Source organism: Gottfriedia sp. NPDC057991, assembly GCF_042886615.1.
GTDB lineage: Bacteria > Bacillota > Bacilli > Bacillales > Bacillaceae_G > Gottfriedia.
In genome coordinates this window covers 519043-576713 of record NZ_JBHVQN010000002.1, presented here as the reverse complement: position 1 = coordinate 576713, position 57671 = coordinate 519043, and the positions used below count along the sequence as shown (strand labels likewise).

Below are 57671 nucleotides of genomic sequence, written 5' to 3'. Positions count from 1 at the left end.
TAATTCTTTTAATTGCACATCTGATAATTCAGGCATCGCTGCTTCATTAACGACTTCGCCCTCTTCATTTAAAATTTGAAGAGTTCCAACTGAATCACCAAATTGAAGCATTTGATCCATTAATTCAGAAACAGTTTGTGTATTCTTCATTTCTGTTGTTTCCTTTCCAGCTACTTTCTTCGTAGTAGTTGCCACTAAAACCCACACCCTTCTTTAATTATGGAGGATTTATTTTCTTTATCCATCATGTGTATTTTCTTAAGAGTAATTACAAGCAACTTGTACTTATAATTAAAATCTGTACTTATACTATTTGTGTATTACACTAGTACAACATTGAACACTAGTACAGTTTATAACACGTTCATAAACTCGTCAAATATTTTGTTGTATTATTTTATTCATGATTTTTCGGAAAATTTGTCACAAAATTTTCACCCTGTACTACCTTTGAAACAGCAATCTGTTATACAATAACAGAAACTCTTTTAAATTATACTCAAATAGCTAATAAAGGTTTTTTTTTATCATAAATTTCAAACTGTACTACAACGATTTTTGTTTAGTAATTCTAGTCCCAATGTGTTATTTACCATATTTTTCATATATGTCTTTTTGTAAATTATTTAATTTTTGAGTATAAAGATTTAATTGATCATTATATTTAATGACATCTTTATAAATGTGATTTGTATCCTTTGTCTCACTCTTTACATTTTTTAAATCAACTTTTTTCTGCGATAATAAGTTATAAATTGAAAGATCCGTTTCCATTGCATCTTTATATTTTGAATTCAATTTATCGTATAAGTCGGTTCTTTCTCTCCATGTTTTTATAAAGTTATTAACTTCATTTCGAAACTGTTCATCCTTCGTTTCAATATTTATTGTTTGAAGTTCTTTAATTTTTATGTCTATATCGTGAATTAATTTTGACTCCTCTATAACTCGTTCTTTCCGTTCATTTAACAAATTGATTGCTTGTTTAGCCGCCTCTTGTCTTTTATTTACTTCGCTGATTTTATATAAATAAATTTTTTCATAATACTCCAATTCTTTTACTTCTAGTTTTTGTATACCTTCTCCAGATTTTTGAAATTTCTGTTCCATTTCTGCAATTTGAGCTAGTTGATTTATGACTAAATTCTTTTGTTTTACTTGAGAAGTACAACCCGAACAAAAGATAAAGAGTATGCTTATTACAAGAAATAGAGTATTGAATTTTTTATACATAATTTCACCCAATTTTTTTTCATTATTATTTCCATGTTGCATCTTTTCAGACTTTTTATACGTCCTAAAAAATAATCTGGTCACATACCCACACACTTTATGTAGTTTTTCATAATTTGTAGTATCCGCTATATGCGGAAACAGTTTAAAGGGAGGTTATTATATGTACGGTTACGGATACGGTGGAGGAAAAGGTGGATACCCTGGATATGGTTACGGCGGCGGATGTGGATGCGGTTACGGCGGTTTCGCATTAATCGTTGTTCTATTCATTTTATTAATTATCGTTGGTGCAGCTTTCGTTTTATAATTCACACTAGTAAGCCTCTATTATTAATGTATAACCACAAACTTTAAGGAGCGATATTTTATCGCTCCTTTTTCCATTCTATTGGCTTGTGACTGACAATTTAAAAAAGATTTGTTAGACTAAATTAATAATACTAGTGAATAGTACATACTTATATTTAGGAAATATTAAGACAGGAGTGAAATTCATTTGATTACAATGAAAGATATAATTCGAGAAGGCGATCCTAGATTAAGGGAAATCTCGAGTGAAGTAAGCTTACCTCCATCCACTGAGGATATTAATTTAGCTAATTCATTATTAGAATATGTTATAAATAGTCAAAATCCAGAAATATCTGCCGAATACGGTCTACGATCAGGTATCGGATTAGCTGCACCACAAATTGGAATTCTTAAAAGAGCCATAGGTGTTCATGTTACTGACTTACAAGGTAATTTATTTAGTTATGCATTATTAAATCCTAAAATTGTCAGTCATTCTGTTGAGGAAGTTTATTTATCAGGTGGTGAAGGTTGCTTATCTGTTGATCGTGATGTTCCTGGATATGTTCCACGTTACGCAAGAATAACAGTAACTGGCTATGACACGAGATTAGGAGAAGTAAAAATCCGTTTAAAAGGTTTACCAGCAATTTGCTTCCAGCATGAAATTGACCATCTAAATGGAGTAATGTTTTATGATCGTATTAATAAAACAAATCCTTTTTCTCCTCCAGAAGGAGCTTCACCTTTAGAGAGAAAATAAAAAAGAGCGATTGGAAAACCAATCGCTCTTTCTTATTAAAGAAGTCCGGCCCATTTTAAACCGTTTAAAATTCCATCTTCATCAACATTCGTTGTAATATGATTTGCTAATTTTTTAAGTGGATCTACTGCATTACCCATGGCAATCCCCGTACCAACTTTTTCGATCATTTCTAAATCATTTAATCCGTCACCAAATGCGATTACATTTTGCATATCAAATCCAAGGTGGTTTACCATTTGAAGTATTCCATTCGCTTTAGAACCTCCAACTGGTAAGACATCTGACGAATACTCATGCCAGCGAATAAAATTAAAATCATTAAATCCATCGGTTAATGATGGCTCTTGATGCTCTTCACAGAACAGTAAAACTTGGTAAATTTCACGATTATAATAAAAATCATGCTGAACTTCAGGATGTTGCATTCTAATCGATGTCATTGCTTCTTTTATATGAGGATGTGAATCAATTGACGCTCTCATTGTCTCATTATTTAAATAAATAAGCGGAATACCTAGTTCTTTTGCTTTTTGAGTAAATTGGTGAAGTTGTTCTGGATGTAGGGCATGTTTGTGAATAGCTTCACCTTCAAATTCAGCATATTGCCCATTTAAACTTACAAAACCATTTATATTTAACTCTTCACGAATTTCTTTAAACATGAATGGTGCACGACCAGTTGCAATCGCTACGTGGATATCTTTATTTTGAAGTTCCGAAATTGCGTTCTTTGTACTTTCCGGAATTACTTTATCATGATTTAAAATCGTTCCATCAATATCAAAAAAAACGATTGGTTTAGTCATATTATTCTCTCCTCACTAAGACGCTGCATTTGCTTTTGAGTTATTCATTTTTGATTTCTGTTTACTATTCGTAATAAATACTCCAAGAAGTACGATTAATAGCCCCAAAATCATTTTAAAAGATAAAGGTTCGTTTAAAAAGAAAAATCCCCAAATAGAAGCAAATACAGGTACTATATAAGTAACCATTGTTGCAAATTCTGCACTTCCCTCTTTAACCATATAATAAAATAATAAATATGCCAACCCCGAACATATAACGCCTAGTCCAAACACGCCACTAAAAACTTCAAAATTAACAAATGGTTTTAAAGTCCCCTTTCCTAAAACGACCATATAAAAAAAGCCGAATACACCAGAAATACCTAAGGTTAAAAATGAAACAATCATTACATCAATTTTTTGTAAATACTTTTTAGTTAAATGTGAACCAAGTCCATAACAAAAAGTAACAAATAACATTAATATTGAATAAATTATATTATCGGAGAAAATTGTTGATGGATTAAGATTCATCATAATCATAACTCCAACGATCCCTATCATAAGTCCAATCCATTGTTTTCTATGAATTTTTTGAGAAAAGAAAAAATATCCAATAATAAGTGTTGCAATTGGCGTAAAAGCATTTAATACTGCCGCTTCATTACTTTGTAGATGGGTCTCACTAAAAGAAAGAAAAAGCCACGGTATTGCATGATTAAATAATGAGATGACAATAATTAAACCCATTTTCGGTAAATTTTTATAATCAATCTTTACCCTTTTAATTAACATAATAATTAATAATGTCATAGCACCAAAGAAACAGCGATAAAATACAATTGCTTCTGGCCCTATATCATTTAAAAGGAGCTTAATAAATAAAAAAGATGTACTCCAAATAATACTTAATAAAAACAAAGCTGCATATAACTTCTTCACATTCCTCTCCCCTTAACTTTAAGATACCCTCTATTTTAACTGCTTTTCTGATTATATTGAATGAAAATGTTTTTTCGATCAATACTACACATAAATATACTATGTCCGTGTTCTCTACATATAAGTTTAATTTCATGTCTAGGAGGTAAAACTAATGTTACGTAAACTTAGAAAAAAATTAAAAAAACGGCTAAAACAATTTTTGAAAAAGAAGAAATATATCTCAATAATTTCAAATTTTTTTTTAAAATGACCGTATTTTAGTTAATCTTCAATAAAAAGAATGAAAATATATAGAAAATCACTTATAATATTGAGAAGATAGTGATTTGACAAGGAGAGATTTAAATGATTTTTAAAGTATACTATCAGGAATTACCATTAGAGGTACCTGTAAGAGAAAAAACTAAAACAGTTTATGTAGAAGCAGATAGTGAAAGAGAAGTTCGTGCGAAATTATTACCTTTCAATTATAATATTGAACTTGTTCAAGCTTTAACCGGTGCTCATCTTGAATTCGAAAAACAAAGTGAAAGCTTTAAAATTTTGGAGCTAGCGTAATTTATGAAATTTCTTAAAAATGATCAAGCTGCCGTATTCGCACTAGGTGGCTTAGGGGAAATTGGTAAAAATACATACGCAGTACAATATCAAGATGAAATTATATTAATAGATGCCGGAATCAAGTTCCCTGAAGATGAGCTACTAGGGATAGACTATGTTATACCTGATTATTCCTACTTAGTTCGAAATGAGGAAAAAATTAAAGGTTTATTTATCACTCACGGACATGAAGACCACATTGGTGGTATTCCATATTTATTAAGAGAATTAAATATTCCAATTTATGGTGGTAAACTTGCTCTTGGCTTAATTAAAAATAAACTAGAAGAGCACGGTCTTTTAAGAAAAGCTAAATTAATTGAAATAAAAGAAGACGACATCATTAAATTTAGAAAAACTAGCGTAACTTTTTATCGTACTACTCACAGTATTCCAGATTGTTACGGAATTGTTGTCAAAACACCTCAAGGACAAGTCGTTCATACAGGTGACTTTAAATTCGACTTTACACCAGTCGGAGAAACAGCTAATTTAACAAAAATGGCTGAGATTGGTAAGGAAGGCGTTTTATGTCTACTTTCTGACAGTACAAATAGTGAGGTTTCACATTTTACAATGTCTGAAAGAAAAGTTGGAGACACGATTAATGACATTTTCCGTAAAGTAGACGGTCGAATAATTTTTGCAACATTTGCTTCAAACATTCATCGTCTCCAGCAAGTAGTTGAAGCTGCTATTGCAACTGGACGTAAAATTGCTGTTTTTGGTAGAAGTATGGAAGCAAATATCGAGATCGGTCATGACCTAGGTTATATCAAATGTCCTAAGGATACATTTATTGATGCATCTCAAATTAATCGTATTCCGGCTAACCAATTAGTCATTTTATGTACAGGTAGTCAAGGTGAGCCTATGGCTGCATTATCACGTATAGCAAATGGTACACATCGTCAAATTCAAATTATTCCTGGAGATACTGTAGTATTTTCTTCTTCACCAATTCCAGGTAATACAATGAGCGTAAATCGTACAATTAACTTACTATATCGTGCTGGTGCTGAAGTAATTCACGGCTCATTAAATGATATTCATACTAGTGGTCATGGTGGTCAAGAAGAGCAAAAATTAATGCTTAGACTGATGAAACCTAAATATTTTATGCCGATTCACGGTGAATATAGAATGCAGCGCATGCATGCTAAGCTTGCTATGGACTGTGGAGTACCTGAAGAAAACTGCTTTATCATGGATAATGGTGAAGTTTTAGCTCTTCGTGCAGATGAGGCTATGGTTGCAGGAAAAGTACCTTCTGGTAATGTTTATATTGATGGAAGCGGTATCGGGGATATTGGTAATATCGTTTTAAGAGACCGTAGAATTTTATCTGAAGAAGGTCTTGTAATCGTTGTCGTAAGCATCGATATGAAAGAATTTAAAATCTCAGCAGGACCAGATATCATTTCACGCGGTTTCGTTTATATGAGAGAAAGTGGCGATTTAATAAATGAAGCGCAAGCAATGATTTCTACTCATTTAAACAAAATCATGGAACGTAAAACTTCTCAATGGTCAGAAATAAAAAATGAAATTACTGATACTTTATCACCTTTCTTATACGAAAAAACAAAACGTAAACCAATGATTCTCCCAATTATTATGGAAGTTTAATCATTAGTACACGTTAATAGGGCGATCTCAAAAGTCAAAATACTTTTGAGATCGCCCTATTTTTATAAAAAAGCTCTGTTAAATTTAAATGTTGATTTTTGAACTAAAAAAGTTATCTAATTAGATAACCTTAGGAACTCTTATACAACTAATGCAATGCGTTAGCCATCCATGAATCCTCAGATTCACAACCGTGAATGGAAGTTTATATCGTACTCCCATGGTAGTTCAATAAGGAATTAACAACTACTAAACCCAAAAATAAATTTAAAATGATGACGATTCTTTTTTATTCGTTTAAAGCCTTCTATAGAGTCAATTATTATAACTGTTTTAGCTAGCCAAATTCTTATATATAAAGAATTAATTTTTACGGGTCCAATAATTCCCTTTTCTTCAAATTCAGTCCCATCTTCTAATTCTGTTTCTGTCCTAACTAACCATGTATTACCGATTCCAAACTCAATAAATTTCAAACAAAACTTTCCCCTTTTTAAAAGACAAGGTATACAACTATTGCATGCTTTAGTTGCATTAGAAAAATTGAATGCTCTATTTAAATCCCCAAATGATATAAATAAAAATTACCTTCTGATAATTTCTCTGCCATTGCTATCATTTTTTCTATTTTGTTAATTAATTCGTCTCGATTGATGATTAACTTTTCAAGTTCTCCATCTTCATCATCTTCCCCATAAACAAAATTACCTCTAAGTTTTAACACTTTGGGTCCATTTCTAAATAAGTCTTTCCATGAAGTAAATATTGCAATTATCTTTTCTGAAGACTGTTGTTCAAATAGAGTCTCTCCATAATAATTAAGTCCTTTTCTATTCAGGTTCCCACTAGTTGATGGATTTTTACTAGGTATCCAATTTAAAGAGTCCATTATATATTGGATAATATCATCATGTATTCTAACGCTTTCAATTACATTCTTGTTTTTTCTTAATTTCCAAATTTGGTTTACGTTAATTGTATCTGGAATAAGATAAAATTCATGCTCTAACCCCATTAATTCCTCCTAAAAATATTCTTTTTGTTAATTACATAATACCATTTCTTATTCCACTTAGTTGCATAAGTAAATCATCAATCTGCTTTAACAAAGTCTATAAAAAAAAACCACAGAATTCATAAATTCGTGGTTTTCCATAATAATAAGTTCTTATCTTCTTATTAATCTTCAAAGTCATTTTTTTCACTACTTTTTAAAAACACTTTCATAAAGAAAGGTTTATTAAGAACTAAAAATATAAAATACACAGTAAATAAGATAAAAAATACAACAAACAGTATAATTAGCACGATTGCTAAACTACTCTTAGCGAAACTTGTTTCGATTCTTAGATAAGGATATAAGATAAATGGTAGATGACTTATTCCATACCCAAAAAATGCGAAGAAATATTGCAATAATACTAATATAAATGCTAAACCATATCTTTTCCTTTTTATCACAAAATAAATTGCTATACAAAAGCAAATCAAAGATATAAGGAAGAATTCCCATACATTATGCATTCGATCAAAATGAACTTTATTATGTAATTTCATTGACAAAAATACAATGATACTTGAAATAATAGTTGGTAATGACCACACTAGTACATACTTTCTTAATTTAATTTCCGACTCTGTATCATTGATCAGTTTTGCAGAATAAATTAAAAACATTGCACTAATAAATAGAACTGAACATACAGCCAAAAGCATAACGGATAGTGAATAAGAATTCGTAATTAATTTAAATGGATAAAATCGTATATCTGTTCCATTCTCGATAATAAATCCACCTTCAGAAATTGTTAAAACAGTCGATAATGTAACAGGTATTAATAGACTTGTCGCCCCATACAAAATTAAAAAGAACTTACTCCTATTTCCTCCGTATTGTTGAAAAGTATAAAACGATCCCCTAATTGCTAAAAAAATCATCGCTACACTACCTGGAACTAATAGTGGAACACCATAATAATATGCTACCCTCGGGAATATACCAACTACTCCTACAAAGAAAAAAATGAAAAATAATGTAGCCAGCTCCCAAATAGATGAAAGATGTCGATTTATTATGCCAATTAATTTTGGTTCTTCTTTAGTTGTAATCGTATAAAACGCATAAAAACCTGCACCAAAATCAATTGAAGCAATAATCATGTAGGCATATAAAAACAACCATAAGATAAAGATTGCGATTGTTTGAATCTCCAAACTTTTTTCCTCCTACAGAATGATTCCTTAAACTAAAGATTAGTTTTCTTTAATTATACCTATAAAATACACTTTCTACTAGTTTCAAGATGAAGAATGCGGAAATACAAAAAGAGACTTTTAAAAAAAGTCTCTTCAGACTGTTGACAAACGCTTGCTTTCTTCGTTGCTTCGCCTGTCTGCGGTGCTCATTACCGTCTAGGGTAACTCCGCTCCTCACCAGGCTTCGCGCCTCGAAAGACAAGCGCTTGCAATCAGTCTGAAACTCAAGTTTTTTGTACTTTGTCTAAATAAAAAAAGAGACTTTTTAAAAAAAGTCTCTTAAGTGATGATCGATTCTAAAAATTATTCTACTTTTGCCGCTTCATCTAGTACTCGATTAACACGTTTTTCTAACATTGGCATTCCGCCTTCTCCAGCTTGGAAGTGGCGTAATACACCTGTTTTATCAAATACGTAATATGATGGTACATATTTATTTTCAAAAGCATCTGTAATTGTATGTTGGTTATCAACTAAAATTGTTTGTGTAATACCGTGTTCTTCTGCAACTTCTTTAATTTTATCAATTTCTAAATCATCTTCAGATCTTGGCATATGAACACTTACTACATTTAATCGATCTTTATATTCATCTCTAAAAGCATTAATATTTGGCATTGCTACTTTACATAAATGGCAACTAACAGACCAAAAATGAATTAATGTTGGTTTGTCACCGATTAGGTTTTCTTTTTGAATTTCTCCATTTAATACTGTTGTTGCACCATCTAATTCAGGCATTGGTGAGCGAAGTCTCATTTTATAGTCCTCCTACTTGTTTCATTAGCTCTAAGTGAGCTTGTTCTACTATTGGTGTTTGTCAAGTTACAGGCGTTAGAGCAAACGCCTTTCACTTTTCGTTTTGTCTAGCTCCAGGCGTTAGACCCTCGAGGTCATAAGTCAATGACCGATAAAAGTAAAAACCAACTTTTCTCGGCCCTTGCCTTATGCTTGTCGGGTCTTTAACAAACGCCTTCCACTTTTCGTTATTGTGTTTAAAAAGGCCTAACTATGAGTTAGACCTTTGACATTAATTCTTAATTGTTTAGAATTATAGAGTTGCTTGACCTGGTTTCCAGTTAGCTGGGCAAAGTCCACCAGTTTGTAAAGCTTGAAGTACACGTAAAACTTCATCAACTTCACGACCGATATTGTTGTGGTGTACTACTTGGTACATTAATTCACCCTCTGGGCTGATGATGAATAATCCACGTAATGCAATACCTTCTTCTTCAATTAATACGCCATAGTCACGAGAAATAGCGTGGTTTGTATCTGCACCTAATGCATATTTTAATTGACCTAAGCCATTATCTTTACGATCAGTGTTGATCCATGCTAAGTGAGTGTGAATTGTATCTGTAGAAACACCTACAACTTCTGCATCAAGATCTTCAAACTCGTCGTAACGATCAGAGATTGCTATGATTTCAGTTGGACATACAAAAGTGAAGTCCATTGGATAGAAATATAAAACTGTCCATTTATCGTTTTTCATGTTTTCTTCTAAGCTTACTTTACCAAATTCTTTATTTGCTAAAACTGCTTCCATTTCAAAGCGTGGTGCTTGTTTTCCTACTAAACGTTCTGCCATCGTTATTACCTCCAATATTTATGTAACTATTTATCATACAAGTGATATTATAGTAAACTACTTATTTAAAGTCAATATTAATTTATAATTATTATTAACTGAAAATCATTTTCATTATTACTTTTTCATAAAGTCAGAAATAAATCGAATCATTAAAGGGATTACATTTTCATCTGGGTTTAATTTTTGGTTATGGAGTCCGAATTCCGAATTTACGCCAATCCAAAACATTAGGCCTGGAATTTCTTTTGTCATATAACCAAAATCTTCACCTGTCATTGCAACATTGCAAAGAACGGCCTCAATACCGTCATATTGTTTCGCAAAATTAATGAATTCATTCGTCAACGATTCATCGTTTATTACTCCATAGTAATTACTTCCAAAATCTACTTCTATTTTACACTGAAAACTCTCTTGAAATCCATTCACAAGACTTTCAATTCTATTTTTTAATTTTAGCATCGCTTCTTCACTTAACGCTCGCATCGTACCTTCTATTCGAACATGATCTGCAATAACATTTTGAACTGTACCACCAGTTATTTTTCCAATCGTAATGACAGCGCTGTCTAGTGGATTTACATTTCTTGATACAACGGATTGTACTTGAGTAATAAAATGACTTGATGCAACAATCATATCATTCGTTAAATGAGGGAAAGCTGCATGACCGCTTAAGCCATGAAAATCAATAAAAAGCTCTGATGTATGAGCAAATAACATACCAGGTTTTGTTGCAATTGTACCAACGGGATATTCAGGTGCTATGTGTAAACCATAAATTACATCTGGTTTAAATGGTTTAAATTCTTCACTTTTAAGTAAGGGTTCCGCTCCACCTGGACCTTCCTCTGCTGGTTGAAAAATAAATACGACATCGTCATTTATTGGCTCATTAACAACATTAGTAAGAACACCAAGCGCAATGCTCATATGTACATCATGACCACAGGCATGCATATTGCCTTCATGAATCGATGAAAACTCTAATCCTGTATTTTCTTTCATTGGTAATCCATCAATGTCTGTACGGTAACCAATCGTTTTAGTAGATTTTAACCCTTTTACTCGAACGAAAATACCTGTTCTCCATGTATCAATTACCATTCTTTCTTGATCTAAACTAGATAAATAATCTAGTAAATAAGCTTGTGTTTTGAATTCTTGAAATCCAAGTTCGGGGATTAAATGTAAATCCCGTCTAATTTTAATAAATGAATCCATTTTAACTCCTCCAAAAAAAGCGTAGAAATATAAATTCTACGCTTCAGACTGACTACCAAACGAGTGCTTTCTTCGTTGTTTCGCCTGCTTTGATCTGTGCTCATTACCATCTAAAAGGTAACTCCACTCCTTATCAGACTTCACGCCTCGAAAGTCAAATGCTTGTAACTAGTCTGAACTCATATTTTAGTATAATGTCTATAAAGTAAGCGTAGAAAAATAAATTCTACGCTTACTTCTTGTTATTATTGATTTAGTTGACGTAAAGCCTGAATGATTTCAGTTTTTGAAATTGTTTTATCATCGATATCTTTGATTTTTCTAGCAGGAACACCTGCAACCACAGTATAAGGAGCAACGTCTTCAGTAACAATTGCACCTGCAGCTACTACTGCACCTTCACCAACTTTAATACCTTCTAAAACTACTGCATTAGCACCAATTAGTACATTGTCTTCAAGAATAACTGGGTTTGCTGATGGTGGCTCAATTACGCCAGCTAAAACAGCGCCAGCACCAACGTGACAGTTTTTACCTGTTGTAGCACGTCCACCAAGTACTGCGTTCATATCGATCATTGTACCTTCTCCGATTACAGCACCGATATTAATTACAGCACCCATCATAATAACTGAATTGTCACCAATTGTAACTTGATCACGAATAAACGCACCTGGCTCGATACGAGCTTTAATACCCTTAGCATCTAAAAGTGGAATTGCTGAATTACGACGATCTGATTCTACTACATAATCTTCTATGTATTCTTTTTGCTCTTCAAGGATTACTTTAACATCATCCCACTCACCAAATAAAACTCCTGAATTTTGAGAAATAAATGATTGAACTGATTCAGAAATAGTAAGCTTGTCTAATTGACCTTTTACATAAACCTTTACAGGTGTTTTTTTCGTGCTATTTGCGATAAATGCAATAATTTCATTTGCGTCCATTAATTTCATAATGAATTGCCCCCTTTATTATTATCAATAAGAATACTCTATCAAATCTAGTAAGGTACTAGCAACATTTTGTCGATTAATCTTTATTTTTTTTTTCGAATTGATTCTATAAATCCTTCTACTTGTTTTAATTTCATCGCATCTCGATTATAAAGTAAGTATGTATCACGATATAAACCTGATTGTTCTTTTGTAATTAACGGTGTTTTTATAATATTTTCATCACTAACATCATGCAATACAGAGGAAGGTAAGATCGCAAAGCCTAGACCATTCAATACAAATTGCTTACAAGTTTCAATTTGATCGACTACAATTTCATGTTTTGGTAATGAATTAAAATGTTCATACCACCATGACTGGATAAGCTGATAATAATTTGAATTACTTTTAAACTGAATAAATGGTCTTTGTATCGTTTTATATTCCTCAAGACTATGTTTTTTTGTATCAACTAATAATAATTCATCAGAAAAAAGTAATTCCTTTTCTCCAAACCAATTTTGGTTTCCTCGGACAATTGCTAGATGAACTTCATTTTCATATAAGCGATTTGTGATTTCACTACTCCAACCGGTAAAAAGTGAAACTTGTACTTCGGGATAGCTTGACACATATTTTTTTAAAACTGGTGGTAACCAGTATTGCGCAACTACAGATGAAACGGCAATCTTTAAAGTACCCGAAATATCGGATTTTAAAATTTGTAACTGCTCTAACATTGTTTGATATGTTTCTTCCATCTTTTTCGCGTAATTTAATATGATTTCCCCAGAAGCAGTAATAATTAATCCTTTTTGAGAACGAATAAACAGTTCACTACCAACCTGTTTCTCTAAATTTTGTAGCCTTTGACTTAAAGCTGGTTGAGAAACAAACAATCTCTCTGCTGCCTTCCTCATATTCTTCTCTTCAGACAAAGTAATTATTAAACGTATATCATCAATTTGCACATAATCCCCCCTTGCCTTTATTCATAAAAATTGGATTAGACTCTTCAACAATTCTTTTTCCTAAAAAACCAACATTAAAAAAGTAAGTCAATTTGATGATGACTTACTTTTTAATGGTTAATGCTTATTATATCTTCTCACATTTTTATTCAATTGTTTTAAAATCGCTCTACGAGTTAATATACCTTCAAAAGTATTATTAGCGTCAACCACACACACAAAAGGATGATCAACGACAGATTCAAGCCCTTTAGCGAGCGTATCAGTCGTTTTTAATAAAGGTATTTCAGTACCCATTACCTCTTCAACTTTCATATTACTTAAACGTTCAAATTCAATTCTTTCTAATCCAAGTATTCTGTCTAATATCATGGACGTACTAATTAAACCTAGCAACTGAAACTTCGGATTTAACACTGGAATTGAAGAATATCCAGATTTTGTAAGTACTAATAATGCATGCTCCAAACTGTTACCAATCTGCACATGAGCCACTTTTTCGCTTGAAATAATTACTTCTTCTACTTTATGTTCAAAAAATTGCGAACCATCAATACTAATCAAAAACATCGTCCCCCAATAGAAAAGCAAAAGTATTTAAAAATGGTAGAAATTATCTATTCATAAACAAACATCAAATAAATACACATACAACTTTGCTAATCATCTGTATGGAAAAAATCCTATACATTATTTTATTCAATTAAGGACTATGTCCCCATCCCTATATTATCAGATTTGCAACCCCTTTCCAATTTAACTTTTCTTAAAAATTTACTTATTTAACTATAACTATTCAAAAAACAAAAAAACGTTTAGATAAATAATTTATTATCTAAACGTTCATCTATATTTGTCTTCATAGTCCTAAATCCCTTAATTTTTGATATAAATGTATTAATCTTTCGTATTGATCCTCGCCTGCATCCATTAATCCATTTTCTATATCAGTTATCTGTGATGAAATGAGTTCAATTGCATAATTTTGTTTCATCACTGTGTCGACCAATAAAGATAATTCATCTTCTGTGAAATTTTGTTCACTTAGCATCCATCATCCCTCCTAATCCTCATTTTAATCAATGTTTATTTAGTTTAAACTTCTTATTTTGTAAATTTATTTGCATAACTAAATGCTGTATAAGAATCAGGTTTTATCTTAGGAATGATGCCCATGGCACTTACTTTAGATGTCATTTCTTGTATAAACTCTTTCGTTAGCCCCATCGTACCAATATCTAGATGAATTTCAAAACTAAAATTATTCGAATTAGCATTTTCATGAAGAGGACTAAAAATTTTTTCTAAATGAAAAGGTGATAATAAAAAAGCTATTTCCTGACTATACATAGTTTCTAGAAATATTTTCTCTTTTAAATTTCGGATTTTCTTGTGATGCCAACAAGTATGTAAACATCCCCAAGCGCCATTACCTACTCTATGCAAGTGAAGTGCTGTAATAAACTTAGTTCCATTACTATGAACTTGAGAATCTGTTCCAATGGAAAGTCGATATTGTTTATTAGGATCACTTTTTACAAAATGATATAGCCGATCAACTACATGATCAAAACTCATATTTCTCTCACTTACATTGTAAAATCGATACTGATCTTTATTCACGTATATGACCTCCCTTTTCATAACAATACATAATAATGTATTCATTAAGAATTGGGATTAGCACGACCTTACTATTTTGTAATAAAATATTTAAAAAAAAAAGAAAAAACAAGCTAAGCTTGTTTTTTCTTTTCTTATGAAATAATTTCGTATATTTCAATTGCTACCATATCGATATTATCGAATGGGAAAGTTTGTGGCTTTTCACCTTGTTGAAATACTTCTAATTCAAATGTTTCATTTTTCTCAGAATACTTTACGCTACACTTTCTTTCACCGTTAACTTCAAAATATCTTTGAGCAACCTCACCGTTCGTAGCTTGTTGTTTTAAACTTTCTAAGCGTTCTAAAATTCCTAATAATAAAGACATATTAGAACTCCTTTCTACCATGTGTCATTCCCTAAATATAGGTTTTACTTTCTTACAATTTCTATCCAAAAAACTTTTGATAGATTTCAGCTATGTAAGTGTCCATTAATAAGAATACTTGTATTTCAAGATAAATTCAAGAAAAATAGTCGTTTCAACTAAAAAACAAATTTCTTTATATACTATATTTTTCTATGTCATAATAGTTTTATACAATTGCTTTAAGAAAAAAATAAAAAAGGATGTCGGTTTATGAAGATCGAATTATTCACACAAGATGGATGCCCTCCTTGTGAATTTTTGAAAAATTATTTAAAAGAAATGAAAGTTTCTTATATTGAATATAACGTCTCTAAAGATGAAAATGCTAAAAAAAGAATGATGATTGAGTTAGATTCATTCTCAACACCTACTTTAATCATTGATGATGAGGTAATTAGAGGTGTTCAGATGGAGCAAATTGAAGCTGCATTACAAAAACGTTAATCCATTATCTATTCGCTTTCCTTTTCAAATTAAAAACACCTAAATGAACTATGACATTCATTTAGGTGTTTTTTATCAATCTATACTTCATTTGTTTTTAAGATTGTTTCAAGGACTTGTCCACAGGAATAGTTTCTCATTACCCAACTCCTATAAAATGAAAAACAAAAAACAAGACGGACGATGTAAAAAGAACTTTCGAAATAAGTCCTCTCAAATAAAATCCTCCCTCATCTGAACTTTTACTAATCGTATCATTATTATATTGAAATTTACCACACGAATCGTTCTTATCTTTTTTACATTAGTTGACAGAGAAAAACACTACTTTTATTTAAAATTAGGATTTATATATGAATTCGTCGATTTTTGATAAAATCAACTAAACCTTTATGTTCCAAAACAAGATTTTTTCTAGGTACTTTCTCCCTTTATCTAAATCAAATTTAATGTTAAAGTTAGATAATTTGTGTCAACTTTTCAATTTTCAAAAAACTTTTGAGCGATTAGGGAGTGTTATTATGGTGTTTCGTGGTTCAACGGTTTACAATCAAGATGATTTTTTTTCAGAATATATTCGACGAAAAAAAAGAGAAGATAGTCCTAACAATGCGATTGAAGGACCAATCATCAATGAACTAATTGGGAATGTTAAGCGAAAAAACATATTAGATTTAGGATGTGGTGACGCATCATTTGGTAAGGAACTTCTACTACTTGGTGCTAAAACCTATACAGGCATAGATGGGTCAGAGCACATGATTAAAGCAGCCTTGACCAATATAAAGGATACAGTAGGTACCGTCCATCATACTTCAATAGAGGATTATTATTTTCCTTCTAATTCATTTGAACTTGTCACTTCTAGATTTGTACTACACTATATTTCAAACATTGAGCTATTATTTCAAAAAATATTTAACAGCTTAAAAGAAAACGGCCATTTTGTATTTAGTGTTCAACACCCATTAACTACTGCCTCCTTTTTAAGTAAACAATCAGGAGATCGACGCGAAAATTGGATTGTAGACGATTACTTTCTAACTGGCGAAAGAAAAGAACCATGGATAAATAAAATAGTAATCAAATACCATCGCACAATTGAACAATATTTTAATCTTTTAAGAAAGACTGGATTTCGGATTGATCATTTGAAAGAAGGTACTCCACAACAAATACATTTTAAAAGCGAAGAAGAGTTTTTAAGAAGACAAAGAATACCAATCGTACTTGTTTTTTCTTGTTTTAAATAGAATAATTTTATTACCTTTATAACAAATACTGCACAGCAAAAAAATGACTGTCTTTTTTGAGGCGACAGTCATTTTCTGATTAAATCTTATAAGAGAGTCACTAAAAAAGTAACTCATTATGTTTAAATAAAAAATCATAACTTAAGTCAATATATAAATAGCTTCCATTATTCATTGGATAAGAAAACGTTCGAATCTTTTCACCGGTTTCAATATCTCTATACATATCAGATAATTGTCCCTGATCATTTGATTGCATTTTCAAAACGGTTTCTAAAAAATATGGCCTCCAGCTCCAGTTTCTACCTTTATACTTTTCTTGAAGCTCCCACTGCTCACCATTAACTTTAAACAAGTTAGCTGATTGCTGAAAACCATCCTCATCACAAATATACATCCTAAAACAAAAGGAATTTAATTCACTTGATATATTAATTAAAAATGAATTTAAATCCGCTCCTAATTTAAATTTATTAATTGCCGATTCAACTTTTTGTTGTATTAAATTAGTCATATCTCTTAGCGCAATTAATTTGTTCTTTTCGCCCCGAATATATTTTACGATATCATTCTTTAGTGGCTCACATTCATGATTTAACTGACTAATTGATGGTTGTGGTGTAAACAAGTATGCACCTTGATAGAATCTTCCACCATTTTTCCATGCATTTCTTAATTGAATTGAATCGATTATTCCATCGTAGTACATTGATGCCCCTACTTTTCTTGCCACATAAATTACGGAATTTAATAAATCTTGAAATGATGATGTATGAAGTTGTTGAACCATTTTAAAATCGATTTTAATGATATCTGGAGACAAAAACCGTAGTTTTTCTAAGTTAATTAACTTCTCATTTACGCTATTAATCGCAAATTTAATACCATATGTTTGATAATATGTAATTAAATTTTTTAGTTCTTTCTCAAAACCATAAAACAGTTGATGTTGAAGAATAATGACAGTTTTATTTAGTTGTATGCCCTTTTCTTCATATGATTGTAAAATCGATAAAAGATTTTCTGGATCATCTGAAAGAAGCGCTGAAGGGTGACGATTAATAAAAATACCACCATCGAATTTAGATTGTACAACTTCATCGAGAGCTTGAATTAAAATATGATTGTCAACCTCTAATAAGTAGTCATCTGGCACCAAATCATTTGCAAAGAAGAATTCAAGGCTGTGTAAATTTTCAAGTTTAAGTCTACCAACAACCTCAACTCCTACACAGTTTTGTGTATCGGCTCCATATATTGGTTGAAAATATGGTACGACTTTATCTAAGTTACTTATTACGTCTAAAGGATCCATTTTGAACCTCCTTCTAGAATGGGTATTGATGTAAGGACTGTCCTCCATCCATTGTAAAACAAGAACCATTAATATAACCAGCCTCATTTGAAAATAAATATGCACAAAGTCCCGCTATTTCTTCTGGAGTACCTAACCTGCCTAGTGGTACACTTTGTATTGTGCGATTTTCTAATTCCTCAGAAAGCCATAGTTTAGCCGCACCACCTGTCCGCTCAATAGGTCCAGGAGCAATCGCATTGACTCTAATTCCATATTTCCTCCCCCACTCAACGGCTAAAGTTCTGGTCATGGCAAGGACACCAGCTTTAGCTGATGCAGAATGAATAACTCCAGGACCCGCATCCCAAGCATATGTAGCAATTATATTTGTAATCGCTCCTTTAATTTTATGTTGTATCATATACCGTCCAACTTCAGAACTACAATAAAAGGTTCCATTTAAAACGATATTTATAACCGTGTTCCAACCGTTTACAGACAAATCCTCTGCAGCACAAATAAAATTACCTGCCGCATTATTTACTAAGAAGTCTATCGTTCCAAATGTTTGATCAACTTCATTTACCATATTTTTAATTAATTCAGGATCCCGTACATCCATAGCTATTGGTAATACTTGACAATCAAATTGTTCAATTTCTTCTTTTGCATGATTTAATTTTTCTAAATCTCTTCCAGCAATAACTACTTTTGCACCTTCTTTTGCAAAGCGCATAGCCATTGCTTTCCCCATACCACTAGAGCCACCAGTAACGATCACTACCTTATCCTTCACTCGTATCACTCCCTTTGTATTCTATAGTTTAACAACATTTTGTTATTTTGAGAATATTTTTAACAATTAAACTATTTAATATAGTATGCAGTATTTATTCCTTTAAAAAGGTCGGGGGACAATTGAAAATTAAACGAACATCATTTTTTTTACTATTAATTTGTACAATCTATTATTCAGTCTATGTTGAGCCAACTTCAATTCGAACTAAGCATTTAACCTTTTCAGACAATCGGTTAAATGCGAATACTACTATTAAATTAATACAAATCTCTGATACTCACTTTAATAATAAAAAAGATATCGAGCGATTTAAAAAGGTCGTAAATAATATAAACCAAATGAAGCCTGATTTTATTCTATTTACCGGAGATTTGGTTAGTGATATACGAAAGTTTTCTTACAAGCAAGAAGTTATTCAGCTTTTAAAAGAACTTAATCCAAAAATAGGAAAACTTGCAATATATGGTAACCATGATCATGGGGGTTATTTTACTGAACAATACGAAGAGCTGTTAACCCAAAGCAATTTTATATTATTAAAAAACGAAGAAAAAACTTATTTCGTTCAAAAACAAAAAGTTTCATTTATCGGTCTCGATGATTATATGCTAGGAAACAAACAATATAATGACGTTTTAGAACGAATTCAAAAACATAGTTATACAATTGTTCTAGCACATGAACCTGACATTGCTGATTTGACGAAAAACTATCCGATCAATCTTCAACTCTCTGGCCATAGCCATGGCGGACAAATTTATTTACCTTTATATAAGTCCTTTATAATGCCCCCATATGCAAAGAAATACAACCGAGGTGTTTACACCCTATCAAGTAAATTTAATAGTCATTTAGTTGTTTCAAATGGAATTGGGACAACTAAACTACCAATTCGCCTATTTACTCCACCTGAAATCGTATCAATTGAAATTACAGGCAAAATAAAAAAATAATAAAGATCAAGAATGATTATTCTTCACAGTTCTCATCCGTACTAGGTTGGTTACCTATTTTTATGGGTACTTGCTCAATTATTTTAGTACTCCATACACTAATATTGAAGACAAGAGAGGAGGTTAAATACATGAATTATCAATATCACCCTAATTTTAATCATTATTATAGAGAAGATCATGCTCCATCCTACTACTATGATCATAACGAACAACGCTTTCTACCTTTTTTCCCAATTTTGCCAATAATAGGAGGATTAGCGGGATTAGCAGGCGGATTCGCGTTAGGTGCACTAGCGTTTAGACCACCTTTTTATCCTCCATACGGACCATATCCTCCGTACGGTGGTGGCTTTGGTGGTGGTGGCTTTGGCGGTGGTGGCTTTGGCGGTGGATTCGGTGGTGGGTTTCCTGGATACCAACAACCTTTCCCACCTGTAAACCCTGGTGCTTTTTTACCTAATAATGCTGGATTAAATTCGCCAGGTAATATAGGACCCTATCCATACTAATTAAATAAAAAAGCTAGTCGCATTAATGAATATTATTTCGATTAGCTTTTTATTATATAACCACTTCTCTAGATTTGATTTGAAAAAATTTAAACTAAAGATATAATATACTCATATCTATTATTTTTTGGAGGTAACCAAGAAGCATGAAATCGAAAGAACCTAGCCTGAATAAACTAAATTTTACAAATGAAGAAATTTTTCAGGCAATATTTGTTGTAAATAAACATGCTAAAACAGCACTTGAACCAAGTGAACTATATTCACTAAAAAGACAAGCTATATTAAAGCTTATTGATAAAGGAATTGCTAAGAAAGTTGGATTACATTTTTCAAATAACCCCAAGTCAAGTAAACAACAATCTGATGTGTTGATTGCTTGTGGAGATTTTTTCTTTCATATACCACCGTTAAAAGAAGACTTTAAACTTCTCCCGCATTTAGGAATATTAGAAAATACTCACCGTAACCCAAAAGTATCCATGTCATTAAGCTATGCCAAAAAAATACTTCATCATTTCTTAGGTATTCAAAACGTTAAAGCTGAAAATCATATCAAAAACGGATCTAATTACCGAAGAAATACCCCAGGGCAATTTTTAAGAGCTTCTTCATTTCTAAATAACTCTACATTTACTTTTCCGAGTGAACCAATTCGTAAAAATAAAGGTAAGCAAGAGAAATAAGTTGAAACAATTCTTACTAAAATAACATTAATATAGATTAAATGGGAAGATTAAAAAACCTTTTAAATAAAATGGTTTTTAATCTTCCCTTTTTTTATTTGAATGTACGGAAATTCATCATTTCCCTCACATATTTTAATAGATTTGTCACACCTATTATATGAGGCAAGCATACTATATTAATAGGGGGTGATTGATATGTTCGGTAATAATAACTTACAAGATATTATTCGTTATGTTGCTGGGTTCTTATTTGCACTTCAATTGTTACTAAATTCTTTTGGGTTTAAATTCCTAAATAATGAACAAATTGATGCTGTAATTAATATAATTTCATTCCTTTTTATTTTATACTTCGGTGCTAAGCATAATTATTTAGGTAAAAAAGGACAAGCTCAAAAGGCTGTACTACAAGAAGCAGGATTAGAAAAAACGAATAAGCAGACAAATTCAGATCAATAGATTACTATATGTCTACTTTTTGATAGATTAGATTACAAATTTAAAGATTTGGTTTGAGAGTGATTAAACATTGTTTCACTCTCTATTTTTGAGTCGAATTTATGCTACTTTTTAAGTAATATTTTCTATTTTTCACTATTTTTCCTCATATATTGATTTTAATTGTAGTAATCATATGGACTTTGTTATACATTGTAGAATTATTTTAAGTAGATTAGGTAGGAAAATTTTAACTTTGTATTGAATGTTCTAAAAACACACATTTTCAGGAGGATATCAAATGTCAGTAATTTTTACAAGTAAAGACATTTCAAAGAAATTAAAAATAGGTAAATCTCGTGTAAGAGAGATTAGTAAGGAACTAGAAAAGAAAGAATATCATTTTACAAAGAACCAAGATACTAGGATCTATAATCAAAACGATTTCGAATTATTTCAAATGATTATCAAAGAGTATCAAAAGAGTGAAAATCTTTTACAATCCGTTGAATATGCGTTAAATAATCAGTTAGTTCAAAGTCATTCTGAGGTTCATGTAATTGAAACAGCTTTAATTGAGAATGAAATGACGGAAAAAAATACTGAATTCGTAACAAATAACACCCCGAATATTCCTCTAGAAAATAACATACATAAGAATTTTGACATGAAGAATGACATGGAACTAATTGAAGTACAAAAGAATGATATTGTTGAAGTAGCAGATTCCCAAATTGAAACAATTGATTCGGAATTAATCCATCATTCACTTTTACAAGAAGAAACACCTTTAGAAGCGTCTGTATCCCATGTAGAAACAATTGAAGTAGCAGAGATAAGTCAAATAACTTCACAAGATACAAAGCATTTAGAAGAATCACTTTCTCAAATAGAAACTATTGATGAATTCGTAATGGAGCAATCTATTTCACATGATACTGAGAAGTTTGAAGAGTCCGTATCACAATTAGAAATAATTGAAGAAGTCGTAATAGATCAAGCTTTACAAAAAGAAGAGCAGGTTACAGTATCTGGTGCATTATTTAGCCATACAGATCAAAACTCTGAGGAAGAAGTAGTCCAAGAATATCGTTTTGAAGAAATGACTGTTGAACAAGTGCTAGAGGAAAATAAAAAACTACCTGATGAAGTAGTTCTTTCGAAGTTAAATGGATCAAACCTAGTAACTGAACCTATTGTTTCAAAAGAAAATGTCACTACTTTTGTACCGACAAATTCTAATCAAATTATGTTTGAAGAGTTTATGTCTCAAATTACGAATCTAGCATATCAAAATGAACAAATCCTAACTCAAAATCAAACATTAATCAATCAGAACTTGGAGAAGGATCAAAAGTTAGAAAAAATATTATATTCAGTTGAAGAAAAAAGTGAAGAGCTTCAAGGTTTAGCAACAGTAATTGAAGAAAAAGATGAAAAATTAGAGCAAATGTTTGAAGAAATTAAATCAAAAGAATCTGGTCGAGATGCTCAATTAATGAGGATGATTAGGGAATTACAGGAAACAAAGAAGATGGTAGCTGCCTCAAAAGAAAGAGACTGGAAGAATGCAATTAAATCACTCTTTTTTAAACCTAAGTCAGTAAAATAATTTGTTTATTATTTAGCACTTCTATTTCACGAGTTATAAATTTAAAGATAATTAGTTTGAAAAGAGAAGGGTATTTTCCCTTCTCTTAGTGTGTAGACAAAGTACAAAAAACTTGAGTTTCAGACTGATTGCAAGCGCTTGTCTTTCGAGGCGCGAAGCCTGGTGAGGAGCGGAGTTACCCTAGACGGTAATGAGCACCGCAGACAGGCGAAGCAACGAAGAAAGCGAGCGTTTGGCGGGCAGTCTGAGAGAAGGGGAATATCCCTTCTCTTTATTCTTTCATTTGTACCTCTTCACTCTGCTCTTGATGGTATGCTGGTAATATAATATGAACTTCAGTACCTTTGCCTTCTTCACTTAAATACTCAATCGTTCCCTTATGGGCTTCGATGATACTAAAGGTAACCATTAGTCCTAGACCTGTTCCTTTTTCTTTTAAAGAATAAAAAGGTTGTCCTAAACGATCCAATTGTGCTTTTGACATACCTATTCCATTATCTTTAACAACAATTCGTATGTACTCTCGATCTCTTTCTTTCTCAATATTTGCTTCAATCTTAATATAACCTTTCGTGTCCTTTATTGCTTCTACACCATTTTTTAGAACATTAATGATTGCTTGTTTAAGTTTAGCTCGATCTCCGACAGTATACATATCCTCATTTACATTTACTTGTAAGAAAGCACCCTGCAGTGAGGCGTAACTTGACATTAATGTTGTTACTTCATTCAATTGTTCCGTCATATTGATTATTTTCTTTTCTTCAATTTGAGGTCTAGCTAAGTTTAAATAATCCGAAATGATATTTTCTGCCCGGTCTAGTTCAGCTAATACAAGTTTCATATATTCTCTATTCGTTCCACTTTCTTGATTCTCAATCAACTGAATGAAACCCCTTACAACTGTTAATGGATTTCTCACTTCATGAGCTACACTCGCCGCAAGCTCACTCACCATATTTAATTTTTCCGATTTCTGCATTTGAACACGAATTTCAGCATTTTCAAATAGAAATTCTCTTAAATAAACATGAAACAGCATTGTAATTGTTAAAACAGTAAAAAATATGCACGCCGAAAAAATTGTTTGATCTGATTGGTACTCTTTTATACCATTTACCGTTGCTTCATAGTAAAGCAAACAGACCATACTGAACGAAAATAAAATTGGCATTAGTATACTTAAAGCAAATTTCTTTCGTTTAGAAAAACTAACCCAATGTGGTGAAACAATAAATGGTAAAATACACGAAATCAGTTCAAAAGGAAAGGATTTCAAAGATGCTAAACCATATAGCAAATACACAAAAACTGCTTTCGTTAAAATAATAATCGTTCCAATCAATCTTCCACCATATAAAATAGATGAATAGATTAATAAAATACTAAAAGTAATAGCCATGCTTTCACTAATGTGAATTGGGTAAAGCAAGCAAATAAAAATATTAAAAAAAGTTAGCAATCCAACTAATATTCTATTTTGTTTCGGGCTTGTATTGTGGTATCTACTAAGCCAGAACATTTCGTATAAAAAGACCGGAATGATTATGATTGCAAATTGAATTAATAAATCTTTTAATTGCAGCATTAAAGTGTCCCCCACCCCTTCTTTCAACAAATTATAACATAGTTATTTAAACTTCTAATTATTAATACAAAAAATTCGAAAAAAACATTTCTACATAGAACGCCACATTATTACAAAGTATTCTAAAATATAAGAAAAGTCGTCAAGCTTAAGTGCTTAACGACTTAAAACCAACCTTTTCTTTTAAAAAATATGTACATTAGGATCGTAACAAATCCCATTAAGATTAAGATAAATAAGTATCCATATTTCCATGCTAATTCTGGCATATAGTGGAAATTCATTCCATATAAACCTACGATAAATGTTAGTGGTAAAAAGAAAGATGATATGATTGTTAATGTTTTCATAATATTATTCATTTTTTCTGAGCTTAATGAAAAATAGCTTTCTCGAATATCGGAAGCTAAATCTCGATTCGTCTCAATCATATCCGAAAGTTTCATTAAATGATCGTGTATATCTTCAAAATATATTCGATGTTCAGATATATCTTTAAATCGATTCGAGTTAAGGATTCGATATAATAAATCACGAGTTGGTAAAATCGTTCTTCTTAATTTCGATAAGTCCGATTTAGTATCATATAATCTTTCTACGGCATTATTTACTTGCTTCCTTAATGGATCAATTTCTAGGTCTGATAACTCATCCTCCAAACGATAAATTAGTGGAAAATAACTATCTACAAGCTCATCAATAATTCGATGAGTTAAATGAAGTGGACTCTTCGAAGCTCGACGATCTGACATTATATTATCTAAAACTAGTTGTACAATCGGACTTTTATGTATATGAAATGTGATGACATAATGATCACTTACAAAAATATCTAGTTCCGTTTCATCTAAGTCTAATTTATTTAATTCGTGCAAAATTAAAAAATGATATCCTTCATAGTAGTCAAGTTTAGGTCGTTGTACATATTCTAAACAATCTTCAATCGCTAAAGGATGAAAATTAAATTCGGTTGATAAAAGTTGAATCTCATCTTCATTTGGTTCATTAATATCAACCCAATACCATAAGTATTTATTTGATTTTGCATCTGCAATTGTTATATTTCGATCGATTATTTCATTTTTAGTTATTCCTATTACTTCTAACAAGTTTTACACACCTTCTTTAGGCAATCAAATTATTTCACTACTAAATACTTTTTTTATTATATGGTAAAATGAAGGAAATTTCATTGAATAATACGATTAAAAAGTTTTAATTTTAATATAAAAATAATAAGTTGAGGGATTTAATATGAACAGATTTATAAACGAAAGTGTAAAAGAAATTCAAATCTCTGGTATTAGAAAATTTGCCCAAAAAATTGAAAAATATGACAATGTCATTGCATTAACATTGGGTCAACCTGATTTTCCAACTCCAGCACCTATTAAAGAAGCTGCTATTCATGCAATTAATCAAAATCAAACAGTCTATACTCCTAATGCAGGACTGCCTGCACTTAGAAATGCTGCTTCTAATTTTTTAAAGAAAAAATATTCTTTATCATATGATCCAGCGGATGAAATAATCGTTACAGTAGGGGCTAGTCAAGCACTCGATGTTACATTTAGAACAATTCTTAACGATGATTGTGAGGTTATTCTTCCTGCACCAATCTACCCTGGCTATGCACCAATTATTCAAACTTGTGGTGCAAAACCAGTATTTGTAGATACATCTAATAGTGGTTTTAAAATAACGCCTGAATTATTGGAAGAACAGATCACTGAAAAAACACGTTGTATTGTTTTACCTTATCCAAATAACCCAACAGGCGTCACATTAACGAAAGAGGAACTTGAGAACTTAGCTAACTATTTATCTCAGAAAGATCTATTCATTTTATCAGATGAAATCTATAGTGAACTAACATATGATACTACTCATACTTCTATTGCAAGTTACCCTGGAATGAGAGAAAAGACAATTGTCATAAACGGTCTTAGTAAATCACATTCTATGACTGGTTGGAGAATTGGTTTTATCTATGCGCCAGCTTTTTTAGCTCAAGAAATCTTAAAAGTGCATCAGTATAACGTATCATGCGCTACATCAATATCTCAATATGCAGCAATTACAGCATTAACTGATTGCATTGATTCTCCGATCGAAATGGCAAAGGAATATAAAATAAGACGTAATTATATGATTGATCGATTAGAAAAGATGGGTCTACCTTGTATTAAGCCAGAGGGTGCATTTTATTTATTCCCATCAATTAAAGAATTCAATATGCCTTCCATGGAATTCGCACTAAATCTAGTAGAAAAACATAATCTGGCGGTTATTCCTGGAGAAGCTTTTTCTGAATATGGAGATTCATATATTCGATTATCATACGCTTATTCAATGAAAGAACTAGAAATTGCGTGTGATCGATTAGAAGAGTTTGTAACTAGTCTTAGAAATGAAAAGCGCGATTAAGGAAATAAAAAAGCAGGGGTGGATTTCTTGATCCTTCCCCTGCCTTTATTATCTAGCTTGTATTACTCTTGTTTTGAATAACAAATCTTGAATTGTTTTATGATCTTTTCTAAATAACATTAAATAAACATTAGCTATTAATGGTACTCCTAAAAGTAGTACTGATATTGCTGCTATAAAGATAAAACGAATGAAAAATAGGATCATTGTCGTTTCTTCATAGTTATCTTTTATCATTTTAATAGCTAAAAATCTTTGACCAAATGTCATCCCTTTATTAAATTGTGGAACAACTACAAATAATATGATCATAATAATTGAAATAACGATTAAATCGACCGTAGAATTTCCTGATGTAGAATTAAAACGACTTAATATCTTCTCAGGATTCATCGTAATAATAGCAATAATGATCCCATAGGCTACTGAAACAATAAACGTATCGAATAAAAACGCACTTAATCGTTGATAAAACTTTGCAAGTTGAAAATTCTGCACTTGTTAACCTCTATTCATTAAATTATTGAATGTGGTGAGACGGATCGTATAAAGTATAAAGTGCTTGCGTTCCTTTTTCATCTAAACCATTTTTAGACAATTCATCGTAGCATTTTTTTGCAAGTAAAAGTCCTGGTAGATTTAATTCCATCTTTTGGGCTTCTTCAATTGCGATTCCCATATCTTTTATAAAATGTTTAATATAGAATCCTGGCTCGAAATCGCCTCTTAAAACACGAGGTGCTAAATTAGATAATGACCAGCTACCTGCCGCACCAGTAGAAATACTTCCTAATACTTTTTCACCGTCTAATCCTGCTGCTTTTGCATATGCAAGCGCCTCACAAACTCCTAACATACCTGAAGCTATTGCAATCTGATTACACATTTTTACATGTTGTCCACTACCAGCATGTCCATGATAAGCAATATTTTTTCCTAAAACATCAAATAATGTGGACATTTTATGAAAAGTTTCTTCTTCTCCACCAACCATAATCGCTAATCTAGCTTCTCTTGCACCTAAATCCCCACCTGACACAGGTGCATCTAATGATGACATACCTACTGATTTTGTTAGTTCATCAATTTTTTTCGCTAAAGTTGGTGTCGAAGTTGTAAAGTCGATAAAAGTAGTTCCTTTTGAAGCCGATTGGATAATCCCATTATCGCCCAAGTATACTTCCTCTAAATCACTTGGATAGCCGACCATCGTACAAATAACCTGACAATTTGGTGCTAATTCTTTAGGTGTATCATACCAAGTAGCACCTAGATCAATTAATTCATTTGCTTTTTCTTTTGTACGGTTATAAATATGTAATTTTGCACCTGCCTTCATTAAATGCTTTGCCATACTTTTGCCCATAACGCCAATTCCGATAAATCCAACTTGTAATTCTTTTAAATTAATTGCTTCCATTTTACACACTCCTCTTTTAATATCCACAAATAAAACTACCATAATAATCATTAATAAAAAAGCTTGAGCTATTCTTATAAAAAAATAAGTAAACTAAACCTTATTTCAAATTAAATTTAGGTTATTTCAACACTAATTTGTTGACTCTAATAATGGAACTATCTATATTAAATAAGTACATAAAAATGTATCTAATGCACCTAATTTTTGGAGGTATTTTCATATGAAAAATGAACAATTTTTTGAAATGATTAAAGAACGAAACTCTACACGAGTATTCGATTCTTCTACTGAAATCAGTAGCAGCGAAATTACTGAACTACTTGATGCTGCAATGACTGCACCATCTGCTTGGAATTTACAACATTGGAAATTCGTTGTATTCCATGGTGAAAACGCGCAAGGTAAATTATTACCTGTTGCATATAACCAAGGTCAGATTAAAGATGCTTCATGTGTAATAGCTGTATTAGCCGATACACAATCAGCAAAAAATGTTGACTTAGTTTTCGGACCTGCAGTGGAAGCCGGTTTTATGACTCAAGAAGCAAAAGACAAATTAAAAGCGAACGTTGAAGGTGCTTATGCAACAGAGCAACGTAATCGTGAACAAGGTATTTTGAATTCTTCTCTTGCTGGTATGCAATTAATAATGGCTGCATCTGCAAAAGGTTGGAACACTTGTGCAATCGGCGGATTTAACGAACAAGCATTTAAAGAAACTTTCTTAACTGATGATCGCTATATTCCAACGATGTTGATTGCCATTGGTAAAGAAAAAGTACCTGGACATCATACAACACGTTTTTCTGCAAAAGAAATGTCTATTTGGATTTAATCGTAAATGAAAAGTAAAAGGGATTCTGACAAAAGTCGGAGTCCCTTTTATGTCATTACGATTCATTAACAATGTTGTTCAACAGTAATGATTAATTTCTTAAGTAATTCTAGAGAAGAATCAATTGCTAATGAATAATATCTATGAGTGCCTTTTTGCTCAATTTGTACTAATTGATTATCACGTAATATCTTTAAATGATGTGATATAGCGGGTCTAGATAATGAAGTTTTTTCTGTAATTTCATTAACAGTTAGCGCTTCACCTTCTGATAACATTAAAATGATATCCTGTCTGTAAGGATCGCTTAACGCTTGGAACAAGGGAATACATTCTCTAAATACTTCAATTGCTTCTTTACTCAAATCTTCCACCTACTTTTATTATCCAAAAATAATCTTATTCGTTTAATAATTTAAACATACACTAAATTAAAGAAGCGAATTTGTCAACAGTAGGAACTTTTCGATTCGGTTTGTCATCATACTGAATAGATATAAAATCTTAAAAATAAAACAACAGGTTTCCCTGTTGTTTTAAATTAGATGCTATTAACTAAGTTAACAACCTCTTCAGCTGTAGACATAGATAAAGCTTTTTCAGCTAATGTCTCCATCTCAGCTTTAGAAAGTTTAGCCATTTGACTACGAGCAGGTAAGATTGAAGTAGCACTCATAGAGAATTCATGTAAGCCTAATCCAACAAGTAAAGGAATAGCTAATGCATCTCCAGCCATCTCTCCACACATTCCAGCCCATTTACCTTCTTTGTTTGCAGCATCAATTACCATTTTAACTAATCTTAAAATAGATGGGTTATATGGTTGATATAAATATGAAACCTGTTCATTCATTCGATCCGCAGCCATTGTATATTGGATTAAATCGTTTGTCCCAATACTAAAGAAGTCAACTTCCTTAGCAAATACATCTGCTAGAACAGCAGAAGCAGGGATTTCTACCATCATACCAATTTCAATATTGTCTGAGACTTGAACATTTTCTTTTAATAACTGTTCTTTTTCTTCTAATAAAACAGCCTTTGCAGCTCTAAATTCATCTAAAGTTGCAATCATCGGGAACATAATTTTTAAATTACCATAAACACTAGCACGAAGTAATGCGCGTAATTGAGTACGGAATATTTCCTTCTGATCTAAACATAAACGAATCGCTCTGTATCCTAAGAATGGGTTCATTTCTTTTGGTAAGTGTAAATAAGATAATTCTTTATCTCCACCGATATCTAGTGTTCTTACTACTACCGGTTTATCACCCATACTTTCAAGAACTGATTTGTAAGATTCAAACTGCTCTTCTTCTGATGGGAAGTTATCGCGTCCCATATATAGGAACTCAGTACGGTAAAGGCCAACACCTTCACCACCATTATTGATAACGCCTTCTACATCATTTGGTGTACCAATGTTAGCTACTAACTCAACATGATGTCCATCTTTTGTAACAGTTGGCTCATTTTTCAGCTTAGCCCATTCAACTTTTTGAAGCTCGAATTTTTCTTTTTTAGCTTTATACTCTTCTAATTCTTCATTAGAAGGATCTACGATTACGTGACCATCTAATCCATCAACAATGACCATTACGCCATTTTCGATTTTACTTGTTACTTCTTTTGTCCCTACAACAGCAGGAATTTCAAGAGAACGAGCCATGATCGCTGAGTGAGATGTACGACCACCAATATCAGTTGTAAAACCTAAAGCATATTTACGGTTTAATTGAGCTGTATCAGATGGTGTTAAATCTTCTGCAATAATAATTACTTCTTCAGTAATATTAGCAGGGTTAGAAATGGTAACGCCTAAAAGATGCGCCATTACACGTTTCGTAACATCGCGGATATCTGCAGCACGTTCCTTCATATATTCATTATCCATGCTTTCAAACATTTGAACGAACATTGAAGCAACTTCATTCATCGCAAAATCAGCGTTTACACCTTCAGACTTAATTTTATCTTTAACTGGGTTAACTAGCTCTGGATCATTTAAAACTAAGATGTGCGCAGAAAAGATTGCAGCTTTATCTTCACCAAGTTCAGCATTCGCATGATCACGAATTTTTTCTAATTCAGTGTTAGAAACTTGAATTGCATTGTCAAGTTTAGCAATTTCAGCATCAATATCTGAAATTTGTTTTTTAACAATGTTTAATTCAGCATTTTCTAAGCGAAATGCTTTTGCAATTGCAATTCCACTAGAAGCGGCAATACCTTTAATATGTAAAGACATTATTCGCCTAAACCTTCTTTTTTCATTGTATCTTCAATTGCAGCTAGAGCTTGCTCTGCATCTTCACCGTTAGCACTAATTTTGATCTCAGTTCCTTGTTGAATTCCTAAAGACATTACACCCATGATTGATTTTAAGTTAACTGTTTTACCATTGTACTCAAGATTGATATCAGAATTAAATTTACCTGCTACGTTTACTAATAATGTTGCTGGACGAGCGTGAATTCCAGAATCAGCTGTTACTTTAAAAGTCTTTTCCATAATAATTTATCTCCTTTGTGATTAAATCTACATTTTTGGTATAGACGTTTGGCCTACTATAAATATTCTATTAAAAGGGGTGCATAGTGTCAACTATACTACCCCTTTTAAAATCAAACATTTTTCGTCTATTTAATTAGATTTATTTAATCTTAATGATGCCTACTTCACCTTTTGATTGTTTACCTGGCTTTTCGATTACAACTTGTTGTCCTTCAGCTAAGTTTGTAAAGACAACAGGTGTAATTGTAGACGGTGCATTTTCACGAATAAAGTGTAAATCAATTTTAACTAATTGTTGACCTTTTGTTACTTTCTCACCTTGTGAAACTAGTACTTCAAAGCCTTCACCATTTAGTTTTACAGTATCGATTCCAATATGGATTAAAATTTCTTTTCCACCAGTTGATAAGATACCAATCGCATGTTTTGTTGGGAATACATTTACAATTTCGCCATCTACAGGAGATACAACTGTGCCTTCTGAAGGAATAATCGCAAATCCGTCACCCATCATTTTTCCAGAAAATACCTGATCCGGTACTTCTGTAATTGGGATTATTTCCCCTTCAATTGGATTAATAATAGCTTCTTCAATAGTAGTATCTACTGCTGAAGCTGTTTCTTTATGTGCATCTTGACTAACAACCGGTGTTTTTCCAGTCATAATGTCTTTAATTTGTGATTTTAATGTATCTGATTTAGGTCCAAAAATTGCTTGAATATTATTTCCAACTTCAAGAACTCCAGCGGCACCTAATGCTTTTAAACGATCTTTATTTACATCATCTTTTGAATTAACTTGTACTCGTAATCGTGTGATACATGCATCTAATGAAGAAATATTACTTTTTCCACCTAAAGCTTGTAAAATTTCATATGGTAATTCATTAGCTGGAGTATTACCTTTAGTATCTTCAGCGATAGCATCTTCACGGCCTGGAGTTTTTAAATCCCATTTTCTAATTGCAAATCGGAAACCGAAGTAGTAAATCACTGCTAATGCTAAACCGACGATGATTACCCACCACCAGCCAGTTCTATTCGGTAGAACCCCGAATAATAAGTAGTCGATTAGACCACCTGAGAAAGTCATACCAATTTTAACATTTAATAATTGCATAATCATAAATGATAAACCAGCAAAGATCGCGTGAATTCCAAATAATACTGGAGCAACAAATAAGAATGAGAATTCAATTGGCTCTGTAATACCTGTTAAGAATGAAGTTAATGCTGCTGATGCTAAAATACCACCAGCGATTTTTTTATTTTCAGGTTTTGCTTCATGATACATTGCTAGTGCAGCAGCAGGTAGACCAAACATCATGAATGGGAATTTACCTACCATGAATGTACCAGCAGTTAATTTTACTCCGTCTTTTAATTGAGCGAAGAAGATTTTTTGATCTCCGTGTACAACCATACCTGTTTTATCAGTATATGAACCAAACTCAAACCAGAAAGGTGCATAGAAAATATGGTGTAAACCAAATGGAATTAATGAACGCTCAATGACACCAAATACGAATGCGGATAATGTTAAATTCGCATCAATCATATTATGTGAGAATGAGTTTAAACCGTGCTGAATTGGCGGCCAAATAAAGCACATTAAAATACCAAGTAATACTGAAAACGCCGCTGTAGCAATCGGTACAAATCGCTTACCTGCAAAGAAACCTAAGTATGATGGCAAATCAATTTCATAATATTTATTGTAAGCCCAAGCAGCTAAAATACCGACTATAATACCACCAAATACACCAGTTTGTAATGTAGGAATCCCTAATACATACGCAAATGATGGATCATCAAATTTGGCAATATTTAATGTTTTATCTAAAACAACATATTGTCCAACATCTTTGAACACACTCATTGTTTTGTTCATAATCAGGAATCCAACGATTGCAGCTAGACCTGCAACACCTTCTCCCCCTGCTAAACCAACGGCAACACCTACTGCGAATAATAATGACAGATTACTAAAAATGATGTCACCAGATTGTTCCATGACTTTTGCTACTAGTTGGAACCAGTGAGCATCAAGAAATGGTAAATACTTTAATGTTTGTGGATTTTGAAATGCATTACCGAATGCAAGTAACAATCCAGCAGCTGGTAAAATTGCAACTGGAAGCATAAGCGCTTTACCAACTTTTTGTAAAACTCCAAAGATTTTCTTAAACATTGTCTTCCTCCTTTTATCCAAACAAAAAAGGCATGAGCAGAAAAAATGAGATTATTGAATCCTGGATATAGTTTCCCCTACCCAAGTATAATAATTCACATTTTTTCAACTCATGCCTGATCGAATCAGTAACACGTTTAATGTGTACAATATTCAATTATGTTTTTATATGATTTCGCTTTCATTATATCTATAGAATTTAAAAATATCAAGCCAAATTACCTATTTTTTTTAATTATTTATTTATTATGTTAAAAAAGCGCCAAATTTCTATTTAGGCTTCTTAATTATTTATTAATTTTACTCTGAACAAGTCGTTCTAAGTGTAAGGTTAAGTATATTACTTCAGCTTCACTTGCTTTTTTATTTAATGAAGCTTGGATTGATTTTAAAATTTTCCATGCTAAATCATAGCATACAGGATATTCTTTTTTTAAAATTATGCCCAAAGCTGGTGACTCTTCAGATGAATTACCATGAAATATACGGTCAATTAAAAATCTCAAATGACGAACTAATCTTGAATAATGAATACTTTCTTTATCAATTTCAATTTGTAAATATTCTTCTATATAGATGACTAAATCTTTAATGATCTGAGAGAACTTATTTACATCCGAAACAACTTCCATTGATAAATTACTAACGATATGGAGCGTTACAAACCCTACTTCTTCGATCGGTAAATTTATATCAATTTCTTTATTTATCAAATCAATAACTTCTTGTGCAATTTTAAAATACTCTGGATACATTGCTTTCGTTTCTTGTAAGAACGGATTATCAACATTATAACCTTCTCTAATTCGTTTGATCGCAAATATTAAGTGGTCTGTTAACCCAATATGAATTTGCTCATTTAATGTACATCCTGTTCTTTCAGAAATTAAATAAATCGCCTGCTGCAGCGTACCCATTAATTTTTCATCCATAAAGTTGATTAATGATTTATATTGTTTTTGTTTTTGTTCATCTTTTAAGATAAACATTTTTTCTACTACACCTTCGGAAATTAAATCTCCTCTAGTTTTATTAAAACCGATGCCCTTACCCAACAAAACTACTTCGGTATGATCGGGATTTTTAGCTATTAAAACATTATTATTAAGAACTTTTTTGATTGTATAGCATACTGACATCTCTGACATTTTTTTTATCACCCCCAAGTTTAAAAAATCGCTTTTATATCATAACATAATTTTTCTGAAAAAGTTAAAACACGGTTTAAGTTTCATAAATTAATCATATTTTTTTGATAATCTATTATAGTAGGATAGAATATAAAAGTATAAATATAAATTGAGTAGGTGTTAAGAAAAATGATTAAGTTATTTGTAAGTGACCTAGATGGGACGATGTTTCACCAAGGTCAACTATTTGAACATGATGTTGAAGCATTAAAAAACCTTTTAAATCGCGGTGTTTTATTATGCTTTGCTTCCGGACGTTTAGATTATGAAATCGTAAAAATTATGGAAAGCTTAGAAGGTAATTTCCATCGTATTAGTATGAATGGAACTTATATTTATTCAAATGATGGCGAAGCATTGTTAGATGCAACATTCCACCCAAGTATAATCGATCAAGTTTACGAAATGATTTCACACGATAAATTTTTAATCTATGTAGCTGATAATTCGACATACTATATCGAAGAGAAAACGGATTTAGTTAGAGAAATTGAAAAGAACTCTAGCATGAATGCAGTTGAATTAAAAACACTAAAAACCGATTTAGGTAAATCGATTACACCAAAAAAATATGTAGTTTTAGGTGAAGATGAGGACTTACTTGAGCTACAAAAAGAATTACAAAAAGAACTACCTGAATTTGTAACTTCTTTTATTTCAGCTAAAAATTGTTTAGATATTGTTCCAGTTAATGTAAGTAAAGGTTCGGCAATTCAAATACTAATCGAAAAATTAGGAATTAAACCTGATGAAATTGCTTGTATCGGTGATGCATACAATGATATCTCGATGTTTGAACTAACTCCTAATAGTTTTGCAATGGAAAATGCCGACGATGAAGTTAAGAAATATGCTTCATATATCGTTCCTTCTGTAGCCGAAGCAGTTAAAATTGTTTTACAAATTAAGTAAGAGGAAAGGGTGCTTCTTGGGGCATCCTTTTTCTTATTGAAATATAATGTAAGATTTTTTGCTTTTTTACTCTAACTCATGAATCCACTATGTTAGTATATATCAGATTTCTCTTTTTTTACTTACTCATGAACCGTTTTATGAGTTGTATTCCAATCATTTTACCGATATTTCTTCTATTTTTGATTCCTTCTCTCTATTTCTTCATGAATGTTACCCTTTATTTGCAGATTTGCCAATTTTCTTTGCAGTTTCGACATTTTATTTGCATCTCCACTGAATAATAAAAAAAGAGTGCTTAAAAAAGCACCCTTTTTAACGGTCAATATCGATTGTAAAACGATAGCGATCAGCACGGTAAATACAGCTTACATATTCAAGTGGTATACCCTCATTAATAAACGTTACTTGATGTAGTTCTAATGCAGGAGAATCTTCCGCTACCTCAAGAATTAATGAATCTTTTTCTGTCATTAAAGAGGCTTTAATCCATTTTGTAGCTTTTTTAATTGAATAACCTAATGTAACTTCAAAATATTCATATAAGGAATGATTCAATGCTTTTTCATCAATTCGATTTACTAATTTTTTTGGTAGGTATGTTGTTTCGATTGCAATGGGATGTTCATTTGCTAAACGACATCTTTCAATTTTAAAAATTTCAGATCCACTTTCAATTGATAACACTTCTGCTAAATATTCATCAGCTTCGATCGTTGAAAAGCCAAGTAGTTTATTAGTAGGGGTCAATCCTATGGATGTAATATCCTCAGAAAAACTCCTTAATGATTTTAGTGATTCTTCAACTTCAATTCCGTCTTTTACTGATACAAACGTACCAATTCCACGTTTCCGACTTATTAATGATTCCTTTACAAGATTGTTTAATGCTTGTCTTATTGTCATTCTGCTTACATTTAACATCTCACTCAATGTTTGCTCAGAGGGAATTCGCTCACCAGGTTTCCATTCTCCTGAGTTAATTTTTAGCTTTAAAATCTCTTGTATTTGAAAATAAATCGGTAACGGTGAATTTTTATCAAGTTTTAACATTATTTATTACAAAGTGAGTAGGCTTCTTCATCAACAACAATTGTTACATTATTGTGGTTTTGGAGTGCAGTAGCAGGACAGTTAATATCTAATTTACCATTTAACATTTCCTTAACTGCTTCAGCCTTTTTGATGCCTGAAGCCACTAAAATGATTTCTTTAGCTCTCATAATTGAACCTATTCCCATAGTTACTGCATGAGTAGGGACATCTTCTTCGTTCTCAAAATAAATTTTATTTGCGTTACGAGTTGATTCTGTAAGCTCTACAATATGAGTAGGTGTATCAAATGATGTACCAGGCTCATTAAAAGCAATATGACCATTCTCCCCTATTCCTAAAAGTTGTAAATCTACAGGATGCTTTTGTAGTAATTCTTCGTAATTTTTACAAGCTTCTTCTAAATTTTTTGTATTTCCATTTGGTAAATGGTTTTCTTTAAAATTTAAATGGTTAAAAAGTTGTTCTGACATATAAGTGTGGTAGCTTGTTTGATCATCTTCTGCAAGACCAACATATTCATCAAGATTTACAGTGATAACGTTTGACACATCTGGTTTATGGATGCGGAAAAGTTCATAAATACCTAGTGGAGATCCACCTGTCGCCAATCCTAATGTGAATTCCGCTTTCCCTTCAAATGCCTTTACCATTTTTTCATATGCTACTTTTGAAATTTCTTCTGCATTTTTTACTACGATTACGTTCATAAAGTCACCTCATCTATATTTTTACCTTGTCTAGTTGTATCAATAACGAAGAAATCAGGAGTCATTTGCACAAAATCAGCGTCTTTACCTGGTTCTAATGCGCCCTTTTGTTTAAGACCAAATTCTTCAGCTTGGTTTATTGATGTCATTTGTACTGCTTCTTCAGGACTACAGCCAGTAAATGCCATAATGTTTCTGAATGCATCATCCATTTTTAAAATACTACCCGCAAGCGTTCCGTCTTCCAATCTTGCACTTTTATTTTTTACAAATACAGGTTGGCCACCTAATTCATATTTGCCGTCTTCTAACCCTTTTGCTCTCATCGCATCAGTAATAACACTTATTTTTTTAGCACCTTTTAGGCGATAAGCAAGTTTTACCATATCAGGATGAATATGAATTCCATCAGGTATCATTTCTACCATTACTCGGTCATCAAGTAATACATGTCCAACTGTCCCTGCTTCACGATGATGCATAGGTCTCATTTGATTGTACAAATGTGTAGCGTGGAAAATATTTCTACCTTCAAAATCTGATCTGATCGCATCAGAGTGACCTACTGTACCAACTACATTAGTCCGCTCTAGCTCTTTTTCTAACTCTTTTGCACCTTCAACCTCTGGTGCATAAGTAACTAATTTAATTAATCCGCCAGAAGCTTCTTGCCATTCTTTAAATAGTTCAACGTCAGGGTTAATGATGTATTCTAATGGTTGTGCTCCAGCTTTATTTTTATTAACAAACGGTCCTTCTAAATGAATATATTCAAAATGAGCACCAAGTTTTTTAGCCTCGTTTAAAGATTTTAAAGCATTTTTAATATTTTCTTTGGATTGTGTCATTGTAGTCGGGAAGAAGGTTGTTACCCCTTCCTTCATCATTTCTTTACCCATTGTTACCATTGAGTTAGGATTAGCATCCATTGCATCGACATCATATGCTCCGTGTATATGGATATCAATCATTCCAGGAATAATAACTGTTCCTTTTCCATCAATTATTTCTTCACCTTCATTTTCGTAGCTATTCATATGACCAACAGAAGAAATTTTTTCATCGTATCGAATATAACCATTTTCAATTACTTCTGTACCTGTGTAAATTTTTACATTAATAATTGATTTCATTTATTCTCCTCTTTCCTTTGCTTAAGAAGTCTTCGCCAATACTCCAATATAGAAAGTAGTGTTTACTTAATCATCATTCACATTCATTTAGATAAGTACCTTGATTTCTTCATAACTATTTTATGATATATACTCCTAGTTGTCTATACTACTTATAAGCAATTAACAAAAACGTCACAAATAATGACACTTTTGTAGATTCTTAATTCCCTTATACGACTACAAAAGTAGAAGTATTGGTTCTTGTCCTTCATGGATCAACCAATACTTCTTCTTTTTCGATATATAATTTATGACCATTTGTTGATAATTCGATATCTCCGAATTGGTCCGTTGTATATTGCTTAATTCCTAGGTGATTTAACCGCTTCATTACTGACCGATGAGGATGACCAAATAAGTTAAATTTATCATATGAAAGGATTGCGACTGTAGGATTTACAGCAAATAAAAACGCTTCTGAAGTTGATGTTGATGATCCATGATGCGGAATTTTTAGTACTTGAGCATTAATATTCTCATCTTTAATTAATCTTTGTTCGGCTTTTCTTTCAATATCTCCAGTTAATAAAATTGAAATGTCATCGTATTTTACCTTTAATACAATTGAACTATTATTATTCGTATACGATTTTTTCCCGCAATTTAAAACCGTGATCTCTACATTAGGGTCAAGCATTATTTTTTCATTTAATTTTGCAATACTCATTGGAATATTCTTCTGATACGCTTCTTTCTTATATAAGTAATAAGAATGTGAATTATATCTTTTCCCACTATCCAGTATTTTTGTTATCTTAACACTATTCATTACTTTTAATAACCCACCAATATGATCAATATCTGGATGTGTACTGACTAATAGATCGATCGCTTTTATATGTAGTCGTCTAAGTTTTTTTATAACGACTCCACCATGTTCAACATCTCCTCCATCGATCAGTACTGTCTTACCATTTGGTAAAATCATAACCATGCTATCTCCTTGACCTACATCAAAAAAATAAATTAATAATGGGTGAGTAATATAGCCGTAATTTGTAGTTCTTGCTTCACTATTTATGTTATTACTAAAAAAAGCAGTAAAAAAAATAAAGATAGAAAATATGAGAGAGTATAGTTTTCGATTTTTGTTCATTCACACTTCCTCCTAACAATATTTTCTCATAGCGATTTCAAAAGTATGTATGAAGCCCATAAAAATAAGTTGGAAAATAGAGTATACTTCAAATTGGAATTGTCATTCAAATCAGTGATAAAGACTAGCCCACTATCATTAAAAATGCACAAGAAAAAACTGTAAGCAGTTTTCGCTTACAGTTTTTTTAATTTACTCAAATACTTCCTCAAGTTTTTTTACAACTAATAAGGAATCACTAACTTGCATAGTCGTTTGATTTGTAATGTACACTCCGTGCATACCTAATTTTAAAGCCGGAGATATTTCATTAATAAAATTATCACCGATTGACACAATTTCATTTGGCATAACATTGAACTTATTCATTATACTTTTTAAATGGTTTTCGGTTTCTAACGGCTTCTTTCCATCAGTAATTTCAAGATGAAATAAATCGTTTAAATTAAGTAACTTCAGTAATCTAGTTACATCTTCGCGATCAGAGTTTGTTAACAATACTAATTTTTTAGAATCCTTAACTTTCTCTAAAGCCTCTTTTAAACCTTTTATATAAGGAATACTAAACTCTTTCGTAGCCATATATTCTTTTGTTTTATCATAACAGTGAAATACATCTTTTGCACCGTAGTGATAACTTGCTACTAAAGGAATCCACCAACCATCTCCTACTGGAATATAAGGTAATTCATAATTAATTTTTTCAATATAATTCTCTGGAAGTTCATCTTTAGATAGTAGCTGCCCTTCCCAAGTGAATACTTGAATCGGCTTCAATGTAATTGGATCTAATGATATGATTAAATCATTTTCAGAGTCATAAATTTTTCCAATTGTTAATGCGTGGTCATAATCTTTTATTTTTTTATAATCCCTTAAAAAAGAATCACGCTTTTCTGAACTTATTTCATTAGCTAGTAATTTTGCATAGTAATCGTAATGCTCAGTACCATCATACAAAGTACCATCTAAATCAAAAACTAATACTTTTGAATTCAATAATAAATTGTGCATTTCCTACTCCTTAGCTGTCTTTGTCTTTTACGTCTAAAATAAAATTAAATGATTTTTGATCATCATTTAATTTAAATTCATAAAATATTTTATACATACCTGCTTCAGGTAAATCAAGTTCATAGTTTACTTTTGAATGATTATTAGGATTACTAATTAGTTTAAAATATGTACCTTCTTCATTCATAATATAAAATTGGTGATTTGTAAATTTGGAACGTTTTTTAAACTGATCAAAATCAAATGTAATTTTACTCTTAGTTTTTGGAAGAATTGAAGTATAAAGTAGCGAAACTCTGTAATCATCAGTCTTTTTCGTTAAAATTGCTGTCGGAAATACTTCATCAGTTTTGTCCTTTTGTTTTTGGAAAATCTTTGTATCAAGCGTTTGATTATTTAAAAATAAACTAACATAATATGGAGTGTCTTTCTTAAAGGAATACTTGAATGTAAATTGATTATCTCCATTATATACAGGTTCAATGACTTTATAAGAATTTAATTGATCTGTCGTAATAAATAGTCTAATTTTGTCACGTTGTAACGCATTCAAAGTTCTAGATGATACGATTACTTCTTGTGAGGTTTTTTTAGTCGTTAGATTCCATTTTACCTTTTCAACTTTAATATGGCTAACCTGGCTACCACTTGATAACATACTATGATTAACTAGGCGATTGCTAATTAATAGAATAATTAATATCCCTATACATAGAGCTGCAATAAAACGAAATTTCATAGATCATTCTCCCTTAAATAGTTAAAATTAATAATTTTTAGTTATTTCAAGAAAGCTGATATTCTAATTGTAAACTCTTTCATTATTTTATCACCTGTGCAATAATTAAAATTCGCCATAAATTATCTGTACTGGTTAATTTTGTCTATGAATATTTCTATATTTAATATGTACTACGTCCATCTTACTTTTTCCTTTAAGTAGCGATACAAATAAGAATGTTTTTTATTTAAATGTAGAAACTAACATACTGATAATGGATGGGCTATTTACCAACAGTTTTAAGGAGGATCATTAAATGAGTATACATATTGGCGCTGAACAAGGTGCAATTGCTGATAAAATTTTATTACCTGGAGACCCATTAAGAGCTAAATATATCGCAGAAACATTTTTAGAGGATGTTGTTTGTTATAATGAAGTACGTGGAATGCTTGGTTTCACTGGTACATATAAAGGCCAAAGAATTTCCGTTCAAGGTACTGGAATGGGAATACCTTCAATTGGAATTTATGTAAATGAACTGATTAGTAGTTATGGTGTAAAAACTTTGATCCGCGTTGGTACATGTGGTGGACTTCAAAAGGATGTAAAAATTCGTGATGTCATTATTGCAATGACGACTTGTACAGATTCAAATATGAATCGTCAAACATTCCCTGGTTTCGATTATTCTCCATGTGCTAACTTTGATTTATTAAAGAAAGCGTATGATGGTGCAGTGAATAAAGGGTTAAATGTTAAAGTAGGTAATATTTTAACTTCAGATATTTTCTATCGAGATAATATGGACATGTATCAAAAATTAGGTGATTACGGTGTACTTGCTGTAGAAATGGAAACTACTGCATTATATACACTCGCAGCGAAACACAATGTAGACGCACTTACTGTTTTAACTGTAAGTGATCATATCTTCACTGGTGAAGAAACATCTGCACAGGAAAGACAAACAACTTTTAATGACATGATTGTTATTGCTCTAGATGCAGCAATCGCTTAATAGATCTTTAAAAAAACCTGGGATTAATGATCTCAGGTTTTTTAGTGTGTTGAAATGAAAATAAGGCATTTTTGAAAACTGGTAAACCAACTAAGAGAATAATTTATTGATTAAGTTGCTATTTGTTTATGTAACAGTATGTTGTTTTGATAAATAGACGTGTTTACTATAAGGGGATAATATCATAATGATCCCAGGCTTTTTCATAACTAAAAATTTAAATTTGTAAAAAATAATGAACTAATCAGCGTTTTAATAACACTTTACATCCAATCAAAGGTACAATAGCAATATCGAAAATCAATTAAGGATGGTTAGGAATGAAGAAACAGCAATCAATTTTATTTTTCACCTGGATTGTAAGTATAATTGCAACACTAGGTAGTTTATCATTTTCAGTTATTAATCATTGGACACCGTGTTCATTATGCTGGTATCAGCGAATTTTTATGTACCCGATCGTTTTTATTATAGGAATCGCTTTTTATAAAAATAAAATCAAAGATATTATTTATGTTTTACCTTTATCACTAATAGGTATGTGTATTTCCATCTATCATATTTTAATTCAAAAAGTTCCTGCACTTAAGGAAACAGCAACGCAGTGTGGTCCGGTCCCTTGTACTGGAGATTATTTAAATTGGTTTGGATTCATCACAATTCCAATGTTAGCATTTGTTGCATTCCTACTTATTAATATTTGCTGCATAACTCTTTTACGAAAATCAAATTAAAATAATTCAAGCTGCTCGGTAGAAGATGGTCCAAATTCAATACCTAGCAGCTTCATTAATTGTTTAGCATTATCCGCTGCATCTCCACCAGAATTATTATTAAACAGTATACAAATTTCTTTTGTGTTTTTTAATAACTGTTCAATTCTTTCTACCCATTCGTATAATTCTTCTTCATTATATCGGTATAAATAACGTACCTCACGCCAATTATCTTGTCCATTGTGATTCCATCCATATCTATTTCGACCATGGAAACGGATTAAAGTTAAATTTGGATTTGTAGGATGTAATACGATTGGTATGCTACCATTACCTGCTTGTGGCTCATCACAAATTGAATGAATCCATCCTTCATCCTCCATAAACTTCAAAGTTTGCTCATAAAAACTGGGATAAAACCATGTCTGATTACGAAATTCTAAAATTGCTGGAATTCCTTTAAGTTTACTTTTCAAAGTTCTTAATAATTCAACATTTTCTTTTTTACAATTAAACCATGGTGGAAACTGAAATAAGATCCCTTTTAACTTATTCGCTTCAATTAAAGGCTGGATTGATTCCAAAAATGGCGTCAACAGTAAAATTTGTTCCTCTTTAGAATAATTTTGCCTTGAATGGCCCGTTATTCCTCCATATGCTTTAACGATAAATGAAAAGTCAGCTGTTGTTTGATTTACCCATTTTTGATAGTTTGATTGTGGCATAATACTATAATAGGAAGAATCAATTTCAACAATTGGAAAATGCATACAATATTGTCTCAATTTTTTTGAAGAGTGAATCCGATCAGGGTATAAACGATCATGATCGCCCCACCCAGTAACTCCAATTTTTATTCCCATACTTCTCTCCCATTAGTTCTTTCATTACTAATTAATTATTTCTAATTTTCATTAAAATAAACGAATTAGTTTGATATAATGACTACAGTATAATCTTATTTTAGTAGAAATTGGAGTATAGTGTAAATGATTACCGAGACTGTGCAAGAACTAAAAAATAAAATTACCGAACTTGAAGAAAAAGTAAAATCGTATGAAACAATTTTAAACACAATAACTTCCGGATCTATATTTTCAAATGAAACTCGTGAATTATCTAATTCGAATCATTTAACTAGAAATACAACTATATATCATACAAATAATGTTACACTTCCATTACATGCTAAATTCTCTAACTTTTTATCTAATAGTAGAAGAACTTTGCAATCGATCTACGATGCATTACCGCACCACATATTATTTATAGATAAAGATGGTATCATTACGCTATACAATCAACAAGTTGCGATTGATTTTAGAATTACTAAATGCGAATTAATCGGACGACATATTAGAGATTTATTAAAAATAGACGATAAAGAAATTTGCTTATTACAAACACTTTATTCAGGCGAAGAATATTATAATAAGGAAATTTTAAATATTAACTATGGCATTATCAATACTCGCATCATCCGTGATTTAAATGGAGAAATTTCAAGAGTAATTGGTGTTTTTCATAATTTAAATGAGGCAAGAGATTCTGAAAAGCTAGCAATGTCAGGTAGAATTGCTGCAGGTATAGCACATGAAGTCCGTAATCCACTTACAACTGTTAGAGGTTATTTGCAATTCTTGCAAGAAGAAGCTCCACCTCAATATAAGCAATTGTTTAATGATTTATTGATACCAGAATTAGATCGAGCAAATGGAATTATTACAGACTTTTTATCTATTACAAAAAATGCGAACTATAGACCAGAGCCAATTAATATTAATGATTTTTTATCAAATCACATCAAACAGCTATTATTTAGCGAGACCATTTTAAATAATGTTAAAATTGAATATTACCTATCTGAGGAATTAATGGGAGCACATATTTTCTTTGATAAAAACCAACTTGTACAAGTAATTTTAAATTTATTTCATAATGCATTAGATGCAAAAAAAGAAGGTCAGCTTACAATTATCATTGCAACTTATATTGAAAAAGACTTTATTTATATTGCATTAAGAGATGATGGAGTAGGAATTCCACCTTCAGATTTACCATATATATTTGATCCGTTCTTTTCAACGAAAGATGACGGTACCGGACTAGGTTTATCTCTAACTAAAAAACTGATTCAAAATCATAACGGTACCATATCCGCAATAAGCGGTCATAATGGTACTACTTTTACAATTACATTACCAATTAAATAGTTTTATAAAAAAAGACCAAAACATAAAAGTTTTGGTCTTTTTATTAAACAGATAATATGATTTTACCAGTTGATCTTCTACTTTCTAATAGATCATGTGCAAGCTTACCATCTTTTAAAGGAAACACAGTAGGTTGTTGTACGGTTAATTGTTTAGTTGCAATCCAATTAAATAGCTCATTACTTCTACGTAATCTCTCTTCTTTCGAAATTAGTACATTCCACAAGTCTCCACCAGTTAGCGTTTTTGAGGTATCCATTAACATTCTTGGATCAATATGAACTGGATCCCCTCCAGCCATACCATAAAATACAACTGTACCATGGACTTTTGTTGCTTCAAAGCTATCCATTATTGTAGATCCCACTGATTCATAAACAACATCTACACCATTGTTTTCTTTTGAAAACTCTTTTATTTGTGAAACCCAATTATCAGTATATAAAAATACTTCTTTCGCACCGATTGATAAAGCTTTTTCTCTTTTTTCTTGTGATGAAGTTAAGCCGATTACCTCGCCACCTTTTAAAAGAATCATTTGAGTCAATAATTGCCCAACACCACCTGCAACTGCATGAACAAGTGCAACATCACCTGCTTTTATTTTATAACTATCATTAATTAAATAATGTGCAGTTAACCCTTGTAGCATAATAGACGCAGCAATTTCAAAGTTAATTTCATCTGGTATTGGTACAATATGAGATTCCTTTGCAGCAACATACTCTGCATTCGAAAAAGGAACATCTGCAAACGCTACGCGATCTCCTACTTTATAGTCCATTACATCAGAACCGACTTCGGTAATTATTCCAGAGCCTTCATAACCTAAAATATATGGAGGATCACCTGCTAAATGATAATTTCCTTTACGACGATAAATATCTGCAAAATTAACACCTACAGCCTTCATTTCAACTAATACTTCATCGTTTGAAATTTTAGGTGTTGCTATTTCTTCGTATTTTAATACGTCTGATTGACCAAATTCTCTAAAAACTAGTGCTTTCATTTACATACTTCCTTACATTTAAAATTCAAAGACAAAATCCTCATCTGTTAATTTTTCCACTGTAACTGCTTTTACATACCCATTACCTTTAACAGAGAAGAAATCATGATTTTTAGTATCCGTTTTTAAACCATTTAAAACAATCGGATTAATATCTTCTTCATCAAAATAAGTATCAAATCCTAAGTTCATTAACGCTTTGTTTGCATTATATCGTATAAATTTATTAACTTCATCTACTAAACCAATTGAAGAATAAATTTCTTCTGTATATTGTAACTCAATTTCATATAATTGAACTAATAATGACATTGTTTCATTGTAAAGTCGAGTTTTTTGTTCATCAGTAAATTGGTCATAAATTTGTTGCGCTAATAATCCTACAAATACACCATGAATACTTTCATCACGTAAAATTAGATTAATAATCTCTCCACTAGCAGTCATTTTACCTTGACCAGCTAAGTATAACGGGAAGAAAAATCCACTATAAAATAAGTAACTTTCTAAGAATACACTTGCAACCATTGCCATGTACAACTCTTCATCCGAAACATCACGCTTTAATAAATTTAAATAATAAGAAGAAATTAATTCCGATTTTTTAGTTAAAATTGGATGCTCGTCCACCCATTTAAATAAATGTTCAATTTCATCTTCTGTAGCAAGCGTTGTAAAAATATGCGAATAGCTTTTCGCATGTACTTCTTCCATCGCACCCATAAATGCTAGTACACTTTTAGCTTGTAAATTTTTAAGATGAACTAAGATTAAAGGCATACCTTCTCCGCCTTGCTTAGTATCTAACAATGTTAATCCACCTAAAACCTTTTTAAATGCCGATTGCTCCTCTTTTGATAATGTATTCCAAGTATTTTTATCAGATGAAACGACAATTTCTTCTTCAGTCCAAAACTGCGATAGATTTTGCTTCCAAAATACTAAACTAAAATCATCCTCTTTTTTATTCCAGTTAACAGCTTTCATTTATATTTCCCCCTAATCATAAAGAAAGCTCGATGATATAGAACAATATGCATAAAGCATTCTATATTCGAGCTTTTCATTTTAGATCATCAAGTAATTTATTTAGATTCAGGTTTAGATTATTCAACTCTTTATATACTAAAGTTCAATACTACTTTTTTATACTGAACAACTAATGCATTCTTCTACACTCAATTTACGAGTACGTGTGTAATATAAACTCTTTAATCCTTTTTTATTAGCATAAATATAGTATCTAGCAAGCTCTCGCGTTGAGATATCACTATTTACATATAAAATTGTACTAATACCTTGATCGACATGCTGCTGAATTTCAGCAATTAAGTCAATTAGCTTAAATTGGTTGATATCATATGCCGATTTATAATACCAGAAATTATCTTTTGATAAATATGGCATCGGATAATAAGTTGTTGAATTTGCGTAAGTTCTAGATTCTATAACATTTACAATCGGCATAACGGATGAAGTAGCATTTTGAATGTAGCTAATCGATTGAGTAGGTGCGATTGCTAAACGATAGCTGTTATATAGTCCATACGCTTGTACTTGCTTACTTAATGTAACCCAGTCAAATTCATTCGGGATATAGATTCCATTAAATAATTCATTTACCTTGTCTGTTTTAGGTTCAAATGATTTTGAAGTATACTTTTCAAAATAAGTACCTTTAGCATATTCACTCTTTTCAAAATCCTTAAACGTTTTACCAGTTTCTTTAGCAATTAGCATACTTTTTTCAATAGAATAAAAGTTTACCATCATAAAGAATGTATTCGCAAAATCTTTAGCCTCAGCACTTTCATATGAAATTCCATTTTTCGCTAAAAATCCATGCAAATTCATTGCACCTAGACCTACTGAATGAAGTTCTTCATTTGCCTTTTTCACTGTAGGTGCATTCTCTATTTCCGTCATATCTGTTACTGCAGTTAATGCCTCAATTCCAACTTGTACAGATTCTTTGATCGCTTTATTTTCCATTACGTTTACAATGTTTAATGATCCTAAATTACAATTCACATCACGTTTGATCGCATCTTCTTCACCATAGTTATTAATGACTGATGTTTCTTGTAGTTGAAAAATTTCTGTCTCTTATATTCAATCAGGCCCGCTACAACCTAACCCGTTCTCTTATGAACTGCTACATGTCACCATGCAGGATAGACTATATCATCACCTTCAGCTCAACCTGGTAAGGTGCTCTGCTTTTCCACTCGCTTTTGAGTGTACTCTACTCGCTTCTTCACTGGAGTTTTTCATCCAGCTATGCTTTCGATAGTCGTTAGGCTTTTACTTATCTTAATCTTTCAGAAAGTCTCTTATAGGTAGGAAATTTATTGCGTTATTGTCTCCGGATTTGTTTTCTTCAGACATTCCTAAATATTGTGCTACATTTTGATTAATGAATTAACACTTAATACCTATAAGACACTTACTATAAATAGTTTAGATTAACGAATTAAGATAAGATTTAGCACGGTAGATTACCTATTATAAGGCTTCTCCCGTTTAACAGAGTTTTCGACTAGAATTTCTTCTAGAAGGTGCTAGCAATTAACACAAATTAGACATTTTTATTTCGCCAATATCCTTCAATGCATGCTGCTGATTAGCATTACTTTTATACATCAAATATGGATAACCAGATTCTAACTGAATCGCAGCAATTTTTACTAAAAGATCTCGAGCATTTAAGTCTAGTTTTTTCTTTTTAACACGCTCATTATTTACTAACTCTTCATATCTTTCATCTATATCAAAATCATCTAAATGAATGCCATATTCTTTATACACTGTATATGGTGCAAATACATAGAATGGTTCATTTTTTTCTGCTAGTTCAAAGAATTTATTTGGAACAATTAATCCGATCGATAGTGATTGAATTCTACTTTTCTCATCGGCATTGATTTTTTTTGTATCAAGAAATTCAACTACGTCCCAGTGGAAAATATTTAAATAGGTTGCACCAGCACCTTTACGTTGTCCTAGCTGGTTAGCATATGAAAATGAATCTTCTAATAGCTTCATAACAGGAACAACACCACTTGCAGCGTTATCAATTTCCTTAATTTGCTCTCCACGTGCTCTAAGTTTTGATAGATTTAGTGCAACACCACCACCGATTTTTGACAGTTGCATTGCCGTATTAATTTGAAATCCGATTGAATTTAAACTATCGTCCATTTCTAGCAAGAAACATGACACCAATTCGCCTCTTCTACTTCTTCCAGCATTTAAGAAGGTTGGAGTAGCTGGCTGATAGTTTTGTTGAATCATCATTTTTGCTAATTTCAATGCTTTTTCAATATTGCCTCTTCCTAAATATAATGCAACGATCGCAATTCGATCTTCATATCCTTCTAAATAATGCTTTCCATCATTTGTTTTTAATGCGTAATCTTTAAAGAATTTTGATGCGGCCATATATGATTGAAAAGTGAATCCTGCATTGTATACTAACTCATATAATTTTTCTATTTCATCAAAGGAGTAATCCATCTCAACATTATAATAGTAGTTTTCTTGAATCATATAGTTTAAGCGTTCTTTTAAAGAAGAAAACTGAATCTGTTTATCTTCAACTTCTTTCAAGAAACAAAGAAGCGCTTCTTTATCTTTTGCGAGATCAAAAAAACCATCTTTTTTAATCGTCAATTCATTATTCAGCTCAATATGTCTCAAGCTTTTCCACTCCCTCAATAAAATATTGTACATCTCGACTTGTCCCTGACAGTTCAAACTTTGATAACACTGGAACTTGATAGTCTGATGCTATTTTATCTGCACTTGCTGCAAAAGAATCTCCCCAGTTTTTATTACCACTTGCACTGACTGCTTTTAAATACTTCGAATTACTCTCCAAAAAAGTACTTACGTTTTCAGGTACGCTACCAAATCCTGCAGTATAAGTTATGAGAATATACGGTTCTTCGATTGTTAGTCCATCTTTTATTTGGATTGACGGCATTCTAACTTTATTGACAAATCGCTTAACATTGCCAGTCATTGAACTGTAAACTATCACCATATTATCACCCTCGTTAATATGTAAGAATATTGAAAATACTTATATTATATACCTACATATTGTATTACCTTTTTAGAACAAACACAACATATAGGTGCTGAATTTAAAAAATAAACATTTCGACAATATGTCTCGAAATAAAACAATATATGAAATTTAACAAATTATGGAGAAGAGTGCAATAAAGTGTAAAACGATTTTTTTGTCAAATGAGGTCATAACATTTTCACAAAAAAAGTACTCATTAACACCTTGCGAAATAAGAAAAAAAGCAAAAAAAACTTTTTTTTTTCGCAAACTTTTAATGAGTACACGATTAAAATAATATTATTCTGTCTTTAGATTTTAACAAAAATTGTTAACTTCTAGCTTCTTCCAAGTAAGTATAAATTGCATGGCCTCCATGCTGTGCAATCCCACGAAAGTGCTTAAAGTCCTCTCGATTAACGATTATTTGTCTAAATGCTAAAAAATCATCTTTTGTAACGTTAATTTCTGATATCTCACCTTTTACAAGCTGATCAATCAAATTGATAAATTCATTTTGTTCCATATAATCACCCTTTATTATTTTGATTGCCACAAGAAATAAACTTCAAACCTAACATTAACAAAGAATGTACTTAATGGAAACTAAATAGTTACATCAAGAATTTTTTCAGTAACAGCTAAATTCATATTTTTATTATTTACTAAAACTACTTCACTTTTTCCATCTTTTAAAACTAAGAATGCTTTAGGAATTACTTCTACTCCTGTTCCAATACTCGCAAACTCGTATGATGAATGAGCTTCGCCTAGCGCTAAAATCATTTCAAAAAATGGTACTAAAATAATTTTTTCAAAATATAAAATCGGATCACCTATAAGCGTATTACTACTAACCAAATTTTTAATTTCATTTGAAATTTCTACTTCAAACTCTTCAAACCATTCTTTCAACAAACTAACCTCCTGAAAGTGCTACAACCATTTTTGCCCTTCAAAAGGTTTTTAAACATAATTTCTATGAAAAAAGACATAATTGTATAAAAATTTAAATTTTCTCTTTACCTTTAAACCGTTTTCATGCATTATAGAAGGTGTCAAATCAAAACTTTGTTAGGAGATATGCTCATGAAAATTGCAGAAGCAGGAAATATCATTGAGTTTAAACAGGGATTGAAAGGTAGAGTACAAAAAGTAAATAAAAATTCTGTCATTGTTGACATATCCATAATGGAAAACTTCAGAGATTTAGAAATGGAACCGCTAACAGTCGTAAACCATAAAAATTATAAAATACTAAAAACAGCTGAATAGTTTAAAAATAGTATGATCAGCTTATATTCATATTTAAAAAGGTTCGAACTACATAGATTTCGATTCTATTATAATTTATTAGAATTCTTTACCAAATCAGTCTCAGGTCCCGTGTATATCACGGGACTTTTTTTTATGATAACAATTGAAAATGTGATAAGTGATATTCACAAAAAAATTTGGTACTAATCACACTTTAGTAAAGGAGATGGCTATTTTGTTTCTTTGTCCAATTCTTTAAACGATTTTACTTTATCATGTGGCTGATGGTTCGACTTTCTTTCATTCCAAAATCGTTCCTTTTCTTTTTTTGATTTTGTCATTTTCATACCTCCTAAAATTAATCAATTTCTTGTCATCTTATCATTTCACAAAAAATGAAAATCTATGTTAATTATTTTTTAGGTGTTGTTGGTGGATTTACTAGTAAAATATTCCTACCATTTGCTTTAACAATTGTTTTTTCTTTACTTGCTTCATTGTTAGTTTCAATTACAATCGTACCAATTTTAAGTCGCTATGCATTTAAGAAAGTACCACCTGAAGAAAAAGAAGATAAAATTCAAGTTTGGTACGGTAAAGTGATCGAAAAATCATTAAATCGCAAATGGATTGTTATTGTACTAGCTATTGTATTACTTGCAGGTTCTTTCTCTTTAGTAGGTAGACTTGGTTTCACATTTATTCCAAATGAATCTTCACGATTAATCATTGCTTCATTAGATCTGCCATCATCCACATCATTAGAAAAAACAAATGAAGTTTCATTAAAAATGGAAAAGATGTTCTTAAATATGAAGCAAGTTAAAGAAGTTTCTACTGGTGTTGGTAGCCGTGACTTTATGACTGGACTAAAAACTGAGAATAAAGCTAGCTATTTTATTAATTTAAAGCAAAGTGCAGATGTTGATCAATTTATTAAATATACAAAAAGTAAAATGGAGAAAGTAGCAACATCTGAAGTTCAAGGTGCTAAAGTAGGATTACAAGAAAACTCTTCTGGTGGTCCACCATCAAATAATAACGTTGACATCAATTTATATTCTAATAACTTAGTTGCATTTCAAGAAAGTGCAAAAAAAGTTGAAGACTATATGAAAAAGAATGATCACCTAAAATATGTTACGAATAATTTCGCAGAAAAACAAAAACAAGTTATTGTTTCAGTTGATGAGAAAAAAATTTCTGAAAATGGACTTTCCGCTGGAATGATTTTAGGTTTAGTTGCAGACCAAACAAACCCAGTCAATATGGGAACATTAAAAATTGATGGAAAAGATCAAAATGTGCAGTTAACTTACAATAAAGAACTCCAATCCGTAGAGGATCTTAAACATATTAAATTGTTTGGTAAATTAGGACCAATTAAATTATCAGATGTAGCCCAAGTTAAAGCACTTGAAACATATTCTGCAATTCAAAAATTAGATGGTAAAGTATTTGCTAAGGTCTCTGCTCAAATAAAAGGAAAAGACATTGCAAAAGTAACAAATGAAGTAATCAATGATGTAAAAAAAGACGTAGACTTGCCATCTGATGTAACTTTAAAAGGTGGTGGCGGTAGTGATGATACTACTCAAACATTTAAAGATCTAGGTGTTGCAATGGGAGTTGCAATCGGATTAGTTTATTTAACCATGTTAATTACTTTTGGAAAAGCTCGAATTCCATTTATTATTTTATCTGCATTGGTATTTGTACCAATCGGTTCATTTGTTGCACTATTCCTAGCTGGCGAACCGCTCTCAATTAGTGTAATGATTGGTTTACTAATGTTAATTGGGATCGTAACAACAAATGCAATCGTACTAGTGGATCGAATCGGACAAAATTTAGAACAAAAAAGATTACCTCTTCGCCAAGCAATCATTGAGGGAGGTAAAACACGTCTAAGACCTATATTAATGACCGCATTTGCTACAATAGCTGCTTTACTACCTTTAGCATTAACAACGTCTAGCGGTACACTTATTTCAAAAGGATTAGCTATTACAGTAATTGGTGGTTTGACTTCATCAACATTATTAACACTAGTATTTATTCCAGTTGTATATGAACTGTTCTTTACTAAGAGAACAAAGAAACATGCCAATTCTGAAGAAACGGCTAAAGTTGTTAATAATTGAATTTGATAAATAGTAAAAGAGAAAGGAAATAATCCTTTCTCTTTTCGTGCTGTTGAAATAAGACTTACTATTTATAACTCTAAAAATAAACAATATCTAGAGTTTGATGGAATAATAAAATTGCTCCGAATGTATTAACAATTCAAATCATTAATTGATCATCAAAAAATGATAATTTTATCATCAATATTGTTCACTTAACTTTCTAACTCGATCATTTCTAGATAAAAAAACTCCGACTTTTAAAAAGTCGGAGTAATTCCTTATAAATTTTGATCGTTAACTCCTGCTAGCCATTTTCTAACAGGTTCTAGTGTTTCCTCAATACAGCCATCATTAAATGGAGATTCAAGTTTAGCCTCTTTAACTAAGCCTAAAAATGATTTACTTCCTCCTAGTTGGCAAAGTCCAACATAATCGGACCACGCTGAATTTCGATCTTCATGCATTTTATTCCAGAATTGTAATGCACAAATTTGAGCTAATGTATAGTCAATATAATAGAATGGTGATTGGTAAATGTGCCCTTGTCTTTGCCATAAACCACCTTTCTCTAAATAACTATTTCCATCATTTGCTCGATGAGGTAAATATTTTTCTTCTATTCTCTTCCATAGTCCGTGGCGTTCCTCAGGTGTTAATTCAGGATTTGCGTAGATTTCATGCTGGAATTCATCTACTGCCACACCATAACTAATAAAAGTTATTGCACTACTTAAATGTGTAAAATAATATTTTTGTGTATCTTCTTTGAAGAATTCTTCTTGCCAAGGCCATGTGAAAAATTCCATACTCATTGAATGAATCTCACAAGCCTCAAAAGTAGGCCAGTTATACTCAGGTGTTTCAAATTTACGACTTTCATAAACCTGGAATGCATGACCAGCTTCATGTGTTAGTACGTCAATGTCACCAGATGTTCCGTTGAAATTCGAGAAAATAAAAGGAGCTTTATAGTTTGGAATATAAGTACAGTATCCCCCACCTTGTTTTCCTTCCTTAGCAACTAAATCTAGTAAATTTTCCTTTAACATAAAATTGAAAAACTCACTTGTTTCTTTCGATAATTCATCATACATTTTTTTACCATTCTCAATAATCCACTCAGGATTACCTTTAGGTGTTGCATTACCAGTTACAAATTCGAATTTATCGTCATAGTAATAAAGTTGTTCTACACCGATTCGATTAGCTTGTCGTTCTCTTAATTCGGTAGCGATTGGAACAATTGTTTCAAGAACTTGCTCTCTAAACTTCTTAACATCTTTTGCATCGTAATCCGTCCTCATCATACGAGCATATCCTAGTTCAATAAAGTTTGAGAAACCAAGTTTGTTTGCAATACGAGTTCGGATTTTTACTAATTTATCGTAAATCTCATCAAATTTATCCTGATTCTCCGAGAAGTATCCAAAGTATGTATCGTAAGCTGTCTTTCTAACCTCTCGATCTTTATCCTCGAAATGTGCTGAAATTTGTGCTAACGTTTTCACTTCACCATAAAATGGAAGTTTTGCAGCCGCTACTAACTTAGCATATTCAGTCGTTAGTTTATTTTCTTCTTGTAAATCTGGAATAACTTCTTCACTTAAAATTTTCACTTCACATTCAGCTAAAGCAAATAATTGATGGCCATATTTTTCTTCAAGTTGCTCTCTAAATGGTGAACCGATTAATGCTTTATAATATTGTTGCCCATATGATTGAACAATTGGAGTGTTCTCATCAAAAAACGCTTGCTCATCCTCATAAAACTGATCGTTTGTATCAACTGAATGGCGAACTGCACATAAATTTTCCATTGTTGAAAATTCATTTCTTAAATCATTGATTTCATTCATTGCTAATTCTTGTTCATAGACCGTTGAAGCATCATAAAAATTTTGTAGTGAACGTTTAAATTGTTCCCCTAAGTTCTTAATATTTGGTCTTGAATACTGGTAATCTTGAAAACCCATGTTAATCCCTCCATTTTTTGTGATATTGCTATTATATAAAAAATCTTCTTGTAAAAAAACCTAATTCTAAATAAATTTCTGAAAATTAAAAAATTTTTACTTAGAATCATAAAATTTAATTGCAGTGAAACTAGTTTTAACAGCATAAATAAGTGTTAATCCAAAATAATTTAAAAGATAATTGTTTAAAAATAAAAAAAAGCCCCATCAAATGAGAGCTTTTTTAGTTAGACCCATGGTAGCCAATTTTCTTCAATAAGTGAATGAGGAAATTTTTTTCTTCATTAGATAGATCACTCATTTGCTCATGTAAAAATTCTTCGTGCACAGGAAATATTTCTTCCATCAGTTTATTTCCACTTTCAGTTATTTCTGCATAGATTACTCGACGATCTGCACTACAAGGATTTCGATATACTAGACCCTTTTTCTCAAGTTTATCTACTACATAAGTAATACTTCCACTTGCAATTAATATTTTTTCTCCAATATGTTGAAGCGGTTGGTTTCCTTTATGATACAAAAGCTCAAGCACTGCAAATTCAGTTGGATTTAAATTAAAACTAGCAATCGATTTATTTGCAGAATCATTTATTTTTCTATGAGCTCGCGATAATACAATAAATAGCTTTAAAGAAAGCTCTAGATCTTTTCTATTTGTCTCTTCCATAATAATACCCCTTCAATTTCTTTTACATAGTTCATTCTATAATATTATTTTACACTTATTAATCAATCTTAAGATTATTTCAATGAAAATGACTTATTTAATTCAGTTAGCAATTTTTTTTGGTATGAAATAATTAACTCGTCCAATTCTTGACTGGCCTTTAAGGTCAAATGTTCATTTAACCCTTTAGTTTCCGCAAAAAATACCATTTCTTCCCTTTTTAATGAAATAGATAATAATAAACGGCTGAGTTGATATTCATTCATTAGACTGATTCCCTTCTACAGGATGTTTTTTAACAAACCTTTTCATTCATCATCGAATTAGTTTCTATTATTCATTCTATCTAAATTATTTAAAATAGATACAATATGAAACCTACTAAGCAAAATTACCTAGTAGGTTTATTTTTTTTATGAAATAGCGCTTTTATCGATCGTTCTTACTTAATAAATTAGACGACTTTTTATTAAATC

At 31.4% G+C, this 57671-nt stretch carries 62 protein-coding genes and 2 pseudogenes (1 of these 64 running past the window's edge); 19 read left to right on the top strand and 45 right to left on the bottom strand.

Annotated features, from left to right (window positions below; genetic code table 11):
* Both pdhA and ACFVR2_RS10230 read right to left on the bottom strand, forming a co-directional pair.
* A protein-coding gene (pdhA, locus tag ACFVR2_RS10235; RefSeq protein WP_387361754.1) for a pyruvate dehydrogenase (acetyl-transferring) E1 component subunit alpha crosses the window boundary here: on the bottom strand, positions 1 to 120 show its start. It extends 960 nt beyond the left edge of the window; the window shows 120 of its 1080 coding nt (coding positions 1-120); the start codon lies at positions 118 to 120; its stop codon lies beyond the left edge, outside the window.
* Positions 121 to 585: 465 nt separating this feature from the next.
* A complete protein-coding gene (locus ACFVR2_RS10230) occupies positions 586 to 1233 on the bottom strand; it encodes a YkyA family protein (protein ID WP_387361337.1) in 648 nt (215 codons plus the stop codon).
* Between the two features lie 163 nt (positions 1234 to 1396).
* Here ACFVR2_RS10230 and ACFVR2_RS10225 point away from each other — a divergent pair, with 163 nt between their 5' ends.
* Both ACFVR2_RS10225 and def read left to right on the top strand, forming a co-directional pair.
* Positions 1397 to 1543, top strand: coding sequence for a YjcZ family sporulation protein (locus tag ACFVR2_RS10225; protein ID WP_387361335.1), 147 nt, complete (start codon positions 1397 to 1399; stop codon positions 1541 to 1543).
* Positions 1544 to 1732: 189 nt separating this feature from the next.
* Complete coding sequence (gene def, locus ACFVR2_RS10220; protein WP_387361333.1) at positions 1733 to 2290, top strand: peptide deformylase; 558 nt, start codon at positions 1733 to 1735, stop codon at positions 2288 to 2290.
* 35 nt (positions 2291 to 2325) lie between these two features.
* Here the strand turns inward: def and ACFVR2_RS10215 are convergent, their stop codons facing one another.
* Positions 2326 to 3099: a Cof-type HAD-IIB family hydrolase gene (locus ACFVR2_RS10215; protein WP_387361330.1), complete on the bottom strand. Its 774-nt coding sequence runs from the start codon at positions 3097 to 3099 to the stop codon at positions 2326 to 2328.
* 15 nt (positions 3100 to 3114) lie between these two features.
* Entirely contained in the window at positions 3115 to 4023 is a 909-nt protein-coding gene (locus ACFVR2_RS10210) for a DMT family transporter (RefSeq protein ID WP_387361328.1), read from the bottom strand.
* Positions 4024 to 4371: 348 nt separating this feature from the next.
* On the opposite strand from ACFVR2_RS10210, the gene ACFVR2_RS10205 reads away from it, so the two are divergent.
* Positions 4372 to 4584: a DNA-dependent RNA polymerase subunit epsilon gene (locus tag ACFVR2_RS10205; protein WP_056468578.1), complete on the top strand. Its 213-nt coding sequence runs from the start codon at positions 4372 to 4374 to the stop codon at positions 4582 to 4584.
* A 3-nt stretch (positions 4585 to 4587) separates the two neighbouring features.
* Positions 4588 to 6255, top strand: coding sequence for a ribonuclease J1 (gene rnjA, locus ACFVR2_RS10200; RefSeq protein WP_387361326.1), 1668 nt, complete (start codon positions 4588 to 4590; stop codon positions 6253 to 6255).
* A gap of 239 nt (positions 6256 to 6494) precedes the next feature.
* Here rnjA and ACFVR2_RS10195 read toward each other — a convergent pair whose 3' ends face one another.
* The 12 genes from ACFVR2_RS10195 to ACFVR2_RS10140 all read right to left on the bottom strand — a co-directional run bounded on the left by ACFVR2_RS10195 (position 6495) and on the right by ACFVR2_RS10140 (position 15241).
* On the bottom strand, positions 6495 to 6731 hold the full coding sequence (locus ACFVR2_RS10195) for a DUF3977 family protein (RefSeq protein ID WP_387361324.1): 237 nt from the start codon (positions 6729 to 6731) through the stop codon (positions 6495 to 6497).
* Between the two features lie 80 nt (positions 6732 to 6811).
* Positions 6812 to 7270, bottom strand: a complete 459-nt coding sequence (locus ACFVR2_RS10190) for a hypothetical protein (RefSeq protein ID WP_387361322.1) — start codon at positions 7268 to 7270, stop codon at positions 6812 to 6814.
* Positions 7271 to 7434: 164 nt separating this feature from the next.
* Complete coding sequence (locus tag ACFVR2_RS10185) at positions 7435 to 8469, bottom strand: cytochrome d ubiquinol oxidase subunit II (RefSeq protein WP_387361320.1); 1035 nt, start codon at positions 8467 to 8469, stop codon at positions 7435 to 7437.
* 345 nt (positions 8470 to 8814) lie between these two features.
* The gene (locus tag ACFVR2_RS10180; RefSeq protein ID WP_387361318.1) at positions 8815 to 9270 is read right to left on the bottom strand and encodes a TlpA family protein disulfide reductase; all 456 of its coding nucleotides are present in this window, start codon (positions 9268 to 9270) and stop codon (positions 8815 to 8817) included.
* A 292-nt stretch (positions 9271 to 9562) separates the two neighbouring features.
* Positions 9563 to 10105, bottom strand: coding sequence for a peroxiredoxin (locus tag ACFVR2_RS10175; protein WP_098231953.1), 543 nt, complete (start codon positions 10103 to 10105; stop codon positions 9563 to 9565).
* Between the two features lie 117 nt (positions 10106 to 10222).
* On the bottom strand, positions 10223 to 11332 hold the full coding sequence (locus tag ACFVR2_RS10170) for an N-acetyldiaminopimelate deacetylase (RefSeq protein WP_387361316.1): 1110 nt from the start codon (positions 11330 to 11332) through the stop codon (positions 10223 to 10225).
* Between the two features lie 245 nt (positions 11333 to 11577).
* Positions 11578 to 12294, bottom strand: coding sequence for a 2,3,4,5-tetrahydropyridine-2,6-dicarboxylate N-acetyltransferase (gene dapD / locus ACFVR2_RS10165; RefSeq protein ID WP_335412840.1), 717 nt, complete (start codon positions 12292 to 12294; stop codon positions 11578 to 11580).
* Between the two features lie 83 nt (positions 12295 to 12377).
* Positions 12378 to 13247, bottom strand: coding sequence for a transcriptional regulator CcpC (locus tag ACFVR2_RS10160; RefSeq protein WP_387361314.1), 870 nt, complete (start codon positions 13245 to 13247; stop codon positions 12378 to 12380).
* Positions 13248 to 13364: 117 nt separating this feature from the next.
* Positions 13365 to 13811, bottom strand: coding sequence for a cyclic-di-AMP-binding protein CbpB (cbpB, locus tag ACFVR2_RS10155; RefSeq protein WP_248266509.1), 447 nt, complete (start codon positions 13809 to 13811; stop codon positions 13365 to 13367).
* Between the two features lie 295 nt (positions 13812 to 14106).
* Positions 14107 to 14298 (bottom strand): antirepressor AbbA, encoded by a 192-nt coding sequence (gene abbA / locus ACFVR2_RS10150; RefSeq protein WP_056468609.1) that lies wholly within the window; start codon positions 14296 to 14298, stop codon positions 14107 to 14109.
* A 53-nt stretch (positions 14299 to 14351) separates the two neighbouring features.
* Complete coding sequence (locus ACFVR2_RS10145; RefSeq protein WP_387324921.1) at positions 14352 to 14825, bottom strand: ribonuclease H-like YkuK family protein; 474 nt, start codon at positions 14823 to 14825, stop codon at positions 14352 to 14354.
* Positions 14826 to 15004: 179 nt separating this feature from the next.
* Positions 15005 to 15241, bottom strand: a complete 237-nt coding sequence (locus ACFVR2_RS10140) for a YkuJ family protein (protein WP_056474223.1) — start codon at positions 15239 to 15241, stop codon at positions 15005 to 15007.
* A gap of 252 nt (positions 15242 to 15493) precedes the next feature.
* Here ACFVR2_RS10140 and ACFVR2_RS10135 point away from each other — a divergent pair, with 252 nt between their 5' ends.
* A complete protein-coding gene (locus ACFVR2_RS10135; protein WP_387361311.1) occupies positions 15494 to 15727 on the top strand; it encodes a glutaredoxin family protein in 234 nt (77 codons plus the stop codon).
* 521 nt (positions 15728 to 16248) lie between these two features.
* Positions 16249 to 16980, top strand: a complete 732-nt coding sequence (locus tag ACFVR2_RS10130; RefSeq protein ID WP_387361309.1) for a class I SAM-dependent methyltransferase — start codon at positions 16249 to 16251, stop codon at positions 16978 to 16980.
* A 100-nt stretch (positions 16981 to 17080) separates the two neighbouring features.
* On the opposite strand, the gene ACFVR2_RS10125 is transcribed toward ACFVR2_RS10130, so the two are convergent.
* Together ACFVR2_RS10125 and fadH are read right to left on the bottom strand one after the other, a co-directional pair.
* Positions 17081 to 18295: an EAL-associated domain-containing protein gene (locus ACFVR2_RS10125; protein WP_387361307.1), complete on the bottom strand. Its 1215-nt coding sequence runs from the start codon at positions 18293 to 18295 to the stop codon at positions 17081 to 17083.
* Between the two features lie 13 nt (positions 18296 to 18308).
* On the bottom strand, positions 18309 to 19073 hold the full coding sequence (gene fadH / locus ACFVR2_RS10120) for a 2,4-dienoyl-CoA reductase (protein WP_387361305.1): 765 nt from the start codon (positions 19071 to 19073) through the stop codon (positions 18309 to 18311).
* Positions 19074 to 19195: 122 nt separating this feature from the next.
* On the opposite strand from fadH, the gene ACFVR2_RS10115 reads away from it, so the two are divergent.
* The 5 genes from ACFVR2_RS10115 to ACFVR2_RS10095 all read left to right on the top strand — a co-directional run bounded on the left by ACFVR2_RS10115 (position 19196) and on the right by ACFVR2_RS10095 (position 23280).
* Positions 19196 to 20029 carry a metallophosphoesterase gene (locus ACFVR2_RS10115; RefSeq protein ID WP_387361303.1) on the top strand — a complete coding sequence of 278 codons (834 nt, stop codon included), beginning with the start codon at positions 19196 to 19198 and terminating at the stop codon, positions 20027 to 20029.
* Positions 20030 to 20160: 131 nt separating this feature from the next.
* On the top strand, positions 20161 to 20541 hold the full coding sequence (locus tag ACFVR2_RS10110) for a hypothetical protein (RefSeq protein WP_387361790.1): 381 nt from the start codon (positions 20161 to 20163) through the stop codon (positions 20539 to 20541).
* Positions 20542 to 20687: 146 nt separating this feature from the next.
* The gene (locus ACFVR2_RS10105; protein WP_387361301.1) at positions 20688 to 21227 is read left to right on the top strand and encodes a YkyB family protein; all 540 of its coding nucleotides are present in this window, start codon (positions 20688 to 20690) and stop codon (positions 21225 to 21227) included.
* 198 nt (positions 21228 to 21425) lie between these two features.
* On the top strand, positions 21426 to 21689 hold the full coding sequence (locus tag ACFVR2_RS10100) for a phage holin (RefSeq protein ID WP_088013908.1): 264 nt from the start codon (positions 21426 to 21428) through the stop codon (positions 21687 to 21689).
* 280 nt (positions 21690 to 21969) lie between these two features.
* The gene (locus ACFVR2_RS10095; RefSeq protein ID WP_387361299.1) at positions 21970 to 23280 is read left to right on the top strand and encodes a DUF3967 domain-containing protein; all 1311 of its coding nucleotides are present in this window, start codon (positions 21970 to 21972) and stop codon (positions 23278 to 23280) included.
* A gap of 271 nt (positions 23281 to 23551) precedes the next feature.
* On the opposite strand, the gene ACFVR2_RS10090 is transcribed toward ACFVR2_RS10095, so the two are convergent.
* Together ACFVR2_RS10090 and corA are read right to left on the bottom strand one after the other, a co-directional pair.
* Complete coding sequence (locus ACFVR2_RS10090; protein ID WP_387361297.1) at positions 23552 to 24868, bottom strand: ATP-binding protein; 1317 nt, start codon at positions 24866 to 24868, stop codon at positions 23552 to 23554.
* Between the two features lie 164 nt (positions 24869 to 25032).
* Positions 25033 to 25977, bottom strand: coding sequence for a magnesium/cobalt transporter CorA (corA, locus tag ACFVR2_RS10085; RefSeq protein WP_387361295.1), 945 nt, complete (start codon positions 25975 to 25977; stop codon positions 25033 to 25035).
* A gap of 145 nt (positions 25978 to 26122) precedes the next feature.
* Between corA and ACFVR2_RS10080 the strand changes: the two genes are divergently transcribed.
* The gene (locus tag ACFVR2_RS10080; RefSeq protein WP_387361293.1) at positions 26123 to 27295 is read left to right on the top strand and encodes an aminotransferase A; all 1173 of its coding nucleotides are present in this window, start codon (positions 26123 to 26125) and stop codon (positions 27293 to 27295) included.
* A 48-nt stretch (positions 27296 to 27343) separates the two neighbouring features.
* Here ACFVR2_RS10080 and ACFVR2_RS10075 read toward each other — a convergent pair whose 3' ends face one another.
* Entirely contained in the window at positions 27344 to 27793 is a 450-nt protein-coding gene (locus ACFVR2_RS10075) for an RDD family protein (protein WP_387361291.1), read from the bottom strand.
* Positions 27794 to 27815: 22 nt separating this feature from the next.
* Positions 27816 to 28706, bottom strand: coding sequence for an NAD(P)-dependent oxidoreductase (locus ACFVR2_RS10070; RefSeq protein ID WP_387361752.1), 891 nt, complete (start codon positions 28704 to 28706; stop codon positions 27816 to 27818).
* Positions 28707 to 28938: 232 nt separating this feature from the next.
* On the opposite strand from ACFVR2_RS10070, the gene ACFVR2_RS10065 reads away from it, so the two are divergent.
* Positions 28939 to 29553 (top strand): nitroreductase family protein, encoded by a 615-nt coding sequence (locus tag ACFVR2_RS10065; protein WP_098861922.1) that lies wholly within the window; start codon positions 28939 to 28941, stop codon positions 29551 to 29553.
* A gap of 65 nt (positions 29554 to 29618) precedes the next feature.
* Here ACFVR2_RS10065 and ACFVR2_RS10060 read toward each other — a convergent pair whose 3' ends face one another.
* From ACFVR2_RS10060 to glcT, 5 genes are all read right to left on the bottom strand, one after another.
* Positions 29619 to 29918, bottom strand: a complete 300-nt coding sequence (locus ACFVR2_RS10060) for an ArsR/SmtB family transcription factor (RefSeq protein WP_025568637.1) — start codon at positions 29916 to 29918, stop codon at positions 29619 to 29621.
* A 176-nt stretch (positions 29919 to 30094) separates the two neighbouring features.
* Entirely contained in the window at positions 30095 to 31804 is a 1710-nt protein-coding gene (gene ptsP, locus ACFVR2_RS10055; protein ID WP_387361288.1) for a phosphoenolpyruvate--protein phosphotransferase, read from the bottom strand.
* Positions 31804 to 32067, bottom strand: coding sequence for a phosphocarrier protein HPr (locus ACFVR2_RS10050; protein ID WP_056474173.1), 264 nt, complete (start codon positions 32065 to 32067; stop codon positions 31804 to 31806). Before ACFVR2_RS10050 ends, ptsP begins: the two co-directional genes overlap by 1 nt.
* 142 nt (positions 32068 to 32209) lie before the next feature.
* Positions 32210 to 34261: a glucose-specific PTS transporter subunit IIBC gene (ptsG, locus tag ACFVR2_RS10045; protein ID WP_387361286.1), complete on the bottom strand. Its 2052-nt coding sequence runs from the start codon at positions 34259 to 34261 to the stop codon at positions 32210 to 32212.
* 287 nt (positions 34262 to 34548) lie between these two features.
* Positions 34549 to 35400, bottom strand: a complete 852-nt coding sequence (gene glcT / locus ACFVR2_RS10040; protein ID WP_097976180.1) for a glucose PTS transporter transcription antiterminator GlcT — start codon at positions 35398 to 35400, stop codon at positions 34549 to 34551.
* Positions 35401 to 35580: 180 nt separating this feature from the next.
* Between glcT and ACFVR2_RS10035 the strand changes: the two genes are divergently transcribed.
* Entirely contained in the window at positions 35581 to 36363 is a 783-nt protein-coding gene (locus ACFVR2_RS10035; protein WP_387361284.1) for a Cof-type HAD-IIB family hydrolase, read from the top strand.
* A gap of 315 nt (positions 36364 to 36678) precedes the next feature.
* Here ACFVR2_RS10035 and ACFVR2_RS10030 read toward each other — a convergent pair whose 3' ends face one another.
* The 6 genes from ACFVR2_RS10030 to ACFVR2_RS10005 all read right to left on the bottom strand — a co-directional run bounded on the left by ACFVR2_RS10030 (position 36679) and on the right by ACFVR2_RS10005 (position 42150).
* Positions 36679 to 37416 (bottom strand): GntR family transcriptional regulator, encoded by a 738-nt coding sequence (locus tag ACFVR2_RS10030; protein ID WP_387361282.1) that lies wholly within the window; start codon positions 37414 to 37416, stop codon positions 36679 to 36681.
* Entirely contained in the window at positions 37416 to 38126 is a 711-nt protein-coding gene (nagB, locus tag ACFVR2_RS10025) for a glucosamine-6-phosphate deaminase (RefSeq protein ID WP_387361280.1), read from the bottom strand. Before nagB ends, ACFVR2_RS10030 begins: the two co-directional genes overlap by 1 nt.
* Positions 38123 to 39259: an N-acetylglucosamine-6-phosphate deacetylase gene (gene nagA / locus ACFVR2_RS10020; protein ID WP_387361278.1), complete on the bottom strand. Its 1137-nt coding sequence runs from the start codon at positions 39257 to 39259 to the stop codon at positions 38123 to 38125. Before nagA ends, nagB begins: the two co-directional genes overlap by 4 nt.
* 250 nt (positions 39260 to 39509) lie before the next feature.
* Positions 39510 to 40397, bottom strand: a complete 888-nt coding sequence (locus tag ACFVR2_RS10015; protein ID WP_387361276.1) for a ComEC/Rec2 family competence protein — start codon at positions 40395 to 40397, stop codon at positions 39510 to 39512.
* Between the two features lie 192 nt (positions 40398 to 40589).
* On the bottom strand, positions 40590 to 41411 hold the full coding sequence (locus ACFVR2_RS10010; RefSeq protein ID WP_387361274.1) for an HAD family hydrolase: 822 nt from the start codon (positions 41409 to 41411) through the stop codon (positions 40590 to 40592).
* A 10-nt stretch (positions 41412 to 41421) separates the two neighbouring features.
* Positions 41422 to 42150, bottom strand: coding sequence for a hypothetical protein (locus tag ACFVR2_RS10005; RefSeq protein WP_387361272.1), 729 nt, complete (start codon positions 42148 to 42150; stop codon positions 41422 to 41424).
* A gap of 298 nt (positions 42151 to 42448) precedes the next feature.
* On the opposite strand from ACFVR2_RS10005, the gene deoD reads away from it, so the two are divergent.
* Both deoD and ACFVR2_RS09995 read left to right on the top strand, forming a co-directional pair.
* A complete protein-coding gene (gene deoD / locus ACFVR2_RS10000; protein WP_387361270.1) occupies positions 42449 to 43153 on the top strand; it encodes a purine-nucleoside phosphorylase in 705 nt (234 codons plus the stop codon).
* A gap of 320 nt (positions 43154 to 43473) precedes the next feature.
* Positions 43474 to 43887: a disulfide oxidoreductase gene (locus tag ACFVR2_RS09995; protein WP_387361268.1), complete on the top strand. Its 414-nt coding sequence runs from the start codon at positions 43474 to 43476 to the stop codon at positions 43885 to 43887.
* Here ACFVR2_RS09995 and ACFVR2_RS09990 read toward each other — a convergent pair.
* Positions 43884 to 44732 carry a DUF72 domain-containing protein gene (locus tag ACFVR2_RS09990; RefSeq protein ID WP_387361266.1) on the bottom strand — a complete coding sequence of 283 codons (849 nt, stop codon included), beginning with the start codon at positions 44730 to 44732 and terminating at the stop codon, positions 43884 to 43886. The genes ACFVR2_RS09995 and ACFVR2_RS09990 overlap by 4 nt on opposite strands.
* 126 nt (positions 44733 to 44858) lie before the next feature.
* Here ACFVR2_RS09990 and ACFVR2_RS09985 point away from each other — a divergent pair, with 126 nt between their 5' ends.
* Positions 44859 to 46082: a two-component system sensor histidine kinase NtrB gene (locus tag ACFVR2_RS09985; RefSeq protein ID WP_387361264.1), complete on the top strand. Its 1224-nt coding sequence runs from the start codon at positions 44859 to 44861 to the stop codon at positions 46080 to 46082.
* A gap of 43 nt (positions 46083 to 46125) precedes the next feature.
* Here the strand turns inward: ACFVR2_RS09985 and ACFVR2_RS09980 are convergent, their stop codons facing one another.
* The 7 genes and pseudogenes from ACFVR2_RS09980 to ACFVR2_RS09950 all read right to left on the bottom strand — a co-directional run bounded on the left by ACFVR2_RS09980 (position 46126) and on the right by ACFVR2_RS09950 (position 52081).
* The gene (locus tag ACFVR2_RS09980) at positions 46126 to 47094 is read right to left on the bottom strand and encodes a quinone oxidoreductase family protein (RefSeq protein WP_387361262.1); all 969 of its coding nucleotides are present in this window, start codon (positions 47092 to 47094) and stop codon (positions 46126 to 46128) included.
* Between the two features lie 18 nt (positions 47095 to 47112).
* Positions 47113 to 48081, bottom strand: coding sequence for a class 1b ribonucleoside-diphosphate reductase subunit beta (gene nrdF / locus ACFVR2_RS09975; protein WP_387361260.1), 969 nt, complete (start codon positions 48079 to 48081; stop codon positions 47113 to 47115).
* Positions 48082 to 48240: 159 nt separating this feature from the next.
* Positions 48241 to 49197 (bottom strand): annotated as a pseudogene (locus tag ACFVR2_RS09970) (ribonucleotide reductase large subunit); the annotation flags it as partial.
* Between the two features lie 468 nt (positions 49198 to 49665).
* Positions 49666 to 50793 (bottom strand): annotated as a pseudogene (locus tag ACFVR2_RS09965) (ribonucleotide reductase N-terminal alpha domain-containing protein); the annotation flags it as partial.
* A complete protein-coding gene (nrdI, locus tag ACFVR2_RS09960; RefSeq protein ID WP_387361258.1) occupies positions 50780 to 51139 on the bottom strand; it encodes a class Ib ribonucleoside-diphosphate reductase assembly flavoprotein NrdI in 360 nt (119 codons plus the stop codon). The gene nrdI and the pseudogene ACFVR2_RS09965, both read right to left, overlap by 14 nt.
* 358 nt (positions 51140 to 51497) lie before the next feature.
* A complete protein-coding gene (locus tag ACFVR2_RS09955; protein ID WP_387361256.1) occupies positions 51498 to 51692 on the bottom strand; it encodes a hypothetical protein in 195 nt (64 codons plus the stop codon).
* 80 nt (positions 51693 to 51772) lie between these two features.
* Positions 51773 to 52081, bottom strand: coding sequence for a spore germination protein GerW family protein (locus ACFVR2_RS09950; RefSeq protein WP_387361254.1), 309 nt, complete (start codon positions 52079 to 52081; stop codon positions 51773 to 51775).
* A 174-nt stretch (positions 52082 to 52255) separates the two neighbouring features.
* Here ACFVR2_RS09950 and ACFVR2_RS09945 point away from each other — a divergent pair, with 174 nt between their 5' ends.
* Complete coding sequence (locus ACFVR2_RS09945; protein ID WP_056474129.1) at positions 52256 to 52441, top strand: YkvS family protein; 186 nt, start codon at positions 52256 to 52258, stop codon at positions 52439 to 52441.
* A 212-nt stretch (positions 52442 to 52653) separates the two neighbouring features.
* Here ACFVR2_RS09945 and ACFVR2_RS09940 read toward each other — a convergent pair whose 3' ends face one another.
* The gene (locus tag ACFVR2_RS09940) at positions 52654 to 52764 is read right to left on the bottom strand and encodes a DUF6254 family protein (RefSeq protein WP_235832784.1); all 111 of its coding nucleotides are present in this window, start codon (positions 52762 to 52764) and stop codon (positions 52654 to 52656) included.
* Between the two features lie 24 nt (positions 52765 to 52788).
* Between ACFVR2_RS09940 and ACFVR2_RS09935 the strand changes: the two genes are divergently transcribed.
* Positions 52789 to 54567 carry an efflux RND transporter permease subunit gene (locus tag ACFVR2_RS09935; RefSeq protein WP_387361750.1) on the top strand — a complete coding sequence of 593 codons (1779 nt, stop codon included), beginning with the start codon at positions 52789 to 52791 and terminating at the stop codon, positions 54565 to 54567.
* Between the two features lie 263 nt (positions 54568 to 54830).
* Here ACFVR2_RS09935 and ACFVR2_RS09930 read toward each other — a convergent pair whose 3' ends face one another.
* The 3 genes from ACFVR2_RS09930 to ACFVR2_RS09920 all read right to left on the bottom strand — a co-directional run bounded on the left by ACFVR2_RS09930 (position 54831) and on the right by ACFVR2_RS09920 (position 57461).
* Positions 54831 to 56525, bottom strand: coding sequence for a M3 family oligoendopeptidase (locus ACFVR2_RS09930; protein WP_387361251.1), 1695 nt, complete (start codon positions 56523 to 56525; stop codon positions 54831 to 54833).
* Between the two features lie 223 nt (positions 56526 to 56748).
* Positions 56749 to 57195 (bottom strand): MarR family winged helix-turn-helix transcriptional regulator, encoded by a 447-nt coding sequence (locus ACFVR2_RS09925; RefSeq protein WP_387361249.1) that lies wholly within the window; start codon positions 57193 to 57195, stop codon positions 56749 to 56751.
* 74 nt (positions 57196 to 57269) lie between these two features.
* Entirely contained in the window at positions 57270 to 57461 is a 192-nt protein-coding gene (locus ACFVR2_RS09920; RefSeq protein WP_056474119.1) for an aspartyl-phosphate phosphatase Spo0E family protein, read from the bottom strand.
* Positions 57462 to 57671 lie beyond the last annotated feature (210 nt).

Coding starts and splice junctions, on each gene's coding strand:
- ACFVR2_RS10230 (WP_387361337.1), bottom strand. CDS start 1,233: ATGTATAAAAAATTCAATACTCTATTTCTTGTAATAAGCATACTCTTT.
- ACFVR2_RS10225 (WP_387361335.1), top strand. CDS start 1,397: ATGTACGGTTACGGATACGGTGGAGGAAAAGGTGGATACCCTGGATAT.
- ACFVR2_RS10215 (WP_387361330.1), bottom strand. CDS start 3,099: ATGACTAAACCAATCGTTTTTTTTGATATTGATGGAACGATTTTAAAT.
- ACFVR2_RS10205 (WP_056468578.1), top strand. CDS start 4,372: ATGATTTTTAAAGTATACTATCAGGAATTACCATTAGAGGTACCTGTA.
- rnjA (WP_387361326.1), top strand. CDS start 4,588: ATGAAATTTCTTAAAAATGATCAAGCTGCCGTATTCGCACTAGGTGGC.
- ACFVR2_RS10190 (WP_387361322.1), bottom strand. CDS start 7,270: ATGGGGTTAGAGCATGAATTTTATCTTATTCCAGATACAATTAACGTA.
- ACFVR2_RS10180 (WP_387361318.1), bottom strand. CDS start 9,270: ATGAGACTTCGCTCACCAATGCCTGAATTAGATGGTGCAACAACAGTA.
- ACFVR2_RS10175 (WP_098231953.1), bottom strand. CDS start 10,105: ATGGCAGAACGTTTAGTAGGAAAACAAGCACCACGCTTTGAAATGGAA.
- ACFVR2_RS10170 (WP_387361316.1), bottom strand. CDS start 11,332: ATGGATTCATTTATTAAAATTAGACGGGATTTACATTTAATCCCCGAA.
- dapD (WP_335412840.1), bottom strand. CDS start 12,294: ATGAAATTAATGGACGCAAATGAAATTATTGCATTTATCGCAAATAGC.
- abbA (WP_056468609.1), bottom strand. CDS start 14,298: ATGCTAAGTGAACAAAATTTCACAGAAGATGAATTATCTTTATTGGTC.
- ACFVR2_RS10145 (WP_387324921.1), bottom strand. CDS start 14,825: ATGAGTTTTGATCATGTAGTTGATCGGCTATATCATTTTGTAAAAAGT.
- ACFVR2_RS10140 (WP_056474223.1), bottom strand. CDS start 15,241: ATGTCTTTATTATTAGGAATTTTAGAACGCTTAGAAAGTTTAAAACAA.
- ACFVR2_RS10135 (WP_387361311.1), top strand. CDS start 15,494: ATGAAGATCGAATTATTCACACAAGATGGATGCCCTCCTTGTGAATTT.
- ACFVR2_RS10130 (WP_387361309.1), top strand. CDS start 16,249: ATGGTGTTTCGTGGTTCAACGGTTTACAATCAAGATGATTTTTTTTCA.
- ACFVR2_RS10125 (WP_387361307.1), bottom strand. CDS start 18,295: ATGGATCCTTTAGACGTAATAAGTAACTTAGATAAAGTCGTACCATAT.
- ACFVR2_RS10110 (WP_387361790.1), top strand. CDS start 20,161: ATGAATTATCAATATCACCCTAATTTTAATCATTATTATAGAGAAGAT.
- ACFVR2_RS10105 (WP_387361301.1), top strand. CDS start 20,688: ATGAAATCGAAAGAACCTAGCCTGAATAAACTAAATTTTACAAATGAA.
- ACFVR2_RS10100 (WP_088013908.1), top strand. CDS start 21,426: ATGTTCGGTAATAATAACTTACAAGATATTATTCGTTATGTTGCTGGG.
- ACFVR2_RS10095 (WP_387361299.1), top strand. CDS start 21,970: ATGTCAGTAATTTTTACAAGTAAAGACATTTCAAAGAAATTAAAAATA.
- ACFVR2_RS10090 (WP_387361297.1), bottom strand. CDS start 24,868: ATGCTGCAATTAAAAGATTTATTAATTCAATTTGCAATCATAATCATT.
- ACFVR2_RS10080 (WP_387361293.1), top strand. CDS start 26,123: ATGAACAGATTTATAAACGAAAGTGTAAAAGAAATTCAAATCTCTGGT.
- ACFVR2_RS10065 (WP_098861922.1), top strand. CDS start 28,939: ATGAAAAATGAACAATTTTTTGAAATGATTAAAGAACGAAACTCTACA.
- ptsP (WP_387361288.1), bottom strand. CDS start 31,804: ATGTCTTTACATATTAAAGGTATTGCCGCTTCTAGTGGAATTGCAATT.
- ACFVR2_RS10050 (WP_056474173.1), bottom strand. CDS start 32,067: ATGGAAAAGACTTTTAAAGTAACAGCTGATTCTGGAATTCACGCTCGT.
- ptsG (WP_387361286.1), bottom strand. CDS start 34,261: ATGTTTAAGAAAATCTTTGGAGTTTTACAAAAAGTTGGTAAAGCGCTT.
- glcT (WP_097976180.1), bottom strand. CDS start 35,400: ATGTCAGTATGCTATACAATCAAAAAAGTTCTTAATAATAATGTTTTA.
- ACFVR2_RS10035 (WP_387361284.1), top strand. CDS start 35,581: ATGATTAAGTTATTTGTAAGTGACCTAGATGGGACGATGTTTCACCAA.
- ACFVR2_RS10030 (WP_387361282.1), bottom strand. CDS start 37,416: ATGTTAAAACTTGATAAAAATTCACCGTTACCGATTTATTTTCAAATA.
- nagB (WP_387361280.1), bottom strand. CDS start 38,126: ATGAACGTAATCGTAGTAAAAAATGCAGAAGAAATTTCAAAAGTAGCA.
- nagA (WP_387361278.1), bottom strand. CDS start 39,259: ATGAAATCAATTATTAATGTAAAAATTTACACAGGTACAGAAGTAATT.
- ACFVR2_RS10015 (WP_387361276.1), bottom strand. CDS start 40,397: ATGAACAAAAATCGAAAACTATACTCTCTCATATTTTCTATCTTTATT.
- ACFVR2_RS10010 (WP_387361274.1), bottom strand. CDS start 41,411: ATGCACAATTTATTATTGAATTCAAAAGTATTAGTTTTTGATTTAGAT.
- ACFVR2_RS10005 (WP_387361272.1), bottom strand. CDS start 42,150: ATGAAATTTCGTTTTATTGCAGCTCTATGTATAGGGATATTAATTATT.
- deoD (WP_387361270.1), top strand. CDS start 42,449: ATGAGTATACATATTGGCGCTGAACAAGGTGCAATTGCTGATAAAATT.
- ACFVR2_RS09995 (WP_387361268.1), top strand. CDS start 43,474: ATGAAGAAACAGCAATCAATTTTATTTTTCACCTGGATTGTAAGTATA.
- ACFVR2_RS09990 (WP_387361266.1), bottom strand. CDS start 44,732: ATGGGAATAAAAATTGGAGTTACTGGGTGGGGCGATCATGATCGTTTA.
- ACFVR2_RS09985 (WP_387361264.1), top strand. CDS start 44,859: ATGATTACCGAGACTGTGCAAGAACTAAAAAATAAAATTACCGAACTT.
- ACFVR2_RS09980 (WP_387361262.1), bottom strand. CDS start 47,094: ATGAAAGCACTAGTTTTTAGAGAATTTGGTCAATCAGACGTATTAAAA.
- nrdF (WP_387361260.1), bottom strand. CDS start 48,081: ATGAAAGCTGTTAACTGGAATAAAAAAGAGGATGATTTTAGTTTAGTA.
- nrdI (WP_387361258.1), bottom strand. CDS start 51,139: ATGGTGATAGTTTACAGTTCAATGACTGGCAATGTTAAGCGATTTGTC.
- ACFVR2_RS09955 (WP_387361256.1), bottom strand. CDS start 51,692: ATGGAACAAAATGAATTTATCAATTTGATTGATCAGCTTGTAAAAGGT.
- ACFVR2_RS09945 (WP_056474129.1), top strand. CDS start 52,256: ATGAAAATTGCAGAAGCAGGAAATATCATTGAGTTTAAACAGGGATTG.
- ACFVR2_RS09940 (WP_235832784.1), bottom strand. CDS start 52,764: ATGACAAAATCAAAAAAAGAAAAGGAACGATTTTGGAATGAAAGAAAG.
- ACFVR2_RS09930 (WP_387361251.1), bottom strand. CDS start 56,525: ATGGGTTTTCAAGATTACCAGTATTCAAGACCAAATATTAAGAACTTA.
- ACFVR2_RS09925 (WP_387361249.1), bottom strand. CDS start 57,195: ATGGAAGAGACAAATAGAAAAGATCTAGAGCTTTCTTTAAAGCTATTT.
- ACFVR2_RS09920 (WP_056474119.1), bottom strand. CDS start 57,461: ATGAATGAATATCAACTCAGCCGTTTATTATTATCTATTTCATTAAAA.